Raw genomic sequence first — 57671 nt, forward strand, 5'->3', positions numbered from 1 at the left:
TTTGTATAAAAATACAATTATCCACAGGTGGAAAATTTAAAAAATAGGGTAACTATAGTAATAGTAATATAAAGTTTTTATTATAAATACTTATTAAGTTTGGTATTATAATAGATATTAAGATTATTTTAGGAGGTAAAGTTATGAATGTAAGAGTAAGATTTGCTCCAAGTCCAACAGGATTTGTTCATATAGGTAGTTTAAGAACTGCATTATACAATTATCTATTTGCAAAAAGAATGGGTGGAGAATACATATTAAGAGTTGAAGACACTGATAGAACTAGAATTGTTGATGGTGCAATAGAAAATATGCTAGAAGCAATGTCATGGGCAGGAGTTAACCATACAGAAGGAGTTATGTTAGATGAAAATAAAAATGTAACTCAAGTTGGACCATACGGACCATATATACAATCTGAAAGATTAGACATATATAAAGGTTATATACAAGAATTATTAGATAGTGGAAAAGCATACTACTGTTTCTGTTCAAAAGAAAGATTAGATAAAGTTAGAGAGCAACAAAAAGAAGCTGGAGAAACTCCAAAGTATGATGGGCATTGTAGAAATTTATCAAAAGAAGAAGTAGAAGCTAAATTAGCAGCTGGTGAAGAACATGTAATAAGATTAAAATTACCTGAAAATCATGTTATAAAGTTTACTGATTTAGTAAGAGGAGAAACTGAATTTAACACTGATGAATTAGATGATCAAGTACTTATAAAAACTGATGGATTCCCAACATACCATTTCGCAGTTGTTGTAGATGACCATATGATGAAAATAACACATGTTATAAGAGGAGAAGAATGGATATCATCTACTCCAAAACATGTATATTTATATGAAGCATTTGGTTGGGAAGCTCCTACATTTGTACATCTTCCAAATATACTTAATAAAGAAAAGAAAAAATTAAGTAAAAGACACGGAGATGTTGCTGTAGAAGACTTCAAGAGAAAAGGATACTTACCAGAAGGATTAGTAAACTATGTTGCTTTAGTTGGTTGGTCTCCAGAAGATAACCAAGAATTATTTACTATGAAGGAATTAGAAGAGCACTTCTCTGTTGAAAGAGTTTCTAAGAGTGGAGGAGTATTTGATACAGATAAATTAAATTGGGTTAATCAACATTATATAAAAGATGCTTCAGATGAATATATAACTGATTTAGCAATACCTTTCTTAATAGAAGCTGGGTACATAACAGAAGCAGATGCTAAAGATAGATATGATTTTGTAAAATCTATGGTTTCTGTTGTTAAAGAAAAATTACAATATGTAAAAGAAGTAACAGACCACGTAAATATATTCTTTGGAGATAAAGTAGAGTTAGAAACAGAAGAATGTCAAGAATTCTTAAAATTAGAGCATATGCCAACATTAGTAAATGCATTAGAGGAAAAAATTAATGCTGCAGATGAAATAAGTGAAGAGTTCTTTAAAGCAATGTTTAAAGAAATACAAAAAGAACATGGAATAAAAGGTAAAAATTTATTCATGGGAACTAGAATAGTATTAACAGGACAAATGCATGGTCCAGATTTACCAAAAGCAGCTGCTGTTATAGGTAAACAAACATGTTTAAATAGAATAAAATATGTAAAAGAAAACTTATTATAGTAAAAAATCTCACCTTTATATTAGGTGAGATTTTTTTTATGTAGTTTTTTGAAGAAAGATTACAATCTAAAAATAAAGGAATTTTGAACAGTTAAACTAAATATATTTTAAATAGTTTATTATTAAAATAATGTATATTTTTAGGAGGATTGTATGAGTATAGATATTAACGAAATAAAGGAGGAACTAGATCAACTTTGTAAAGACTACGTAGACATAGTTAGTAAAATGAAAAACAAGAAAATCATTAATGATGATATATATTTAAATTGTGTATCTAATAAAATAGAATTTTTAGAAAAAAATGAGATGATTAAAACTAAATAGTTTGTTTATAAAAGCCAGAGGGTATAATAGTAGTACTATTAATTCGAGCGAATATAAATTATAATAGATTATATAGTTAGATTTATAAATTAAACAATGGTGAGGTGAATATTATGAAGTTATACAATACGTTAACTAGGACAAAAGAAGAATTTGTACCAATAGAAGAAGGAAAGGTAAAGATGTATGTTTGTGGACCTACAGTTTATAACTTCTTCCATATAGGAAATGCTAGACCCTTTATAATATTTGATACATTTAGAAGATATTTAGAATATAGAGGTTATGATGTAAAATATATTCAAAACTTTACTGATGTAGATGATAAAATAATAAAAAGAGGTAATGAAGAGGGAATAACTCCGGAGCAAGTTGCTGATAAGTACATAGATGAATATTTTAAAGATGCAGATGGATTAGGGATAAAAAGAGCTACTGTTCATCCAAGAGTTACTGATAATATCAATGAAATAATAGAATTTATAAAAGAATTAGAAGAAAAAGGATATGCTTATGCAGTAAACGGAGAAGTTTATTTTGATACTCAAAAATTTGAAGGATATGGAAAATTATCTAAACAAAATCAAGAGGACTTAGAAGCTGGAGCAAGAATAGAAGTAAACTCTCAAAAAAGACATCCTATGGATTTCGTATTATGGAAACCTAGAAAAGAAGGGGAACCAGGATGGGAAAGTCCATGGAGTGTAGGTAGACCAGGGTGGCATATAGAGTGTTCTGTTATGTCTAAGAGATACTTAGGAGATACTATCGATATACATGCTGGAGGGCAAGATTTAGCATTCCCACATCATGAAAATGAAATAGCTCAAAGTGAAGCGAGAAGTGGAAAAACTTTCTCTAACTACTGGATACACAATGGATATATAAATATAAACAATGAAAAGATGAGTAAGTCTAAAGGAAACTTCTTTACAGTAAGAGATATCGCAGATAAATATGATTTAGAAGTTGTAAGATTCTTTATGTTATCAGCTCATTATAGAAATCCAGTAAACTTTAGTGATGAAATGCTATCTCAGTCAAAAGCTGGATTAGAGAGATTATACAATACAAAAGAGAAATTAGAATTTACATTAAGCAATTTAAAGGTAGCAGATATAAAAGAAGATGAAAAAAGTTTAAGTGAAGAATTAAATTCATTTAGAGAAAAATTCATAACTGCTATGGATGATGATATAAACACAGCTGATGCTATAAGTGTTATATTTGAATTAGCTAGATTTATAAATACTAATGTAAATGAAGAATCATCAATAGAATTTGCGAAGAAGTGTTTAGCTGAGTTTGAAGAATTAACTAATGTTTTAAATATAGTTAATAAAAAACAAGAAGAAGTTTTAGATGCTGACATTGAAAAGTTAATACAAGATAGAGTTGATGCAAAGAAAAATAAAGATTTTGCATTAGCAGATGAAATAAGAAATAAGTTATTAGAAATGGGAATTGTTTTAGAAGATACAAGACAAGGAACTAAATGGAAAAGGGTGTAATAATGGAAAATGTAAACTTAGCTACGGTATCACCACTGGTTCTTGCTTATTTAGGAGATACTGTATATGAATCACATATAAGGGAGTATCTTATAAATAGAAATGTAAATAAGAAAGTTAATGATTTGCATAAGACAGCTATAAAATATGTAAAAGCTAAGGCTCAAGCAAATGTGATTCTTACTATTGAAGAATCATTGACTGAAGAAGAACACAGAATATATAAAAGAGGACGTAATCAAAAGTCTCATACTACACCTAAAAATGCGGATATTATAGACTATAAAAATGCTACTGGATTTGAAGCTTTAATAGGATATCTTCATATGAAAAAGGATTATGAAAGATTGAACTATATAATTCAAAAAGCAATTGAAATAACAGAAGAGAGCATATAATAAAAAAAGAGCTATCTCTATGTAGAGATCAGCTCTTTTTTATGCTTATATAAAAATTTATGTTAATCTAAAAAAACTCTATTTATAAGGATAAACTCCATTTTTAGACGAAATAATGTATAATAATATAATAAACTATTAAAGGAGGTACACACATGAAAGTTAAAGTAATAGCACACACACCTGAACCAGAAAAGGTGATATCAATGGCAGCAAAATTATGTTATTCATCTGTAGGAGTAGATGAAATAGAACAAAATTTAACTGATGAAAGTGTAGAAAAATTTTTAAATATGTTAATAAATATAGGACATGAATCTCCGTTAGAGCATGTTACATTTACATTTGCTGTAGAAGGGATATCAAGAAGCTGTTCACATCAAATTGTTAGACATCGTATAGCAAGTTTTTCTCAACAAAGTCAAAGATATGTTAAGCTAAATCAATTTGAGTATATAGTTCCTCCTGAAATAGAGAGTATCGAGGAAGCTAAAGAAGTATTTATAGATGCTATGAATAAAGATCAAGAGGCTTATGACAAATTAGTGGATATCTTATTTGAAAAACATTATAATAATTTAATCGAATCTGGAAAAAATGAGAAGGAAGCTAAAAGAAATGCAGAAAAAAAAGCAATAGAAGATGCAAGATATGTTTTTCCTAATGCATGTGAAACGAAAATGGTATTTACAATGAATACTAGAAGTTTATATAACTTCTTTAATCATAGATGTTGTGAAAGAGCACAATGGGAAATTAGAGAGTTATCTATAGAAATGTTAAGACAGGTTAGGTTAATAGCTCCTATATTATTTAAGAATATAGGACCAAAGTGTATAAAAGGACCTTGTCCAGAAGGAAAAATGACTTGTGGAAATATTGTTCAAGTAAGAGAAAAGTTTAATAATTTATAGGCGGTGAAGAGTTTGGCAATTATAGAAGGTAGAAATCCAGTTATAGAAGCTATAAAAAACGATAGAGAAATAGATAAAATAATGATAGCTAATGGAGCGAAAGAAGGCTCTATAAAAAAGATAACTGCAATGGCAAAAGAAAAAAACATAATAATACAGTATGTAGATAGAAATAAGTTAGATGAAATAAGCACTAGTCATTCACATCAAGGTGTAATAGCTAATGTTAGTGAATACAAATATTTTGAACTAGATGATTTAATTCAAAATGCAAAAGATAAGGGAGAAGACCCATTTTTTATAATATTAGATGAAATAACAGATCCTCATAATTTAGGGTCAATAATAAGAACAGCTGATGCTGTAGGCGCACATGGAGTTATAATTCCAAAGAGAAGATCAGTTCATATAACACCTACAGTTGTAAAGGCATCTGCAGGGGCTGTAGAGTACGTACCTGTTTGCAAGGTAACTAATATAGTTAACACAATAAAAACATTAAAAGAGCACGGCTTATGGATTGCAGCAGCAGATATGGATGGACAAACATTTTATGAGCAAAACCTAACAGGGCCTATAGGTCTAGTAATAGGAAGTGAAGGGTTTGGTATATCAAGGCTTGTTAAAAAGAATTGTGACTATATAGTAAAAATGCCTATGGTAGGAAATGTTACTTCACTAAATGCATCAGTTGCAGGAAGTATACTTTTATATGAAATATTCAAACAAAGAATAGGCTCTAAATAAGGTAATGAAAAGAAAGGTTAATCATTATCTAATAATTGATGGATATAATATTATAAATGCATGGGAAGAACTTAGACGTATTTCAGTAGAAGATTTAGATGCATCTAGGGAAAAATTAATTGATATAATCATTGAATATGCAGAATTTTCAGGCCAAAAAGCCATTGTTGTTTTTGATGCATATAATGTTAAAAGTTCTATTGAAAAAATAGAAAATAGAAAATATATAACAGTAGTTTATACAAAAGAACATCAAACAGCAGATAGTTATATTGAAAAATATATAACATCTTTATCTAAGTATGATGTTGTTAAAGTAGCTACAAATGATTATGCTGAACAGCAAATAGTATTAGGTAAAGGAGCATCTAGAATATCAGCTAGAGAGCTTAAATTAGACATAGAAGACGCTAAAAACAAGATAAGAAGTAAACAAATAGGGTCAGAGCGCAAAATTCAAAGAAATTGGTTAGAAGATAGATTAGATAAAGAAACTTTGTCGAAACTTGAGAACATTCGTAGAAACCGTTGAAATTACTAAGTTTAATAAACTATAATATACCTATGAAATTAAGTAATGGGGGATAGTAAAATGTTAGTAGCTAAAGAAAATAATTTTGGGTTTATAAATAATTCTCAGCAAGATGAATATGAAATAGTATTAAAAGCAAACAAAGGGGACACAATAGCACTGGAGTATATAATTACCAAGTATAAAAACTTTGTTAAATCAAAGGCAAAGTCATACTTTTTAGTAGGAGCGGATAAAGAAGACATAATCCAAGAAGGTATGATAGGACTTTACAAAGCTATAAGAGATTTTGACGGTACTAAAACAAACTCTTTTAAGTGTTTCGCAGAGATATGTATAACAAGGCAAATTATAACAGCAATAAAAACAGCAACAAGACAAAAACATATACCACTTAACTCTTATGTATCTTTGAATAAGCCTATATATGATGAAGAGTCAGATAGAACTTTATTAGATATAATAGCAACAAGTATAATTACTGATCCAGAAGAATTAATAATAAGCAAAGAGGAACTTAAAAATATAGAATCAAAGATGAATGAAATTTTAAGTAAGTTGGAGCTAGAAGTTTTAGAATTGTACTTAAATGGTAAGTCTTATCAATACATAGCAGATAAATTGGATAGAGATGTTAAGTCTATTGATAATGCGCTGCAAAGAGTAAAGAGAAAATTGGAAAAATATCTTGAAAACAGAAATAATTAATAGTAAAATACTTAGCATAAGCTTAATGTAAGCATTAACAAATATACAAAGGGAGGAATTCAAAATGGCTAAAGCTAAATTTGAAAGAAACAAGCCACATGTTAATATAGGAACAATAGGTCACGTTGACCACGGTAAAACTACATTAACTGCAGCTATAACAAAAACATTATTCGATAGATATCAATTAGGGGAAGCAGTAGATTTCGCTAATATAGATAAAGCTCCAGAAGAAAGAGAAAGAGGAATCACAATATCAACTGCTCACGTTGAATATGAGACTCCAAACAGACATTACGCTCACGTTGACTGCCCAGGACACGCTGACTACGTTAAGAACATGATAACAGGTGCTGCTCAAATGGACGGTGCTATATTAGTTTGTTCTGCAACTGATGGACCAATGCCTCAAACAAGAGAGCATATATTATTATCAAGACAAGTTGGTGTACCATACATAGTAGTATTCTTAAACAAATGTGATATGGTAGACGATGAAGAATTATTAGAGTTAGTTGAAATGGAAGTTAGAGACTTATTAAATGAGTACGAATTCCCAGGAGATGACACTCCAATAGTAAGAGGATCTGCTTTAATGGCATTACAAGATTCTTCTTCAGAGTGGGGAGATAAGATAGTTGAATTATTCGAGCAAATAGACGAATATATACCAGCTCCAGAGAGAGATGTAGATAAAGACTTCTTAATGCCAGTAGAAGACGTATTCTCTATAACAGGTAGAGGAACAGTTGCTACAGGTAGAGTTGAAAGAGGAGTATTAAAGGTTCAAGACGAAGTTGAACTAGTAGGTTTAGCTGAAGAGCCAAGAAAAATGGTAATAACAGGAGTAGAAATGTTCAGAAAGTTATTAGACCAAGCACAAGCTGGAGATAACATAGGAGCATTAATAAGAGGTGTACAAAGAAATGAAATAGAAAGAGGACAAGTTTTAGCTAAGCCAGGAACTGTTAAGCCTCACACTAAGTTCAATGCAGAAGTATACGTATTAAAGAAAGAAGAAGGAGGAAGACATACTCCATTCTTCGATGGATACAGACCTCAATTCTACTTCAGAACAACTGACGTAACAGGAGCTTGTAAGTTACCAGAAGGTGTAGAAATGGTTATGCCTGGAGATAACATCCAAATGAATATAGAGTTAATAAACTCAATAGCAATAGAAGAAGGATTAAGATTTGCAATAAGAGAAGGTGGAAGAACAGTAGCATCAGGTGTTGTTTCTTCTATAATAGAGTAATTCTCTTATCTTAAATATAAGTTTAAAAAACTAAAAAAAAGAGGGGGATATCCTCCTCTTTTTTTAACTTGAAACTAACAAAAACATTGACATGCCTACTAATTTATGATAATTTATATGAGGTGATGATTCAAAAACGATAAATTGAACCTATTATACAGAGTAGGCAATAAAGTTAACAATATATATATTGTATTTACGAGTTGGAGGTGTAGCAGATGAGAGTTAAAGTAACTTTAGCATGTACAGAGTGTAAGCAAAGAAACTACAACACTACTAAAAACAAAAAGAATAACCCAGATAGAATAGAATTACAAAAATATTGTAGATTCTGTAAGAAGCATACTGCTCATAAAGAAACAAAATAGTTTTTATTAAGGATGTGAGTGTGGAATGGCTGCCCAAATAAATGAAAGTCCAAGAACTAAAAAGAAATTTAGTTTCGTTAGATATGTTAAGGAAACTAAAAGTGAATTAAAAAGAGTTACGTGGCCAACAAAGAAAGAGCTTTTAAAAAACACAGGGATTGTTTTAACTGTTGTTGTTTCGGCTACTATCTTAGTATGGGCTTTAGATAGTGTATTATCTGGTGCACTAAATCTAATACTAAAATAGAAAGGGAGAATCAGAATGTCGGAATTACAAGAGGCTAGATGGTATGTAGTACATACTTATTCAGGTCATGAAAATAAAGTTAAAGCAACAATTGAAAAAGCTGTTAAAACTAGAGGTATGGAGGATTGCATAACTCAAGTGGTTGTCCCTACTGAAGATGTAGTTGAGACTACAAAAACTGGGAAAGAAAAAACTAGACAACGTAAGGTATTTCCAGGGTACGTGCTAGTAAAAATGGTTATTACTGATGAATCTTGGTATGTCGTAAGAAATACTAAAGGAGTTACTGGATTTGTAGGACCAGGTTCTAAACCAGTTCCTTTAAGTGAAGAAGAAGTAATAACTATGGGCATAGATACAGCTGTTCCTAAATTAGTAAGCGGAGACATAAATTTTGAAATTGGCGAAGTGATAAAGGTTGCTAACGGTCCTTTTGAAGGACAAATAGGAACTATAGAAGAAATAGACCTGGAATCAAAAGAAGTAAAAGTGTGTATAGATGCTTTTGGTAAAAAAACTCTATTTGCAATAGACTACAAAGGCATAGAAAAATATAACTAGAGAATAAATAATCTGAGGAGGTGCGCTCAATGGCTAAAAAAGTTATAGGTCAAATAAAATTACAAATACCTGCAGGGAAAGCTACACCAGCTCCACCAGTTGGACCAGCATTAGGACAACACGGTGTTAACATAATGGGATTCACAAAGGAATTCAATGCTAAAACTGCAGATCAAGCTGGGATGATAATACCAGTTGTTATAACTGTATATCAAGATAGATCTTTCAGTTTCATAACAAAAACTCCTCCAGCTGCAGTATTATTAAAGAAAGCTGCTGGATTAGATACTGCTTCAGGAGAGCCAAATAAGAAGAAGGTTGCTACTTTATCTTCAGCTAAGATAAGAGAAATAGCTGAGTTAAAAATGCCTGACTTAAACGCTGCTTCAGTAGAATCTGCTATGAGAATGATAGCTGGTACTGCAAGAAGTATGGGTATCGTTGTTGAAGACTAATTAATATTAGATTAGTTATCTTCGCTTGAAAAAGTGGGAGGTAAAAAACCAATATAACCACAAGGAGGACATGAAAAATGGCTAAAAAAGGTAAAAAATACGTAGAAGCTTTAAGTAAGATAGATAAAACTAGATTATATGATGCTTCAGAAGCTTTAGCTTTAGTTGCAGAAGTTGCTACTGCTAAGTTTGATGAGACTGTAGAAGCTCATATAAAGTTAGGTGTTGACTCAAGACACGCTGACCAACAAGTAAGAGGTGCGGTTGTATTACCACACGGAACTGGTAAAACTAAAAGAGTTTTAGTTTTTGCTAAAGGTGCAAAAGCTGAAGAAGCTACAAATGCTGGTGCTGACTTTGTAGGTGCTGAAGAATTAGTACAAAAAATACAAGGTGAAAACTGGTTTGAATTTGATGTAATTGTTGCTACTCCAGACATGATGGGTGTAGTAGGTAGATTAGGTAGAGTATTAGGACCTAAAGGTTTAATGCCAAACCCTAAATCAGGAACAGTTACTTTTGATGTAGCTAAGGCTATAGATGAAATAAAAGCTGGTAAAGTTGAATATAGATTAGATAAAACTAACATAATACACGTTCCAGTAGGAAAAGTATCTTTCGGTGGAGAAAAGTTAACTGAAAACTTTGCTGCATTAATGGATGCTATAGTTAAGGCTAAGCCTGCTGCTGCTAAGGGACAATACTTAAAGAGCGTAGCTGTTACTTCAACTATGGGACCAGGAGTTAAAGTTAACCCTGCTAAAATAGCTGAATAATAAAAGCTTGACATTAATAAATAACGATGTTAAAATAATATTCGTTAATAAATAAAAAAGAATAGATTTGCCGTAGACAGTAGGTGCTTTAAGCTTAATATCCTACCGAGGTTTTAGATAAATTTTGATGCTAAAGCTTTTGTATGTCTATATGATTACAAAAGCTTTTATAAGTTGCGGCAGATAAAACCTATCGGATGAAGGAGGTGCTGACCAGATGAGAAAAGCTATAGAAGTAAAATCACATGTTGTTGCTGAAATAGTTGAGAAGTTACAAAACTGTTCTTCTGCTATAGTTGTTGATTACAAAGGATTAACAGTTGAAGAAGTAACTGAATTAAGAAAGAAAATGAGAGAAGCTGGTGTTGAATACAAAGTATACAAAAACACTTTAGTTAGAAAAGCAGCTAAAGAAGTTGGTATAGAACAATTCAATGACGAATTATTAGTAGGAACAAATGCGATAGCATTCGGACACGAAGATCCAGTTGCTCCAGCTAGAATAATAAAAGAATTTATGGATTCTCATCCAAAAATGGAATTAAAAATGGGTGTAGTTGAAGGAGAATTCTACGGTAGAGAAGATATCGTTGCATTCGCTAATATACCATCAAGAGAAGTACTTCTTGCTAAATTACTTGGAAGCTTAAAAGCTCCAGTATCAAACTTTGCATACTTATTAGATGCAATGATCAAGAAGCAAGAAGGTCAAGAAGCTTAATAACAGCTTAAGAAATAAGAAAAAAATAACAATTATTAATTGAAAAGAATATAATTCGGAGGTGCTAACAATGACAATAGAACAAATATTAGAAGCTATAGAAAACATGAAAGTTTTAGAATTAAATGAATTAGTTAAAGCTGCAGAAGAGAAATTCGGAGTATCTGCTTCAGCTCCAGTTATGATGGCTGGTGCTGTTGCTGGTGGAGCTGCTGAAGAGAAAACTGAGTTTGACTTAGTATTAACAAGTGCTGGATCTTCAAAAGTTGGAGTTATAAAAGCTGTTAGAGAAATAACTGGATTAGGATTAAAAGAAGCTAAAGAATTAGTTGACAATGCTCCTAAGACATTAAAAGAAGCAGTTTCTAAAGACGAAGCTGAACAAATGAAAGAAAAGTTAGAAGCTGCTGGAGCTTCAGTAGAAGTTAAGTAGTTTTCTTTTAAAGAAGATGTCCTTTAGGGCATCTTTTTTTTTCCTCAAATGCAAAAAATAACAGTATATTTTTTGAAAAAGCGAATTAGAGGATGATTTTTTGAACATAATAGATAATGCATGTTTTATGTCGAACAAAAAAAGCTAATATTATGCATATACATAAAAGTTATATATTGAAAAAAGCTTGCAATTATGTTAGAATTATTAGATGCGTTAGAATAAACTATGGTTTTATTTTTAATTATTGAGAGGTGAAAAGTGAATGCCACATCCTGTCACGATAGGTAAGAGAACTAGAATGAGCTACTCAAAAATAAAAGAGATAGCTGATGTACCAAATCTTATAGAGATACAATGCGATTCCTATGAGTGGTTTTTAAAAGAAGGTTTAAAAGAAGTGTTTGAAGACATTTCACCTATAGAAGATTATACAGGTAATCTTATATTAGAATTTGTTGATTATTCTTTAGACGAGAAACCGAAGTATGACATAGAAGAATGTAAAGAAAGAGATGCAACATATTGTGCACCTCTAAAAGTTAAAGTAAGACTTATAAATAAAGAAACAGGTGAAATAAAAGAACAAGAAGTATTTATGGGTGACTTCCCTTTAATGACAGAAAAGGGAACTTTCATAATAAACGGAGCAGAAAGAGTTATAGTAAGTCAATTAGTTAGATCTCCTGGAGTTTACTATGCTCAAGAAATGGATAAGTCAGGTAAAAGACTTATATCATCTACTGTTATACCAAACAGAGGTGCGTGGTTAGAATATGAAACTGATTCTAATGATGTTATATCTGTAAGAGTTGACAGAACAAGAAAACAACCTGTTACAGTCTTATTAAGAGCATTTGGAATAGGTTCAGATGCAGAGATAATAGAGCTATTAGGCGAAGATGAAAGATTAATGGCTACATTAGAAAAAGATAACACAAAAACTGTTGAAGAAGGTCTTATAGAAATATACAAAAAGTTAAGACCAGGTGAACCTCCAACAGTAGAAAGTGCATCATCATTATTAAATGCATTATTCTTTGATGCTAAGAGATATGACTTAGCTAAAGTTGGTAGATACAAGTTCAACAAGAAACTTGCGTTATGCTATAGAATAATGAATAAAATTTCAGCGAACGATATTATAAATCCAGAAACAGGGGAAGTATTTGTTAAAGCTGAAGAAAAAATATCTTTAGAGGTAGCTGTTGCTATACAAAACTCAGGAATAAATGTTGTTGAGTTATTGACTGAAGATGAAAAAGTTGTGAAAGTTATAGGGAATAACTTTGTAGATATAAAATCACATATAAACTTTGATATAGACGATTTAAATATAAAAGAAAAAGTTCACTACCCAACTTTAAAAGAGATTTTAGATGAGTATAGTGAAGAAGAAGAAATAAAAGAAGCTATAAAATCTAGAATGAAAGAACTTATACCAAAGCATATATTATTAGATGACATAATTGCTTCTATAAGCTACCAATTTAATATATTCTATGGAATAGGTAATATAGATGATATAGATCATTTAGGAAACAGAAGAATAAGATCAGTTGGTGAATTACTACAAAACCAAGTTAGAATAGGTCTTTCAAGAATGGAAAGAGTTATAAAGGAAAGAATGACGGTTCAAGATATGGAATCTATAACTCCTCAAGCATTAGTAAACATAAGACCTGTTTCAGCTGCAATAAAAGAATTCTTTGGTAGTTCTCAGCTATCACAATTCATGGACCAAACAAACCCATTATCAGAGTTAACTCATAAGAGAAGACTATCAGCACTTGGACCAGGAGGACTTTCAAGAGAAAGAGCTGGATTCGAAGTTCGTGACGTTCACCATTCTCACTACGGAAGAATGTGTCCGATAGAGACTCCAGAGGGACCAAACATCGGTCTTATAAACTCTCTAGGAACATATGCAAAAATAAATGAATTTGGATTTATAGAATCTCCTTATAGAAAATACGATAAGGATAGCGAAAAAGTTACAGATGAAATACATTACTTAACAGCTGACGAAGAAGATTTATTCATAAGAGCTCAAGCAAATGAGCCTTTAGATGATAATGATGCATTCGTAAACAGCAGAGTTGTATGTAGAACTGTAAATGGTGCCATGGAATTAGTTCCTACTGATAAAGTTGACTACATGGATATATCTCCTAAGCAAGTTGTGTCTATAGCAACAGCTATGATACCATTCTTAGAGAATGATGACGCCAACCGTGCGCTTATGGGATCAAACATGCAACGTCAAGCAGTGCCACTAGTAAGAAGAGAAGCACCTATAATAGGTACAGGTGTTGAATATAGAGCTGCTAAAGACTCTGGAGCAGTTGTAGTTGCTAAAAATGCTGGTATAGCAGAAAGAGTAAGTGCAGAAGAGATAATCATAAGAAGAGAAGATGGAAATAAAGATAGATATAAGTTACTTAAGTTTAAGCGTTCAAACCAAGGTACTTGTATAAATCAAACTCCTATAATAAATAAAAATGATAAGATAGAAGCTGGAGATGTTATAGCTGACGGACCATCTACTGAGATGGGAGAAGTAGCTTTAGGAAGAAACTGCTTCATAGCATTCATGACATGGGAAGGTTACAACTATGAGGATGCTATCTTAATAAATGAAAGACTTGTAAAAGAAGACAGACTATCTACTATTCATATAGAAGAATATGAATGTGAAGCTAGAGATACTAAATTAGGACCAGAAGAAATAACTAGAGATATACCTAACGTTGGAGAAAGTGCTATAAAGAACTTAGACGAAAGAGGTGTAATCAGAATAGGGGCAGAAGTTGACTCTGGAGATATATTAGTAGGTAAAGTAACTCCTAAAGGAGAAACAGAACTTACTGCAGAGGAAAGACTACTTCGTGCTATATTCGGAGAAAAAGCTAGGGAAGTTAGAGATACTTCATTAAAAGTACCTCATGGAGAATCTGGTATAATAGTTGACGTAAAAGTATTCACAAGAGAAAACGGAGATGATCTATCTCCAGGAGTTAATGAATTAGTTAGATGTTATATAGCTAAGAAGAGAAAAATAAGAGTTGGAGATAAAATGGCCGGACGTCATGGTAACAAAGGGGTTATATCAAGAGTATTACCTGAAGAAGACATGCCGTTCATGGAAAATGGTCAGCCACTTGATATAGTTCTTAACCCACAAGGTATACCATCTCGTATGAACATCGGACAGGTTCTTGAGGTTCATTTAGGTCTTGCTGCTAAAACTTTAGGATGGCATGTAGCTACATCAGTATTTGATGGAGCGAAAGAGCCAGATATAAGAAAGGCACTACTAGAAGCAGGATATCCAGATGATGGAAAAGTAACTTTATATGATGGTAGAACTGGAGATGTCTTTGACAATAGAATTACAGTTGGATACATGTATATGTTAAAACTACATCACTTAGTTGATGATAAGTTACATGCAAGAAGTACAGGACCATACTCTTTAGTAACTCAACAACCGCTTGGTGGTAAAGCACAATTCGGTGGTCAGAGATTCGGAGAGATGGAGGTTTGGGCATTAGAAGCATATGGTGCTGCTCACATACTTCAAGAAATTCTTACAGTTAAGTCAGATGACGTTGTAGGACGTGTTAGAACTTACGAAGCTATCGTTAAAGGTGAAAATATACCTGAACCAGGTATACCAGAATCATTTAAAGTTTTAATAAAAGAACTTCAAAGTTTATGCTTAGATGTAAAAGTATTAACAGAAGAAGATAAAGAAATCGAAGTAAGAGAGTCTATAGATATAGATGAAGATGCTAAAGAGTTTGAATTGGATATTATGGAAAACATAAGCGAACTTGAAGAAAATAGCATAGTTGAAGAAATAGATGATCTTGAAACATCAGAAGAAGTAGAAGAATTAGAATTTGAAGAAGACGTAGTTTACGAAGACTTAAATTACGACGATGAAGACTTTGATATATAGTTTCTTATTTTAAGTAAATCTCAAATAGAAGGGAGAGAACTCCTTGTTTGAACTAAACAATTTCGAGTCAATAAAAATAGCATTGGCTTCTCCAGAAAAAATAAGACAATGGTCTAGAGGAGAAGTAAAAAAGCCTGAAACAATAAACTACCGTACACTTAAACCTGAGAAAGATGGTCTTTTCTGTGAAAGAATATTTGGACCGCAAAAGGACTGGGAGTGTCACTGTGGAAAATACAGAAGAGTTAGATACAAAGGTGTTGTTTGTGATAGATGTGGAGTAGAAGTAACTAAAGCAAAGGTAAGAAGAGAAAGAATGGGACATATAGAGCTAGCAGCTCCTATGTCTCATATCTGGTACTTCAAAGGTATACCAAGTAGAATGGGACTTCTACTTGATATGTCTCCTAGATCATTAGAAAAAATATTATACTTTGCATCTTATGTAGTAACTAATCCTGGTGAAACTGGATTAAATGAAAAGCAATTATTAACAGAAAAAGAATACAGAACTGCTGTAGAAAAGTACGGATATAATACTTTCGAAGTAGGAATGGGAGCTGAAGCTGTTAAGAAGCTTTTACAAAACATAGATTTAGAGCAACAAAGTAAAGAATTAAGAGCTGAACTAAAAGATAGTACAGGTCAAAAAAGAGTTAGAACTATAAGAAGATTAGAAGTTGTAGAAGCATTTAAGAAATCTGGAAATAAACCAGAGTGGATGATATTAGATGCTATTCCAGTTATACCACCTGATTTAAGACCGATGGTTCAATTAGATGGAGGAAGATTTGCAACATCTGACTTAAATGACTTATACAGAAGAGTTATAAATAGAAATAATAGATTAAAGAGATTATTAGAGCTTGGAGCTCCAGATATCATTGTAAGAAATGAGAAGAGAATGCTTCAAGAAGCTGTAGATGCTTTAATAGACAATGGTAGAAGAGGTAGACCAGTAACTGGACCAGGAAATAGACCATTAAAGTCGTTATCAGATATGCTTAAAGGTAAGCAAGGACGTTTCCGTCAAAACTTACTTGGTAAGCGTGTTGACTACTCAGGACGTTCTGTTATAGTTGTTGGACCAGAACTTAAATTCTATCAATGTGGTCTTCCTAAGAAGATGGCTCTTGAATTATTCAAGCCATTTGTTATGGATAGATTAGTTAAAGAAGGATATGCACACAACATAAAAAGTGCAAAATCTATAGTAGAAAAAGTTAAACCGGAAGTTTGGGACGTATTAGAAGATGTTATAGAAGGACATCCAGTAATGCTTAACCGTGCTCCGACTCTTCATAGATTAGGTATACAAGCATTTGAACCAGTTTTAGTTGAAGGAAAAGCTATAAAGTTACATCCATTAGTATGTACAGCATACAACGCTGACTTCGATGGTGACCAAATGGCGGTACACGTTCCTTTATCTGTTGAAGCCCAAGCTGAGGCAAGATTCTTAATGTTATCTGTAAATAACATACTTGCTCCTAAAGATGGTTCTCCTATAACTACTCCTTCTCAGGATATGGTTTTAGGATGCTACTACTTAACAATAGAAGCTCAAGAAGGTGCTAGAGGTACTGGAATGATCTTCAAAGATTATAATGAAATGATGCTTGCTTATGATAATAAGGCAGTTACATTACACTCATTAGTTAAAGTAAGAAGAACTGTTGAGGGTGTTGGAACTCAATTAGTAGAAGCGACTGTTGGTAGATTTATATTCAATGAAAATATACCTCAAGACTTAGGATTCGTTGATAGAAACGAAGATAAATTTGCTTTAGAAGTAGATTTCTTAGCAGATAAAAAGTCTTTAGGAAAAATAATAGATAAGTGTTTCAGAAAACATGGAAACACAGTAACTGCTGAGATGTTAGACCATATAAAATCTTTAGGATTTAAATATTCTACAAGAGGTGGTATAACTGTTGCAGTTGCAGATATGAAAATACCAGAAGCTAAGAAAGGTTATATAACTGAAGCTGAAGGTAAGGTTGATAAATATGAAAAAGCATATAGAAGAGGTCTTATATCTAACGAGGAAAGATATGAGAGAGTAATAGAAACTTGGACAGAGACTACTGAAAAAGTTACAGATGCTCTTATGGCTAACCTAGATAGATTAAACAACATCTTCATAATGGCTCACTCTGGAGCCAGAGGTTCTAAGAACCAGATAAGACAGTTAGCTGGTATGCGTGGTCTGATGGCCAATGCATCTGGTAAGACAGTTGAAATACCAGTTAAATCTAACTTCCGTGAAGGTTTATCAGTACTTGAATACTTCACATCTTCACATGGAGCTAGAAAGGGTCTTGCCGATACAGCTCTACGTACAGCTGACTCAGGATACTTAACAAGAAGACTTGTTGATGTCAGTCAAGATGTTATTGTTAGGGATGTTGACTGTGGAACAACAGAAGATACAGAAATCTTTGCAATAAAAGATGGAAATGAAGTAATAGAAGAACTATATGATAGAATAGTTGGAAGATATACTATAGATCCTGTAATTCACCCAGAAACAGGTGAAGTAATCGTTGAAGCTGATGCTATGATACAAGAAGATCAAGCTGAAAAGATTATCGAGGCTGGAATAAAAATAGTTAAGATAAGAACAGTTCTTAATTGTAGAACTAACCATGGAGTATGTTCTAAGTGTTATGGTAGAAACTTAGCTACTGGTAAAGAAGTTAATATAGGAGAAGCTGTTGGTATAATAGCTGCTCAATCAATCGGTGAACCTGGTACTCAGCTTACAATGCGTACATTCCATACAGGTGGGGTTGCCGGAGGAGATATAACACAAGGTCTTCCAAGGGTAGAGGAATTATTTGAAGCTAGAAAGCCAAAAGGTCTTGCTACGATAACTGAAGTATCAGGTAGAGTAGAGATAGATGAAACTGGTAAAAGAAAAGAAGCTACAGTAGTTCCAGAACAAGGTGAAGCGCAAGTATATGCTATACCATATGGTTCAAGATTAAGAGTTAAGAATGGTCAATTTGTAGAAGCTGGAGAAGCTTTAACTCAAGGATCAATAAATCCTCATGATATAGTAAGAGTTAAAGGTATTGAAGGTGTTCAAGACTATGTTGTTAAAGAGGTTCAAAGAGTTTATAGAATGCAAGGGGTTGACATCAACGATAAACATATAGAAGTAATTGTTAGACAAATGCTATCTAAAGTTAAAGTTGAAGATCCAGGTGATACTGATTTATTACCAGGAGGATATGAAGATGTTCTTACATTCAATAAAACAAATGAAGAAGCTGAAGCTCAAGGTCTAAGACCTGCATCAGCTAAGAGAGTTTTACTTGGTATAACTAAAGCTTCTCTTGCAACAGAATCTTTCTTATCAGCTGCATCATTCCAAGAAACTACTAGAGTATTAACAGAAGCTGCTATAAAAGGAAAAGAAGATCACTTAATAGGTCTTAAAGAAAATGTTATAATAGGTAAGTTAATACCAGCAGGAACAGGAATGAAGAGATACAAAAATATAGCAGTTGAAAAAATAGAAGAATAATTTTACTTTGTTATATAAACTAAACATCCTTGACATAAGGTGTCGCTGATGCTAAAATGTAAAGGTATGTGAAGTAAAGATATTAAATATTACTAAGGGCTAAGCTCTTAGTAATATTTTAAATATATTTTATTTTAACTAATAAAAAGCATAATAATATGCACCAAACTAAAGAGCTAAAACCACAAATGTGTGTTATAGACATTTATTGCAATGTAGCATACCTGCTACATATTATATCAGTATGAGCCCATATTGATGTAGTTGGCGGTCATTTAAGATCGAAAAATTTGGAAGGAGGTGCAGATGATGCCAACAATTAACCAATTAGTTCGTAAGAGAAGAAAAGCGATAGAAAAGAAATCTACTGCTCCAGCATTACAAAAAGGATACGATTCTTTACACAAGAAATCAACTGATACTAGTGCTCCACAAAAAAGAGGGGTTTGTACTTCAGTTAAAACATTTACTCCTAAGAAACCTAACTCAGCTTTAAGAAAAGTTGCCAGAGTTAGATTAACTAACGGTATAGAAGTTTCTGCTTATATACCAGGAGAAGGACACAACTTACAAGAACATAGTGTTGTTCTTATAAGAGGAGGAAGAGTTAAAGACCTTCCAGGGGTTAGATACCACATATTAAGAGGTACATTAGACACAGCTGGTGTTGATAAGAGAATGCAAGCTAGATCTAAGTACGGTGCTAAGAGACCTAAACCTGCAAAAAAATAAGCAATTAAAAATCAATTTCAATTATAGTTCGGTGCTTTAAATATATAGATATTTATGGCATCACGGCGTTTTATATGATGTCGAGTACCTATGATTTAAGATTAAATAATTAAGGAGGGAAGCAAAATGCCAAGAAAAGGTAATGTTCCAAAAAGAGAAGTTTTACCAGATCCATTATATGGAAGTAAGGTAGTAACTAAGTTAATAAATAACTTAATGATAGATGGGAAAAAAGGGAAATCTCAAAAGATAGTATATGATGCTTTCGAGATAATCGCTGAAAAAACTGGAGAAAATGCTTTAGAAATTTTCGAAGCAGCTATGGAAAATATAATGCCTGTTTTAGAGGTTAAAGCTAGAAGAGTTGGTGGAGCTAACTACCAAGTTCCAATTGAGGTTAGACCTGAAAGAAGACAAACTTTAGGATTAAGATGGTTAGTAAACTATACTAGAGCTCGTGGTGAAAAAGGTATGGTTGAAAAGCTAGCTAAAGAAATAATGGATGCTGCTAACAATACGGGAGCTTCTGTTAAGAAGAAAGAAGATACTCATAAGATGGCAGAAGCTAATAAAGCATTTGCTCACTACAGATTCTAATAAGAGGATATATTTGATATCCTTTTATTAGATAGGATGTCGTAAGGAGGAGAATCATGGCTAGAAAGTTTCCTTTAGAAAGAACTAGAAATATAGGAATCATGGCTCATATAGATGCTGGAAAAACTACTACTACAGAAAGAATCCTATTCTATACAGGGCAAACTCATAAAATAGGAGAAACTCACGAAGGAGCTTCTCAAATGGACTGGATGGAGCAAGAGAAGGAGAGAGGTATAACAATAACTTCTGCTGCTACTACTGCTGCTTGGAAAGACCATAGAATAAATATAATAGATACACCAGGACACGTCGATTTCACAGTTGAGGTTGAAAGATCTCTAAGAGTTCTTGACGGTTCAGTTGCAGTTTTCTGTGCTAAAGGTGGGGTTGAACCTCAATCTGAGAATGTATGGAGACAAGCTGATAACTACGGAGTACCTAGAGTTGCATTCGTAAATAAAATGGACATCATGGGTGCAGACTTCTACAATGTTGTAGCTATGATGAAAGATAGATTAGCTGCTAATGCAGTTCCAGTTCAATTACCAATAGGTAAAGAAGACTGGTTAGAAGGAGAAGTTGACCTTGTAGAAATGTGTGCTCACATATACAAAGATGACTTAGGTGTAGAAATAATAAAAACAGAAATACCAGAAGATATGAAAGAATTAGCTCAAGAGTGGAGAGAAAAGCTTGTAGAAGCTGTTGCTGAAACTGATGAAGAGTTAATGATGAAATACCTTGAAGGTGAAGAATTAACTGTTGAAGAAATAAAGACTGCTCTAAGAAAAGCTACTATAGCATGTGAACTTAACCCAGTATTCTGTGGTTCTGCTTACAAGAACAAAGGGGTTCAGTTATTATTAGATGGTGTTGTTGATTACTTACCAGCTCCAACTGATATACCTTCTATAAAAGGTATATTAGAAGATGGTGAAGAAGCAGAAAGACATTCATCTGATGAAGAACCATTCTCAGCTTTAGCATTCAAAATAATGACTGACCCATTTGTTGGGAAGTTAGCATTCTTCAGAGTTTACTCTGGGGTAATATCAAGTGGATCTTATCTTTTAAACTCTACTAAAAACAAGAGAGAAAGATTAGGACGTATACTACAAATGCATGCTAATACTAGAGAAGAAATAACAGAAGTGTATGCAGGAGATATCGCTGCAGCTGTTGGATTAAAAGATACTACTACTGGAGATACTTTATGTGATCCAGGTCATCCAATAGTACTTGAGACTATGGAATTCCCTGAGCCAGTTATATCTGTTGCTATAGAGCCTAAGTCAAAAGCTGCTCAAGAAAAAATGGGTGTAGCTCTTCAAAAGTTAGTTGAAGAGGATCCAACTTTCAGAGTTAGAACTGACGAAGAAACAGGACAAACTATAATATCAGGTATGGGTGAATTACACTTAGAGATAATAGTTGATAGATTATTAAGAGAATTCAAAGTTGAAGCTAACGTTGGAGCTCCACAAGTTGCTTATAGAGAGACTATAACTCAACCAGTTGATATAGAATATAAATATTCTAAACAATCAGGTGGTAGAGGTCAATACGGTCACGTTAAGATTAGAGTTAATCCTCAAGAGCCAGGAGCAGGATACAAATTTGAAAACAAAACTGTTGGTGGATCTGTACCAAAAGAGTACGTTGGACCAACAGATGCAGGTATACAAGGTGCTATGGCATCTGGTGTAGTTGCTGGATTCCCAGTTGTTGACGTTGCTGTTGAGTTATACGATGGTTCTTACCATGAAGTCGATTCATCAGAAATGGCATTCAAAATGGCTGGTTCTATGGCTATGAAGGACGCTCTTAAGAGAGGAAACTCTGTATTACTTGAGCCATACTTCAAAGTTGAAGTTGTTACTCCAGAAGAATACATGGGAGACGTTATGGGTGGATTAAACTCTAAGAGAGGTTTAATACAAGGTATGGAAGCTAGATCTGGTGCACAAGTTATAAATGCATTCGTTCCACTTTCAGAAATGTTTGGATACTCTACAGAGTTAAGATCTTCTACTCAAGGTCGTGCAACATACACTATGATATTCGACCATTATGAGCAAGTTCCAGCTTCAGTTGCTAAGAAAATAGCTGAAGGTAAATAATTAATTAATTTAATTAATTTTGTATATAATAAATAAGTAAGGCGAGGGAATCCTCGTCTTACAAAAAATAAAACCAATATTAAAGGGAGGAATTCAAAATGGCTAAAGCTAAATTTGAAAGAAACAAGCCACACGTTAATATAGGAACAATAGGTCACGTTGACCACGGTAAAACTACATTAACTGCAGCTATAACAAAAACATTATTCGATAGATATCAATTAGGGGAAGCAGTAGATTTCGCTAATATAGATAAAGCTCCAGAAGAAAGAGAAAGAGGAATCACAATATCAACTGCTCACGTTGAATATGAGACTCCAAACAGACATTACGCTCACGTTGACTGCCCAGGACACGCTGACTACGTTAAGAACATGATAACAGGTGCTGCTCAAATGGACGGTGCTATATTAGTTTGTTCTGCAACTGATGGACCAATGCCTCAAACAAGAGAGCATATATTATTATCAAGACAAGTTGGTGTACCATACATAGTAGTATTCTTAAACAAATGTGATATGGTAGACGATGAAGAATTATTAGAGTTAGTTGAAATGGAAGTTAGAGACTTATTAAATGAGTACGAATTCCCAGGAGATGACACTCCAATAGTAAGAGGATCTGCTTTAATGGCATTACAAGATTCTTCTTCAGAGTGGGGAGATAAGATAGTTGAATTATTCGAGCAAATAGACGAATATATACCAGCTCCAGAGAGAGATGTAGATAAAGACTTCTTAATGCCAGTAGAAGACGTATTCTCTATAACAGGTAGAGGAACAGTTGCTACAGGTAGAGTTGAAAGAGGAGTATTAAAGGTTCAAGACGAAGTTGAACTAGTAGGTTTAGCTGAAGAGCCAAGAAAAATGGTAATAACAGGAGTAGAAATGTTCAGAAAGTTATTAGACCAAGCACAAGCTGGAGATAACATAGGAGCATTAATAAGAGGTGTACAAAGAAATGAAATAGAAAGAGGACAAGTTTTAGCTAAGCCAGGAACTGTTAAGCCTCACACTAAGTTCAATGCAGAAGTATACGTATTAAAGAAAGAAGAAGGAGGAAGACATACTCCATTCTTCGATGGATACAGACCTCAATTCTACTTCAGAACAACTGACGTAACAGGAGCTTGTAAGTTACCAGAAGGTGTAGAAATGGTTATGCCTGGAGATAACATCCAAATGAATATAGAGTTAATAAACTCAATAGCAATAGAAGAAGGATTAAGATTTGCAATAAGAGAAGGTGGAAGAACAGTAGCATCAGGTGTTGTTTCTTCTATAATAGAGTAATCTATTATCCACTATATATATAAAAGGAAGATGTTTGACATCTTCCTTTTTTTATTGGATTATTTAAAAATAAAAAACATTGACAAAATTGTTGAAAGAATATATACTATCCTAGTACCCGTTAAGATTCTCAACACAAAATTTGTAGTAAGTTTTACATACAAAAAATATTTTGTAAAATTATAAAAAAAACTTGAAAAAAAGTAAAAAATAATATAAAATATAATAGTGTGCTTGAGAGATGCGAAATGAAAGACAAGTAAAGTAATATCCTAGAGATAGGCGACGAGATGCCGATTTTTAAAAAAACACAACACACCCGGAACTGTGTATCGGTATCAGTCGTGCGTAACCAAAAAAATTAAACGTACGATAAAGGAGGGAAACTAAAATGGCTAACAATGGAAAAATAAGAATAAGATTAAAGTCATATGATCACAAATTATTAGATTTTTCAGCTGCTAAAATAGTTGAAACTGCTAAAAAAGCTGGATCACAAGTTTCAGGACCTGTGCCACTACCAACTGAAAAGCAAGTTGTAACTATATTAAGAGCTGTACACAAGTATAAGGACTCTAGAGAGCAATTCGAAATGAGAACTCATAAGAGATTAATAGACATAGCAAACCCAACACCTAAGACAGTTGACTCATTAATGAAGTTAGACTTACCAGCTGGTGTTGATATAGAAATAAAGTTATAAGATAAGCCTCTAAGATACGATCCTATAAGGCAACTATCTTAGAATGATTATGAGAAATCATAATCCGCTGTAAGATTATAGGAGGTGCGATATGAAAGGAATATTAGGAAAAAAGTTAGGAATGACTCAAATATTCACTGAAGCAGGGAATGTAGTACCTGTAACTGTTGTTGAAGCAGGACCAGTAGTGGTTACTCAAATAAAGACAACAGAAAAAGAAGGATACAATGCAGTTCAAGTAGGTTTTGCAGATGCTAAAGAGAAATCTTTAAACAAGCCTCAAAAAGGACATCTTGCTGCTGCTAACGTATTAAAGAAACACTTAAAAGAATTCAGAATGGATTCAGTAGAAGAGTTCACAGTAGGACAAGAAATGAAAGCTGATATATTTGCAGCTGGAGAAATGATAGATGTTACTGGAACAAGTAAAGGTAAGGGATTCCAAGGTCCAATAAAGAGACATGGTCAATCAAGAGGTCCTGAATCTCACGGTTCTAGATACCACAGAAGACCAGGTTCAATGGGAGCATGTTCTTTCCCAGGTAGAGTTTTCAAAAACAAAAAACTTGCTGGTCACATGGGTAGCGTTACAGTAACTGTTCAAAACTTAGAAGTAGTTAGAGTAGATGCTGATAAGAACCTTATATTAGTTAAGGGTGCTATACCAGGAGCTAAAGGTTCAGTAGTAACTATAAAAGAAGCAGTAAAGGCTTCTAAATAATAACTAACCTAAGAAAGGAGGAAGCACAATGCCAAAATTAAATATATTAAATGTTAATGGACAAAATGTTGGAGAAATCGAATTAGCAGAAGCTATATTCGGTGTTGAAGTTAACGAGCACGTATTATACGAAGTAGTTAAAAATCAATTAGCAAACAAGAGACAAGGTACTCAATCTGCTAAAACTAGAGCAGAAGTTAGAGGTGGCGGAAGAAAACCTTGGAAACAAAAAGGAACTGGTAGAGCTAGACAAGGTTCTATAAGAGCTGTACAATGGGTTGGTGGAGGAGTTGCTTTTGCACCTAAGCCAAGAGATTACAGTTACACTTTACCAAAGAAAGTTAGAAGATTAGCTATAAAATCAGCTTTATCATCTAAAGTTCAAAACAACGAAATAATAGTTTTAGATGCTTTAAATATGGAAGCTCCAAAAACTAAAGAATTCGTTCAAATATTAAAGAACATAAATGCTTCTAAGAAAGCTTTAGTAGTAACAGCTGAAAAGAACGAGAACGTTGTAAAATCAGCTAGAAACATAGAAGGTGTTCAAGCTGCTACAGTTAATACTATAAACGTTTATGACATATTAAAGTACGATACTTTCGTAATAACTACAGACGCAGTTAAGAAAGTGGAGGAGGTGTACGCATAATGACTAATCCACATGATATAATAATGAAACCAGTTGTAACTGAACAAAGTATGACTGAAATGGTTGAAAAGAAATATACTTTTGTTGTTGCTAAAAGCGCAAACAAAACTGAAATAAAGAAAGCTGTAGAAAGCATATTCGGAGTTAAAGTTGATAAAGTAAATACTTTAAACTACGATGGAAAAGTTAAGAGAATGGGTAGAAACGAAGGAAGAACTGCAAGTTTCAAGAAAGCAGTAGTTAAGTTAACTGCTGATAGTAAAGAAATAGAATTCTTCCAAGGTATGTAATTAACCTTAATAAACAAAGGAGGGAAAACAGATGGCTATAAAAAAGTTTAGACCAACTTCTCCTGCCTTAAGACAAATGACAGTTTTAGTTTCTGATGAAATAACTTGTAATGAACCAGAAAGATCTCTTTTAGTTTCATTAAAAAAGAATTCTGGAAGAAACGTACATGGTAAAATAACTGTTCGTCACAGAGGTGGAGGAAACAGAAGAAAATATAGAATAATAGATTTCAAGAGAAATAAAGATGGAATACCTGCTAAGGTTGCTACTGTTGAGTATGATCCAAATAGAACTGCTAACATAGCATTATTAAACTATGCTGACGGTGAAAAAAGATATATACTAGCTCCAGTTGGAATACAAGTTGGAGATACTGTATTATCAGGACCAGAAGCTGATATAAAGCCAGGTAACGCAATGGCATTAAAAGATATGCCAGTTGGTACAGTAGTACACAACGTTGAATTAAAGCCAGGAAAAGGAGCTCAGTTAGTTAGATCTGCTGGAGCATCTGCTCAATTAATGGCTAAAGAAGGAAAAACTGCATTACTAAGATTACCATCAGGTGAAATGAGATTAGTAAGCATAAATTGTAAAGCTACAATAGGACAAGTTGGAAACTTAGAACACGGTAACGTTGTTATAGGTAAAGCTGGTAGAAAAAGACATATGGGTATAAGACCTACAGTTAGAGGTTCTGTAATGAACCCTTGTGACCATCCACACGGTGGAGGGGAAGGTAGATCTCCAATAGGTAGAGCTAATCCAGTTACACCTTGGGGTAAACCAGCACTTGGATATAAAACTAGAAAGAAAAATAAAGCTTCTGATAAGTTAATAGTATCAAGAAGAACTAAGTAATAGATTTATTTTTGCTCGAAAGGAGGAAATAAAATGTCAAGATCAACTAAAAAAGGACCTTTTATACATGCAAGACTTTTAAAGAAGATAGAAGATATGAATGCTTCTGGAAATAGAGAAGTTATAAAGACTTGGTCAAGATCTTCAACTATATTCCCACAAATGGTTGAACATACAATAGCTGTACATGATGGAAGAAAACATGTGCCAGTTTATATAACTGAAGATATGGTTGGACACAAGTTAGGTGAATTCGTTCCTACAAGAACTTTCAAAGGGCACAAGGACGACGAAAAATCTAATAAGAGAAGATAATTAAAGATCTAACTAAGGAAGGAGGAAATTGTAATGGAAGCAAAAGCTACTGCAAAATACGTACGTGTATCACCTAGAAAAGCAGGTCAAATATGCGGCCTTGTTAGAGGAAAAAATGTTGATGAAGCTTTAGCAATATTAAAGTATACTCCAAGAGGAGCTGCTTCAATAATAGCTAAGGTTGTAAAATCAGCGAAAGCTAATGCAGAAAACAATCACGAGATGGATGTTGAAAATTTATATATAGCTTCAATAGTTGCTAATCAAGGACCAACTATGAAGAGATTCATGCCTAGAGCTATGGGTCGTGCAACTATGATAAGAAAGAGAACTTCTCATATAGAGGTTGTTCTTAAAGAGAAAAAATAATAATAGATAGGAGGGAAACACATGGGTCAAAAGGTTAATCCACACGGTTTAAGAGTCGGTGTTATAAAGGACTGGGACTCAAGATGGTTCGCAACTGATAAAAAAGAGTTCGGAAACTTATTATTAGAAGACCATAATATACGTAAATTCTTAAAGAATAAATTATACTCAGCTGGTGTTGCTAAGATAGAAATAGAAAGATCAGCAAACAAATTAAAGCTAGACTTACACGTTGCTAAGCCAGGTGTAGTTATAGGTAAAGGTGGAGCTGGAATAGAAGCTCTTAAAGCTGAGTTAGAAAAGATGACTAAGAAAAATGTTATAGTTAACATAGTAGAAGTTAGAAACCCAGATAGAGAAGCTCAATTAGTAGCTGAAAATATAGCTTTAGCTATAGAAAGAAGGGTTGCTTTCAGAAGAGCTATGAAGCAAGCAATACAAAGAGCTATGAAATCAGGAGTTAAAGGTATAAAAGTATCTGCTTCTGGTAGACTTGGTGGAGCTGAAATGGCTAGAACTGAAGGATACAGCGAAGGAAATGTACCTCTTCAAACAATAAGATCTGACATAGAGTACGGATTTGCTGAAGCAAACACTACTTATGGAAAGACTGGTATCAAAGTTTGGATATGCAACGGAGAAGTTTTACCAACTAGAAACGGTGTAAACCCAAGAGAAGATAGAAGAGATAACAATAGAAGAGATAGAAGAGACAATAGAAGAAACGATAGAAGAAACGACAGAAGAAATGATAGATCAAACAACAATAGATCAAACAACAGAGGACCAAGACCTCAAAGAACTGAGAATAAACAAGCTTAATAGAAGCACAGTTAAGGAAGGAGGAAAATACTCATGTTAATGCCAAAAAGAGTAAAACGTCGTAGAGTACACAGAGGTAGCTTAGCTGGAAAGGCTCATAAAGGTAACAAAGTTACTTATGGAGAGTTCGGTTTAGTTGCTTTAGAGCCATCTTGGATAACTTCTAACCAAATAGAAGCTGCCAGAATAGCTATGACTAGATATATAAAAAGAGGGGGAAAAGTTTGGATAAAGATATTCCCTCACAAACCAGTAACAAGAAAACCTGCAGAAACTCGTATGGGTGCTGGTAAAGGTTCACCAGAATACTGGGTAGCAGTAGTTAAACCAGGAAGAGTTATGTTCGAATTAGCAGGTGTTTCAGAAGATAAAGCTAGAGAAGCAATGAGACTTGCTATGCATAAACTTCCAGTTAAATGTAAGTTTGTGAAACGTGAAGATTTAGAAGTAGAGGGTGGTGAATAGGATGAAAGCTAAAGAACTAAGAGATTTAACAAGCGAAGAGTTAATGAACAAGTTAAATGGTTTTAAAAGTGAATTATTTAGCTTAAGATTCCAATTAGCTACTGGTCAATTAGAAAACACAGCAAGAATCAAGTTCGTTAAGAAAGATATAGCTAGAGTTAAAACTATACTTGCTGAAAGAAAGTTAAACGAAACTAGAGCTTAATTTTGGAAAGGAGGCTGTCAAACATGGAAAGAGGAAGAAGAAAAGTAAGAGTAGGCCGTGTTGTTAGTAATAAAATGGAAAAAACAATAGTTGTTGCTGTTGAAGATTTCGTACGTCATCCATTATATAACAAGCCAGTTAAGAGAACTAAGAAATTTAAGGCTCACGATGAAAACAACGTATGTAGCATCGGAGATAGAGTAAGAATAATGGAAACTAGACCTTTATCTAAAGACAAGAGATTCAGACTAGTTGACGTTATAGAGAAAGTTAAGTAGTTTGTAGAGAAGGAGGGATTACGATATGATACAACAAGAATCACGTCTAAGAGTTGCTGATAACTCAGGAGCTAAAGAACTTTTAACTATCCGTGTATTAGGCGGAAGTAAAAGAAGATATGGTAACATAGGTGACGTTATAGTTGCAACTGTTAAAAGTGCAACACCAGGTGGAGTTGTAAAAAAAGGTAAAGTAGTTAAAGCTGTTATAGTAAGAACTAAGCAAGGCGTAAGACGTAAAGATGGTAGTTATATATCATTCGACGAGAATGCTGCGGTTATCATAAAAGATGATAAAACTCCAGTAGGAACTCGTATATTCGGGCCTGTTGCTAGAGAGTTAAGAGACAACGACTTTATGAAGATAGTATCTCTTGCTCCAGAAGTACTATAATAAGGAGGTGCAATAGGACATGATGCGTGTAAAAAAAGGTGACACTGTTGTAGTTATAGCAGGAAAAGATAAAGGTAAAAAAGGTACAGTTGCTAAGGTTTTCACTAAAACTAATAAAGTATTAGTTGAAGGTGTTAACGTTATAACTAAACACCAAAAGCCAACTGCTGTTAACCCACAAGGTGGAATAATAAATAAAGAAGCCCCAATACACATATCTAACGTAATGCCAGTAGATCCTGAAACAGGAAAAGGTACTAGAGTTAGAGTTGAAGTTAAAGATGGGCAAAAAGTTAGAGTATCAGTAAAGAGCGGAAAAGAATTATAATAAGCTTGAAAGGAGGGACCACAAATGACTTCTAGATTACAAGAAAAATATGTTAAAGAAGTTGCTCCAGCTTTAATGGAGAAATTTGGATACAAAAATGTTATGGAAATACCTAAGTTAGAGAAAATAGTAATAAACATGGGTATAGGTGATGCAAGAGAAAATCCAAAAGGATTAGAAGCTGCAGTTGCAGAATTAGAAATGATATCTGGACAAAAGCCAGTTATAACAAAGGCTAGAAAATCAGTAGCTAACTTCAAATTAAGAGAAGGAATGCCTGTTGGAACTAAAGTTACTTTAAGAGCTGACAAGATGTTCTACTTCATGGACAAGTTAGTAAACATTTCTTTACCAAGAGTTAGGGACTTCAGAGGAGTTAATGCTAATGCATTCGATGGAAGAGGAAACTACGCTTTAGGATTAAAAGAGCAATTTATATTCCCTGAAATAGAGTACGACAAGGTTGACAAAGTAAGAGGAATGGATGTAATATTCGTAACTACAGCTAAAACTGATGAAGAAGCTAGTGAGTTATTAAGATTATTAGGAATGCCATATTCTAAGTAAATAAAGGAGGGATTCCAGTGGCTAGAAAAGCGATGGTTGTAAAACAACAAAAAAAGCAAAAGTACTCAACTAGAGAGTACACTAGATGTACAATATGTGGTAGACCACATTCTGTGCTAAGAAAATTCGGTGTATGCCGTATATGCTTTAGAGAATTAGCTTATAAAGGTCAAATACCTGGTGTAAGAAAAGCAAGTTGGTAAGACTTGGTTAAAATGGAAGGAGGTTTACAATTATGACAATGACAGATCCAATAGCAGATATGTTAACACGTATAAGAAATGCTAACATGGTTAAGCATGAAACTGTTGATGTTCCTGCTTCTAATATGAAGAAAGAATTAGCTAGAATCTTATTAGAAGAAGGTTTCATAAGAGGGTACGATGTTATAGAAGATGGAAAGCAAGGAATAATAAGAATACAATTAAAGTACGGACAAATAGGCGAGAGAGTTATAACAGGATTAAAGAGAATATCTAAGCCTGGTATGAGAGTTTACGCTGCTAAAGAAGAATTACCAAAAGTATTAAATGGATTAGGTATATCAATAATATCTACTTCTAAAGGTATATTAACTGACAAGCAAGCTAGAAATGCAGCCGTTGGTGGAGAAGTAATCTGCTACGTGTGGTAATAAAAACGAACAATGTAAGGAGGTGCAACTATGTCAAGAATAGGTGTTAAGCCAATAAACGTTCCTACAGGTGTTGAAGTAACTATAGCTGAGGATAACTTAGTTACAGTAAAAGGACCAAAAGGAACTTTAACAAAGCAATTCACTAATGAATTAGCTATAAAAAAAGAAGAAAATACTATATTAGTTGAAAGACCAACTAATAATAAAAAACATAGATCTTTACACGGATTAACTAGAACTTTAATAGATAATATGGTAGTAGGTGTTACTACTGGATTCGAAAAGAAGTTAGAGTTAGTTGGTGTTGGTTACAGAGCTCAAAAGCAAGGAAACAAGTTAGTTATGAACTTAGGATACTCTCATCCAGTTGAGATGGTAGATCCAGAAGGAATAACTGTTGAAGCTCCAAACCAAACTGAATTAGTTGTTAAAGGAATCGACAAGCAATTAGTAGGTAACTATGCTGCTAAGATAAGAGCTTGGAGAGAGCCAGAGCCATACAAAGGTAAAGGTATAAGATACGCTGGTGAAGTTGTAAGACGTAAAGAAGGTAAAACTGGTAAGAAATAATACCAAACATAAAAGCTAGAAAGGAGTGATCTCTGTGTTTAAAAAAGCTAACAAAAACGCAAATAGACTTCAAAGACATAAGAGAGTTCGTAGAAAAATAACTGGAACTACTCAAAGACCAAGATTATGTATATTTAGAAGTTCTAATAACATATATGCTCAAATAATAGATGATACAAACAGAGTAACTGTTGTTTCTGCATCTTCTTTAGAAGCTGAAATAAAAGGTGCTGTTAATCACTGTGGAAATAAAGAAGCAGCTAAAAAAGTTGGAGAACTTGTTGCTAAGAGAGCTGTAGAGAAAGGTATAACTGAAGTTGTATTTGACAGAGGTGGATACTTATATCACGGAAGAGTTCAAGAATTAGCAGAAGGTGCTAGAGAAGCTGGACTTAAGTTCTAATACAAAGGAGGGAAAATAATGCTACGTCGTAAACCAATAGATGCAAGACAACTTGATCTTCAAGAGAAAGTTATCGAAGTAAGACGTGTTACTAAGGTTGTTAAAGGTGGTAGAAACTTTAGATTTGCAGCTTTAGTAGTTGTTGGAGATGAAAACGGACACGTTGGTATAGGTGCTGGTAAAGCTATGGAAGTACCAGATGCTATAAGAAAAGCAGTTGAAGATGCTAAGAAGAATTTAATAACTGTACCTATGGTTGGTACAACTATACCTCACCAAACAAACGGACATTTTGGTGCTGGAAAAATATTAATAATGCCTGCTGCTCAAGGTACAGGAGTTATAGCTGGGGGACCTGCTAGAGCTGTACTTGAATTAGCTGGATTAAAGGATGTTAGAGCTAAATCTTTAGGAACTAACAACCCAAGAAACATGGTAAATGCTACAATAGAAGGTTTAAAATCTTTAAGAACAGCTGAAGATATAGCTAAACTTAGAGGTAAAAAAGTAGAAGATCTTCTAGGGTAAGGAGGTAGTAAAAAAATGGCTAAATTACAAATAAAGTTAGTTAGAAGTACAATAGGAACTACTCCTAACCAAAGAAAGAACGTAGAAGCGTTAGGATTAAGAAAAAGAGAGCAAGTAGTTGTTAAAGAAGACAACGCTCAAATGAGAGGTATAATAGCTAAAGTTAGTCACTTAGTAGAAGTTACTGAAATAGCTGAATAATAATAATTTAAACAAATACTAAGGGAGGTGCAATCCATGAAGTTACATGAATTAAGACCTGCTGAAGGTGCAGTTTCTTCTAAAAAAAGATTAGGAAGAGGTACTGCTACTGGACAAGGTAAAACTTCAGGACGTGGACAAAAAGGTCAAAAGTCTCGTTCAGGTGGTGGAGTAAGAGTTGGATTCGAAGGTGGACAAATGCCACTTGCTAGAAGACTTCCTAAGAGAGGATTCAAGAATCCTTGTAAGAAAGTTTACTCACTAGTTAACGTAGAAACTTTAAATAGATTCGAAAACGGAACAGAAATAACAGCTGAATTACTTAAGTCAACTGGAGTAATAAGCAAAATAGAAAAAGACGGCGTTAAAATCTTAGGTGAAGGTAACTTAGAAAGAGCTTTAACTATAAAAGCTGCTAAGTTTACTGCTTCAGCGCAAGAAAAAATAGAAAAAGCTGGAGGAAAAGCAGAATTAGTTTAATCTAATCTGCTAACTCTTGGCCATAAGGCAGGGGTGAGTTTAACGTGCTGTCAAACTTAAAACAAGCTTGGAAAATAAAAGATGTAAGAAGAAAAATTTTATATACTTTGATGATGATTGTTATCTTTAGGATAGGATGTACAATTCCTGTACCTGGAGTTAATAGAGATATTATAAAGGGAATGGTTGACGGAAACGGTCTTCTTTCCCTGTATAATATGTTTACAGGAGGAGCTTTTAGTAACTTTACCTTATTTGCATTAGGAATCAGTCCTTATATAACGGCATCTATAATCATTCAACTTTTAACTATTGGATTCCCGGCTCTTGAAGAACTTCAAAAGTCTGGTGAAGAAGGTAAGAAAAAGATAAATAAATACACTAAGTATACAGCATTAGGATTAGCTATAGTACAAGCTATCGGTATAACACTAGGAATAGTGAGACGTGCTTTACAAACAGATAGTGTATTTTTTATAGTTACTGTTATAGTCACATTAATTTCAGCAAGTATGCTTTTAATGTGGATGGGAGATAAGATTACTGAAAAAGGATTAGGTAATGGAAGCTCTATAATAATATTTATAGGAATTATATCAAGAATTCCTAAAGACATAACTCAATCAATATCTCAATTTGAAAGCGGAAGCGTTGGATTATGGGTATTAATAGTTATGGCTGTAGTATCGCTTCTTACAGTAGCTGCGGTTACATATATACAAGAAGCTACAAGAAAAATACCTGTACAATATGCTAAAAGAGTTGTAGGAAGAAAAACATATGGGGGTCAAAATTCTCATATACCAATGAAAGTGAATCAATCTGGAGTTATTCCAGTTATATTTGCAAGTTCATTGTTAGCTTTCCCTCAAACTATAGCTATATTTATGGGGAAAGATGCTCAAGCATTTGTAACTAAATTCTTATCTCCAACTGGAGAGCCAGGATTCTGGATCTATTTAGTTATAGAAGTTGTGTTAATAATATTTTTCTCTTATTTCTATACTACTATATCGTTCAATACTGAAGATATAACTAATAATATGAAAAATAGTGGAGGTTTTATACCAGGTATAAGACCGGGTAATCCAACTATGGACTACTTAAATAGAATATTATCAAGATTAACTTTAGCAGGAGCATTATTCTTAGCTGTTATAGCTGTAATTCCTTCTATAATAGGTAAATTTACTGGCGTACATTTAAGTTTAGCTGGTACATCATTACTTATAGTTGTAGGTGTTGCATTAGAGCTTAAGAGACAGCTAGAATCAAATCTAGTAATGAGAAGCTATCAAGGCTTTTTAAAATAAATGGAGATGATCATATGAGAATAATATTACTTGGACCTCCTGGTGCGGGTAAGGGTACTCAAGCAGCAGGGATAGTAGAAAAATACAATATACCTCATATATCAACTGGAGATATATTCAGAAAGAATATAAAAGAAGGTACAGAACTTGGTAAAAAAGCTAAAGGATATATAGATCAAGGTCTTTTAGTTCCAGATGAATTAACAGTAGGTTTAGTTACTGATAGAATAGCTCAATCTGATTGTGAAAAAGGATTCATGTTAGATGGATTCCCAAGAAATGTAGCTCAAGCTCAACATTTAGATGAATATCTAAAAGAAGTTGGTATATCTTTAGACAAAGTTGTTAACATTGAAGTTGATAAAGATATATTAGTAGGTAGAGCAGTAGGTAGAAGAATCTGCAAATCTTGCGGAGCTACTTACCATGTTGAGTTTAATCCTCCAAAAGTAGATGGCGTATGCGATGTATGTGGAGGAGAACTTTACCAAAGAGCTGATGATAATGAAGAAACTGTATCAAAAAGAATACAAGTTTACTTAGATGAAACTAAGCCTTTAGTTAACTATTATTCTGAAGAAGGTATAATAGCTAATATAAATGGTCAACAATCTATAGATAATGTATTTGGAGATATAGTTGAGGCTCTAGGAAGTGAAAAATAATGATTATTTTAAAATCTAAGCAAGAGATTGAACTTATGAGAGAATCAGGTAAAATCGTTGCTGAAACACATGAGATTTTAAGAGATGCTATTAAACCGGGAATATCTACTTTAAAGTTAGATGAAATAGCTGAAAATCATATTAGAAAATATAATGCTATCCCATCTTTTAAAGGTTATAACGGATTTAAAGGATCTATATGCGCTTCTATTAATGAAGAAGTTGTACATGGAATACCTGGATCTAAAACTTTAAAAGACGGAGATATTATAAGTATCGATATCGGTGCTTATTTTAAAGGATATCATGCAGATTCAGCAAAAACACATGCGGTAGGCATAATATCTGAAGAGGATAGGAAATTAATAGAAGTAACAAAAGAAAGCTTCTATGAAGGATTAAAGTTTGCTAAACTAGGATGTAGACTTTCTGACATTTCGCACGCAGTACAAACACATGTAGAAAATAACAATTTTTCTGTAGTTAGAGACCTTGTAGGACATGGAGTTGGTAAACAACTACATGAAGATCCTCAAATACCTAATTATGGACGTCCAGGTAAGGGCCCTAAACTTAAAGAGGGTATGGTTCTTGCAATAGAGCCTATGGTTAACTATGGTACACACTATGTTAAAATGTTAGGTGATGGTTGGACGATTGTTACAAATGACTCTAAAAGGTCAGCTCATTATGAGCATACGATAGCTATTACTGAAGATGAACCTTTGATATTAACAAAGTTATAGTCAGAAATGTAGGTGGAAATTATGCTATCAAATAACATAAGTGTAGGGCAAGTTGTTAAAAATACATCTGGAAGAGATGCTGGTAGATTGTTTTTCGTAGTAAAAATAATTGATGATAAGTATGTTCTTATCTCAGATGGTAAAAAAAGAAAACTTGAAAATCCTAAACTAAAAAAAGTTAAGCACTTGCAAAAGTATGATATTATTAATTGTATGGTTAAAAATAAGATAGAGTCAGATGAATCTATCACAAATACTTTTTTAAGAGCTGAACTTGGAAAGTTAAACAATGTTTAGCTTATTGAATGGAGGTTTGGTTAGTTAATGGCCAAAAAAGATGTTATAGAATTTGAGGGTACAGTTACAGAAAACTTACCTAATGCTATGTTTAAAGTCAAGCTAGAAAATGGACATGAAGTTTTATGTCATCTTTCTGGGAAGCTAAGAATGAACTTTATAAGGATTCTTGAAGGAGATAAAGTTAATGTTGAGCTTTCTCCATATGACCTTACAAGAGGAAGAATTACTTGGCGTAAGAAGTAGACTATCGATGCTAGTCTATAAGGAGGGATTAATAATGAAAGTAAGACCATCAGTAAAACCAATGTGTGAAAAATGTAAAGTAATAAAGAGAAAAGGTAGAGTAATGGTTATATGTGAAAATCCTAAGCACAAGCAAAAGCAAGGTTAATAAATTGTGCTAGCATTTTGTTAAATATTATAGTATAATATCATATTGTGATAATTAACAAACTTTTTTTGGATTTTATATAAACATGAACCGGAATTAACTTATTATTTAAGAAAATTTAATCATGAAAAAAGTTAAAAAAGTTAAGTTGTAGGAGGTGCAAAGTATGGCAAGAATAGCTGGGGTAGATTTACCTAGAGAAAAAAGAGCAGAAATAGGCTTAACATATATCTACGGTATAGGTAAGGCAACTGCTAACGAAATATTAGCTAAAGCTGACATAGATCCTAACGTAAGAATCAAAGATTTATCTGAAGATCAAGTAAATGACTTAAGAAAGATAATAGACAATGATTTCTTAGTTGAGGGAGATTTAAGAAGAGAAATAGCTTTAAACATAAAGAGATTAAGAGATATAAAATGTTACAGAGGTATGAGACATGCTAAAGGTCTTCCTCTAAGAGGTCAAAAGACTAAGACTAACGCTAGAACTAGAAAAGGTCCTAGAAAGACTGTATCTCGTAAGAAGAAGAAGTAATAGTTAGAAGAGGAGGGAAGAATAATGGCTAAACCAAAAAAGAAAGTTACACGTGTTAGAAGAAGAGAGCGTAAAAACATAGAACGTGGACATGCTCATATACAATCAACTTTTAACAATACTATAATAACTTTAACAGACGTTCATGGTAACGCATTATCTTGGGCAAGTTCTGGACAATTAGGATTCAAAGGATCAAGAAAAGCAACTCCATTTGCATCTCAAATGGCTGCTGAAACAGCTGCTAAAGCTGCAATGGAACACGGATTAAAGACTGTAGAAGTATTCGTAAAAGGACCAGGTTCTGGTAGAGAAGCTGCTATAAGAGCTTTACAAGCAACTGGATTAGAAGTAACTATGATAAAAGACGTTACTCCAATACCACACAACGGATGTAGACCACCAAAAAGAAGAAGAGTGTAATATAGGAGGTGTAATTAATGGCAAGATATACAGGTGCATCATGTAGACAATGTCGTAGAGAAGGAATGAAGTTATTCCTTAAAGGTGACAGATGTTATACTGACAAATGTGCTATAGTTAAAAGAAACTATGCTCCAGGACAACATGGACAAGGAAGAAAGAAAGTTTCTAACTATGGATTACAATTAAGAGAAAAACAAAAAGTTAAGAGAATATACGGAGTTTTAGAAACTCAATTCAGAAATTTATATGAGCGTGCTGAGAAAACACCTGGAATAACAGGGGAAAACTTATTAAGCTTATTAGAAAGAAGATTAGACAACGTAGTTTACAGAATGGGATTAGCATCTTCTAGAAAAGAAGCTAGACAATTAGTAAGACACGGTCACTTCACTTTAAACGGACATAAGGTAGATATACCTTCTTTAACAGTTTCTAATGGAGATGTTATAGCTGTTAAAGAAACATCTAAATCTTCTGCAAAATTCAAAGGATTAGTTGAAAATAGCTCAAGAATAGCTCCTAAATGGTTAGATGCTAGCTTAGAGAACATGACAGCTTCTGTTGTTGCTAATCCAGGAAGAGAAGATATAGATCTTGAAATAGCTGAACACTTAATAATAGAGCTTTACTCTAAGTAATAAGTATAGTTATAAAAAATATTTTAAGATTTTGTTTACCCTCAGTGGATTAATAAATTTTAAGGAGGGTTTTGTCCATGATAGAAATAGAAAAACCAAGAGTAGATATAATTGAAATTAGCGAAGACCATAGATATGGTAAATTCGTTATAGAGCCTCTAGAAAGAGGATATGGAATAACTATAGGTAATGCACTAAGAAGAATATTATTATCTTCTTTACCAGGAGTAGCTGTTAACTCTATAAGAATAGATGGAGTTCTTCATGAATTCACAACAGTGTCTGGTGTTAAAGAAGATGTTACAGAAATAATATTAGCATTAAAAGAATTATCAGCTACTATAGATGGTGAAGGAAGTAGAACACTTAAAATAGAAGCGCAAGGACCATGCACAGTAACAGGTGCTGACATAATATGTCCTCCAGATGTTGAAATAATAAGTAAAGATTTACATATAGCTACGCTAGATGATAATTCTAAACTTAACATGGAAATATCTGTTAACAAAGGAAGAGGTTATGTATCTTCTGAAGACAATAAAACAGAGCATATGCCTATAGGAGTTCTTCCTGTAGACTCAATATATACTCCTGTTGAAAAAGTTAGCTACCATGTAGAAAATACTAGAGTTGGTCAAAAATCAGATTACGATAAATTAATACTTGAAGTTTGGACTAATGGAAGTATAAATCCTCAAGAAGGAATATCACTTGCAGCTAAGGTTCTAGTTGAACATCTAAATCTATTCATTGATTTAACAGAGCATGTAAGCAATGTTGAAATAATGGTAGAAAAAGAAGAAGATCAAAAAGAAAAAGTTCTAGAGATGACTATCGAAGAACTTGACTTATCAGTTAGATCTTACAACTGTTTAAAGAGAGCGGGAATAAATACAGTTGAAGAATTAGCTAATAGATCTGAAGAAGACATGATGAAAGTTAGAAACTTAGGTAAAAAATCATTAGAAGAAGTTATCCAAAAGTTAGAAGAACTTGGATTAAATCTTAAACCAAGCGAAGAGTAAGTGCAAAGGAGGGATAAGCATGGCTAAGTACCGTAAATTAGGACGTGTAACTGCTCATAGAAATCTTATGTTAAGAAACTTAGTAACAGACTTACTAAGAAATGGAAAAATAGAAACTACAGTTACTAGAGCAAAAGAAACTCGTAGAATGGCAGAAAAGATGATAACTCTTGCTAAGAGAGGGGATCTTCATGCTAGAAGACAAGTTTTAGCTTATGTTTTAGATGAGACAGTAGTTAACAACTTATTCACTGATATAGCTCCGAAATATGCAGAGAGAAACGGTGGATACACTAGAATAATAAAAATAGGACCAAGAAGAGGCGACGCTGCTGAAATGGCTCTAATAGAATTAGTATAGTATATAAAGGATTAGGCTTAGCCTAGTCCTTTTTTTATATTCAAGAAAAACATTCATACATTAAAATGATGATAAACTATAAAATAAGATTTATATATTTAAATCAAAAAATTTAATTACATAATAAAAATACTGAATTTACAAAGTGAATTGTATGTCTAGTTGTGAATGTGAATGATTTTTTTGTTTTACAAATAACTTTTGAAATTTAATGAATGATAAAATGAAATATAAAGTTAGACACTTGTATTTTAGGTGGATTTTTATATTAATTTAGAATTTAAATTGTGTTATAATACAATAGAAATTGTAAATTAAGAGCACTACTAACAAAAGGAGAAAAGTTTATGAAAGTTAATGATATAGTAAGTGTTGAAGATATTTCATTTGAATATGTAACAGAAGAGGATAAGTTTAAAGCTATAGATAACTTAAGTTTAAATGTAAAACAAGGAGAGTTTGTTGTAGTTATAGGTCATAATGGATCTGGAAAATCAACTCTTTCTAAAAACTTAAATGCAATTCTTATGCCAACGACTGGAAATATTTATATAAATGGATTAAATACAAAAGAAGAAAAAAATTTATGGGATATTAGGCAAACTGCAGGTATGGTATTTCAAAACCCAGATAATCAAATAGTAGCTACTATAGTAGAAGAAGATGTTGCATTTGGTCCTGAAAATTTAGGTATAGATCCCCCGGAAATAAGAAAAAGGGTAGAAGAGTCTCTTAAAAGCGTAGGAATGTATGATATGAGAGATAGACAACCTCATTTATTATCAGGAGGGCAGAAACAAAGGGTAGCAATAGCGGGTATAATAGCTATGAAACCTAAATGCATAATATTTGATGAGGCTACAGCTATGTTAGATCCATCTGGAAGAAAAGAAGTAATGAAAACAATTAAAAGATTAAATAAAGAAGAGAATATAAGTATAATGCATATAACTCACTTTATGGAAGAAGCAGTTGATGCAGATAGAGTTATTGTTATGGAAAAAGGGAAAAAAGTATTGGAAGGTACTCCTAAAGAAGTTTTTTCAAAAGTTGAAATGTTAAAAAGTATAGGGTTAGATGTGCCGTGTATGACTGAATTAAGTAAAGAACTTAAAGAAAAAGGATTAGATATAGATGGAGATATATTAACTGTAGATGAGATGGTGGTGAAACTATGTCAATTGTAATAAAAAATTTAACTCATATATATAATGAAGGGTTACCATTTGAAAGTAGAGCCTTAGATGATATAACATTAGAGATTAAATCAGGTGATTTTGTTGGATTAATAGGGCATACTGGTTCTGGAAAATCTACTTTAATTCAACATCTAAATGGAATTCTTAAACCTTCATCAGGAAAAATTTTAATAAATGAATTTGATATAACCGATAAAAATTTAAACTTAACAGATATAAGAAAAAAAGTCGGTGTTGTATTCCAATATCCTGAGTATCAGCTATTTGAAGAAACTGTCGAAAAGGATATAGCTTTTGGGCCTTCAAATTTGGGTTTAGGAGAAGAAGAGATAAGCAATAGGATTAAAGCATCTATGGAAGCTGTCGGGCTTGATTATGAAGCGTTTAAAGATAAATCACCTTTTGAGTTATCAGGAGGTCAAAAAAGAAGGGTAGCAATAGCTGGAGTTATAGCTATGAATCCAGAAGTGTTAATATTAGATGAACCAACAGCAGGATTAGACCCAAAAGGTAGAGATGAAATTTTCAAATTAATAAAAGATTTACATGAAGAAAAAAATATGACTATAATATTATCTTCTCATAGCATGGATGATATGGCTAAGTTAGTAAAAACTATAATAGTTATGAATTCAGGTAAAGTTGAGTTTATGGGACCTACAAGAGAAGTGTTTAATAATCATTCTAGTAGACTTAAAGAGATTGGGCTAGATATACCTCAAGTATTGGAATTATCTATAAAATTAAAAGAACATGGATTTGAGATAAAAGAAGATGCAATTACTATAGAAGAAATTAAAAACGAAATAATAAGAGTTATGAGAGGTAAGGGAAAATGTTAAAAGATATAACGATAGGCCAATATTATCCTACAAACTCGAGTATTCATAAATTAGATGCTAGAGTTAAGCTTATAGCAACGTTTATATTTATGATATCTTTGTTTATAATAAATAAATTTTGGCCATATTTAATAGTGGTAGGAAGCTTAATTGCAGTAATAGGTTTATCTAAAATACCAGGAAAGTTCATTATGAAAGGATTAAAACCTTTAAAATGGATTATAATATTTACATTTGTAATTAATATATTTTTTATACCTGGAGACCCTATATGGTCATTTGGATTTGTAAAGATAACATACCAAGGTGTTAGTCAAGCTATATTTATGGCTTTAAGACTTATATTCTTAGTTGTAGGGACATCTCTTTTAACACTTACTACATCACCTATAGAACTTACAGATGGTATAGAGAGACTATTGAATCCTTTTAAGAAAATAGGATTTCCAGTTCATGAGTTAGCTATGATGATGACTATAGCTCTAAGATTTATACCTACTTTATTAGATGAGACAGATAAAATAATGAAAGCTCAAATGTCTAGAGGAGCAGATTTTGAAAGTAAAAATATCATAAATAGAGCTAAGAACCTAGTTCCCTTATTAATACCTTTATTTATTAGTGCGTTTAGAAGGGCTGATGAGTTAGCTATGGCTATGGAAGCTAGATGTTATAGAGGCGGAGATAATAGAACTAAGATGAAAGAGTGTATAATGACTAAAGCAGATTATATAGCATATGTTGTACAAGTTTTATACTTAGGAATTATAGTGTTCATAAGATTTGTTTAAAGAGGTATAATATGAGAAATATAAAATTAACTATCCAATATAATGGTAAAAGATTTTGTGGATGGCAAAAGCAAAATGATTCATTGGGTATTCAAGGTAATATTGAACAATCAATAAAAGATATAACTAATGAGAGTGTAAAAATAACTGGATCTGGAAGAACAGATGCAGGGGTTCATGCGTTGGGACAAGTTGCAAATTTTAATACGGAGTGTAATATTCCTATTGAAAAAATACCTAATGCATTAAATTCTAAGTTGCCGAAAGATATAGTTATAATAAATGCAGAAGAAGTGAATTTAGATTTTCACTCTAGATATTCAGCTAAAGGAAAAAGATATAGATATATTATATATAACAACCGATATAGAAGCCCTATATATAGTGATATTTCTTATTTTGTAAAATATGATTTAGACTTTAAAAAGATGAAAAAAGAAGCTGAATCATTAAAAGGAACACATGATTTTAAGGGATTTATGAGCTCGGGATCAAGTGTTAAAGATACAGTTAGAACTATTTATGATATAGATATTTCAAAGTGTGAAGACTTGATAGTTATAGAAATTGAAGGTAATGGATTTTTATATAATATGGTTAGGATTATAGTTGGAACGTTAGTTGATATAGGAAGAGGAAAAATAGATAATAGCATGTCGAGCATAATAGAATCAAAGTTGAGATCGATGGCAGGACATACGGCTCCAGCACACGGATTATTTCTCAAAAAAGTTGATTATTAGCTTGACACACTAGGGTGCATGTATTAAAATATACAAGAGTGTGTTAATAAGTCCACTTGCCCCGGACTTGACATAGACGGTAAAATATCATATGGAAATAAGATAAGGAGGGACTTGTAATGAAAAGTTATATAGCTAAACCAGCTGACGTACAAAGAAAATGGTACGTAGTTGATGCTGAAGGAAAAACATTAGGTCGTATGGCTACTGAAATAGCTACAATATTAAGAGGAAAGCATAAACCAACTTTCACTCCTCACGTTGATGGTGGAGATTTCGTTGTTGTTGTAAATGCTGATAAAGTAGTTTTAACAGGAAAGAAATTAGATCAAAAGATGTACAGATACCACACTGGATATGTAGGTGGATTAAAAGAAACAACATATAGAGTAATGATGGAAAAGAAACCTGAAGAGGTTGTTATGCATGCTGTTAGCGGTATGTTATGTAAGAACAAATTAAGAAGCAGAATGATGACTAGATTAAGAGTATTTGCTGGACCAAACCACGGACACGAAGCTCAAAATCCAGAAGTTTTAAACTTTAAATAATCATAACGGGTGAAAGGAGGAGTTAATCATGGCTAACGTTCAATACTATGGAACAGGAAGAAGAAAACACTCTGTAGCAAGAGTAAGATTAGTTGCAGGTGAAGGAAATATAATAGTAAATGGAAGAAAAGTTGAAGAGTTCTTCAACTATGAAACTTTAATAAGAGATGTTAAACAACCATTAGTTTTAACAGGAACTGAAAACAAATACGATGTTATAGTAAAAGTTGAAGGTGGAGGATTCACTGGACAAGCTGGAGCTATAAGACATGGTATATCTAGAGCTTTATTAACAGTAGATGCTGAGTTAAGACCAGCTTTAAAGAAAGAAGGTTTCTTAACTAGAGATGCTAGAATGAAGGAAAGAAAGAAATACGGATTAAAGGCAGCAAGAAGAGCTCCACAATTCTCAAAGAGATAATTATATATGTTTACTCAAAGACTTTGGAATATTCCAAAGTCTTTTTTTATATAATATATGGGGTGATATTATATGAAATATATTAAGCATGTAAGTTTGATTGGAGCTCTTTTATGTTTTTTGGCTATATTTATATTTGAAGTCAAAAAAAATTCTCAAGATGTATTAACGTACATGCCTGTGACTAATAAGGTTATTCTTTTAGATGCAGGACATGGGGGGATAGATCCAGGGGCTTTAAGTGATGATGAGTCTGTGGAAGAAAAAGATATAAACTTACAAATAACATTGAAGCTAAGAGAGTTGTTAGAATCAAGTGGATGTTTAGTATTGTTAACTAGAGAAGATGACGTTAGCTTGTACGAAGAGAGCCCAGATAAGACAACTAGACAGAAGTACAATGAAAATCTAAAAAATAGAAAGAAAATGATTGAAGAGTCAGGTGTAGATGCTTTTGTATCTGTTCATTTGAATAAGTTTGAACAGAGTAAGTATTACGGAGCACAAACTTTTTATCCTCAAGGACAAGATGATAGTAAATTGTTATCGAAATTTATTCAAGATGAATTAAAAAGAGTTGTAGATGAAACAAATCAAAGAGAAGTTAAACCAAGTAATGATATTTATTTGTTAAAGGATAATAAAATTCCTTCAGTGTTAATAGAGTGTGGTTTTTTATCTAATGAAAAAGAATCTAAACTATTGAACGATGAAAAGTATCAAGAAAAAGTAGCGTGGGCTATATATGCAGGTATTCAAAAATATTTTGGAACAAATGTACATAATTAAATTTAAAAATGTAAAGAATAACTTATGTATTTAAATATATAAGTTATTTTTATGTGCAAAAATATAAAAATTAAAATAAGTTTAAGTCTAGTTATATCAAGTGATTAGACTTGATAGTGAAAAATGTTGAAAAAAATAAAATAAAAAATATGGAAAAAGTGTTGACCTAATTAAATTAAGGTGGTATAGTATTACTTGTCCTTAAGAAAAGGGCAAAACAAGTTAAGAACTTTGAAAATTAAACAGTAGGTTAATTATAAAAATTCTTTTTTAAAGAATTAAACACAAACAACCAAGCCAGATATTCAGATAATGATTAGCTGAGCGATGGACAACTTTTTAAATTATATTTGAGAGTTTGATCCTGGCTCAGGATGAACGCTGGCGGCGTGCCTAACACATGCAAGTCGAGCGATCTCTTCGGAGAGAGCGGCGGACGGGTGAGTAACGCGTGGGTAACCTGCCCTGTACACACGGATAACATACCGAAAGGTATACTAATACGGGATAACATATGAAAGTCGCATGGCTTTTGTATCAAAGCTCCGGCGGTACAGGATGGACCCGCGTCTGATTAGCTAGTTGGTAAGGTAATGGCTTACCAAGGCAACGATCAGTAGCCGACCTGAGAGGGTGATCGGCCACACTGGAACTGAGACACGGTCCAGACTCCTACGGGAGGCAGCAGTGGGGAATATTGCACAATGGGCGAAAGCCTGATGCAGCAACGCCGCGTGAGCGATGAAGGCCTTCGGGTCGTAAAGCTCTGTCCTCAAGGAAGATAATGACGGTACTTGAGGAGGAAGCCCCGGCTAACTACGTGCCAGCAGCCGCGGTAATACGTAGGGGGCTAGCGTTATCCGGAATTACTGGGCGTAAAGGGTGCGTAGGTGGTTTTTTAAGTCAGAAGTGAAAGGCTACGGCTCAACCGTAGTAAGCTTTTGAAACTAGAGAACTTGAGTGCAGGAGAGGAGAGTAGAATTCCTAGTGTAGCGGTGAAATGCGTAGATATTAGGAGGAATACCAGTAGCGAAGGCGGCTCTCTGGACTGTAACTGACACTGAGGCACGAAAGCGTGGGGAGCAAACAGGATTAGATACCCTGGTAGTCCACGCCGTAAACGATGAGTACTAGGTGTCGGGGGTTACCCCCCTCGGTGCCGCAGCTAACGCATTAAGTACTCCGCCTGGGAAGTACGCTCGCAAGAGTGAAACTCAAAGGAATTGACGGGGACCCGCACAAGTAGCGGAGCATGTGGTTTAATTCGAAGCAACGCGAAGAACCTTACCTAAGCTTGACATCCCACTGACCTCTCCCTAATCGGAGATTTCCCTTCGGGGACAGTGGTGACAGGTGGTGCATGGTTGTCGTCAGCTCGTGTCGTGAGATGTTGGGTTAAGTCCCGCAACGAGCGCAACCCTTGCCTTTAGTTGCCAGCATTAAGTTGGGCACTCTAGAGGGACTGCCGAGGATAACTCGGAGGAAGGTGGGGATGACGTCAAATCATCATGCCCCTTATGCTTAGGGCTACACACGTGCTACAATGGGTGGTACAGAGGGTTGCCAAGCCGCGAGGTGGAGCTAATCCCTTAAAGCCATTCTCAGTTCGGATTGTAGGCTGAAACTCGCCTACATGAAGCTGGAGTTACTAGTAATCGCAGATCAGAATGCTGCGGTGAATGCGTTCCCGGGTCTTGTACACACCGCCCGTCACACCATGGAAGTTGGGGGCGCCCGAAGCCGGTTAGCTAACCTTTTAGGAAGCGGCCGTCGAAGGTGAAACCAATGACTGGGGTGAAGTCGTAACAAGGTAGCCGTATCGGAAGGTGCGGCTGGATCACCTCCTTTCTAAGGAGTAATTACCTACTGTTTAATTTTGAGAGTTCTTAAATGAACTTTATATTGTGGGGGTGTAGCTCAGCTGGGAGAGCACTTGCCTTGCACGCAAGGGGTCAGGAGTTCGATCCTCCTCATCTCCACCATATTAGTACTTTGAAAACTGCATAACATTTAGTGATGATTAAATAAACCAATATAAGAGAAGAAAACTCTTTAAAAAATAACACTTTTAATAACTGGTCAAGTTATTAAGGGCGCAGGGCGGATGCCTTGGCACTAAGAGCCGATGAAGGACGCGATAAGCTGCGATAAGCTTCGGGGAGTTGCACGTAAACTTTGATCCGAAGATTTCCGAATGAGGAAACTCACTTAGAGTAATGTCTAAGTATCATTAAGTGAATACATAGCTTAGTGAGGGGAACCCGGGGAACTGAAACATCTAAGTACCCGGAGGAAAAGAAAGAAATTCGATTCCGTAAGTAGCGGCGAGCGAACGCGGAATAGCCCAAACCAGTGAAGTTTTCTTCGCTGGGGTTGCGGACACATCATCAACAAAGAGGTATCGTAAACGAAGAGAGTTGGAAAGCTCCGCTATAAAGTGTAATAGCCACGTAGTTGAAACGAGAAGACTTTAGATGTGATCCAGAGTACCACGGGACACGTGAAACCCTGTGGGAAGCAGGAGGGACCATCCTCCAAGGCTAAATACTACTTAGTGACCGATAGCGCATAGTACCGTGAGGGAAAGGTGAAAAGAACCCCGGGAGGGGAGTGAAATAGAACCTGAAACCCTGCGCTTACAAGCTGTGGAAGCACTTTATATGTGTGACCGCGTACTTTTTGTAGAACGGGCCAACGAGTTACGATAGTAAGCTAGGTTAAGTACTTAAGGTATGGAGCCGTAGTGAAAGCGAGTCTTAAATGGGCGTTAAGTTTGCTGTCGTAGACCCGAAACCGAGCGACCTATCCATGAGCAGGATGAAGCGAAAGTAAAATTTCGTGGAGGTCCGAACCCACGAGCGTTGAAAAGCTCGGGGATGACTTGTGGATAGCGGTGAAATTCCAATCGAGCTCGGAGATAGCTGGTTCTCCCCGAAATAGCTTTAGGGCTAGCCTCAAGGTTGAGAAATACGGAGGTAGAGCACTGAATATCCTAGGGGGCATTGCGCTTACCGAAGATTATCAAACTCCGAATGCCGTTATTTTATACTTGGGAGTCAGACTGTGGGTAATAAGATTCATAGTCGAGAGGGCAACAGCCCAGATCGTCAGCTAAGGTCCCTAAATGTAAGTTAAGTGGTAAAGGATGTGGGATTGCATAGACAACCAGGATGTTGGCTTAGAAGCAGCCACTCATTTAAAGAGTGCGTAATAGCTCACTGGTCGAGTGATCCTGCGCCGAAGATTACCGGGGCTAAAACTTACTACCGAAGCTACGATATCATTTATGATAGGTAGGGGAGCTTCCTATGCAGGCTGAAGCATGACCGTAAGGACGTGTGGACAGTATAGGAGTGAGAATGTTGGCATGAGTAGCGAGACGTGGGTGAGAATCCCACGGGCCGTAAACCCAAGGTTTCCAGGGGAAGGTTCGTCCGCCCTGGGTTAGTCGGGACCTAAGCCGAGGCCGAAAGGCGTAGGTGATGGACAACAGGTTGAGATTCCTGTACCACCGATAATCGTTTGAGAGATGGAATGACACAGTAGGATAAGCTAACCACACTGTTGGTTATGTGTGGCTAAGTACTGAGGCAGTCAAGGCAGGCAAATCCGCCATGATAATGCTGGGGTACGATGGGGAGCGAAATTAAGTAGCGAAGTAGCTGATTTCACACTGTCGAGAAAAGTTTCTATCGAGATTAAAGGTGCCCGTACCGCAAACCGACACAGGTGGGTGAGGAGAGTATCCTAAGGCCAGCGAGAGAACTGTTGTTAAGGAACTCGGCAAAATGACCCCGTAACTTAGGGAGAAGGGGTGCCACGTTAGGGTTAACGCCCGAGGTGGCCGCAGAGAATAGGCCCAAGCGACTGTTTACCAAAAACACAGGTTTCTGCTAAGTCGCAAGACGATGTATAGGAGCTGACGCCTGCCCGGTGCTGGAAGGTTAAGGGGATCTGTTAGGATTTATCCGAAGCAGTGAACTTAAGCCCCAGTAAACGGCGGCCGTAACTATAACGGTCCTAAGGTAGCGAAATTCCTTGTCGGGTAAGTTCCGACCCGCACGAAAGGCGTAACGATTTGGGCACTGTCTCAACAACAGACTCGGTGAAATTGTAATCCCGGTGAAGATGCCGGGTACCTGCGACAGGACGGAAAGACCCCATGGAGCTTTACTGTAGCTTGACATTGAATTTTGGTGCTACATGTACAGGATAGGTGGGAGGCTATGAAATCGGGACGCCAGTCTCGGTGGAGCTATCCTTGGGATACCACCCTTGTAGTACTGAGATTCTAACCAGATACCTTGAATCAGGTATTGGGACACTGTCAGGTGGGCAGTTTGACTGGGGCGGTCGCCTCCCAAAGAGTAACGGAGGCGCTCAAAGGTTCTCTCAGCACGGTCGGAAATCGTGCGTAGAGTGTAAAGGCAGAAGAGAGCTTGATTGCAAGACATACAGGTCGAGCAAGGACGAAAGTCGGACTTAGTGATCCGGTGGTTCCGCATGGAAGGGCCATCGCTCAACGGATAAAAGCTACCCTGGGGATAACAGGCTTATCTCCCCCAAGAGTCCACATCGACGGGGAGGTTTGGCACCTCGATGTCGGCTCATCACATCCTGGGGCTGTAGTAGGTCCCAAGGGTTGGGCTGTTCGCCCATTAAAGTGGTACGCGAGCTGGGTTCAGAACGTCGTGAGACAGTTCGGTCCCTATCCGTCGCAGGCGTAGGAAATTTGAGGAGACCTGTCCTTAGTACGAGAGGACCGGGATGGACGTACCTCTGGTGTACCAGTTGTTCTGCCAAGGGCATGGCTGGGTAGCTATGTACGGAATGGATAAGCGCTGAAAGCATCTAAGCGCGAAGCCAACTTCAAGATAAGATTTCCCACCGTAAGGGTAAGATCCCAGGAAGACTACCTGGTTGATAGGTCGGAGGTGTAAGTGCAGCAATGTATGTAGCTTACCGATACTAATAGATCGAGGACTTGACCAAGATTATTTAATCTTACAAATGTTATTCAGTTTTTAGAGTATTAACTCTAAATAAAGATTATGCGGTTATTACAGCAAAGAGGATACACCTGTTCCCATTCCGAACACAGAAGTTAAGCTCTTTAGCGCCGATGGTACTTGGTGGGAAGCTGCCTGGGAGAGTAGGACGTAGCCGCGTAATCTTTTTTATTTTACGTGTATTTGTATAGTGGTTGATATTTAGTTTACGCTTGGGTCATAAAGCTGAGAAGATGCTTTAAATGACCCCTGCGCTGTAAACTAAATATCAACCACTTTTTGTTATGTATAAAATAAAGAAGAATTACGCTTATACGGTATAGTATAAAGAGATGAGAAAAGATGCTTTGAATGATTCCTGCGATGCAAACTAAATATGAGTCACTTTTGATGTACAAAATAAAGAAGAATTACGCTTGTACGGTATGATATAAAAAGATAAGGAAAGTTGATTTGAATGATCTCTGATTTGTAATCTAAACAATAACCACTTTTATTGTTTAAAATAAAAAAAGTTTACACTTGTGTGAGACTGGATTAAATAAGTTAAGAGAATATGAAAAATTTAATATAATTAAGTTAAAAGTTGAGCATATAATGATGAATAGAGATTATTTTTATATAATATATATAAATAGTAATTAAGGGGGATGTAGAGATGGAGATAAAATTAATAAAGCCAACTTTAGAATATGATAAGGATATTATGAACTATAAACAAGAGTTTTTAGAATTAGGGGACGATTTAGCTGGATGTGGGAGCTTAAGAGAATGTTCTACGGCTAAAGATTGGATTGATACAATTAACTTACTTGAAAGTGAAAAAACTTGTCCATCAGATAAGGTAACTTCTAATTTATATATAGCTGTAAGATTAACAGATAATAAAATTGTTGGAATCATTGATTTAAGACATCATATTAATCACCCGGTACTAAGTTTATGGGGTGGTCATATAGGTTATTCTGTTCGTCCGAGCGAAAGGAAAAAAGGATATGCGACAGAGATGCTTAAACAAAATCTTGTAAATTGTAAATCATATGGACTTGATAAAGTTCTTATAACTTGTAATCATGACAATATAGGTAGTGAAAAAGTTATAATTGCTAATGGGGGAGTATTTGAGAAAAATGTAGAAGTAGATGGAAATATTATAAAACGTTATTGGATAAAACTATAAAATAGGAAAAATTTAAATGGAAAATCATATTATGACTTTAAATAATGATTGTTTTATATTAATAAAAAATGGAACTAAGACGATAGAGATGAGATTATATGATGAAAAGAGAAAGACAGTATTAAAGGGAGATTATATTACTTTTATTAATAATGATGATTGTAAAAATCAGTTAAAAGTTAAAGTTCTAGAAATATATAAATATAAGAATTTTAATGATCTATATGAACAATTTAATAAAATTAAACTTGGATATAGTTATGATGATTTTGCAACTCCTGATGATATGGAACAATATTATTCTAAGGAAGATATAAAAAGATAGGGGGTAGTTGGTATTGAGATAAAAGTTGTTAATGAGTGAACATATGTTTAAATAAGTGCATTAAGTATTTAAAAGTATACATACAAGTAAATAAAAACTGTTCATGAAATTGCAGTAAAATTTTCATGAACAGTTTTTTATTTTAAGTAAAATTAATGTATATATTTTATAAAGACTCAGCAAGTTTTATTATTCTTTTTAATCCTTCTGTAAAAGAAGACTCACTACAAGCATAAGAAATTCTTATACAATCATCCATTCCAAATGCTATTCCTGGAACAGCAGCAACTTCATACTCATCTAATAGCTTATTACAAAATTCTATAGAAAAACTATTTGTATAGTTTAAATTATTTTTTACCATAGATAAATCTATAAATGTATAAAAAGCTCCATCTGGAGTTATATAATTTAATTTGTTGCATTGATTTAATATATCAACCACTTTATTTCTTCTTGAACGATATATATCAACCATGTCACTAATAGAATCAGAACAATCCTTTAAAGCTCCGTAAGCTATATATTGACTAGTTAGAGATGGATGAGATACTAAGTGTCCTTGTATTGCTGATATTGCTTTAGCAATTTCTTTGTTACTTGCAGAATATCCTATTCTTAAACCTGTCATTGCAAATGACTTAGAGAAACCATTTATAGTTATAGTTATATTTTTTATATCATTACTTAGTGATGCTATAGATACAAATTTATCTTTATAACATATTCTTTCGTAAATTTCATCTGCTAGTATGTATATATTATTCTTAATGCATACATCAGCTATTTCTAATAATTCTTCTTTTGAGTAAACTGCTCCAGTAGGATTTGAAGGATTATTTAAAAACAACATTCTAGTATTTGGAGTAATGCTTTTTTCTAAAATATCTTTAGTTAATTTAAATTCGTTTTCTTTATTTGTTTCTACAAAAACTGGATTTGCATTAACTAGCTTTATCATTTCAGGATAGCTAACCCAATAAGGTTTAGGAACTAGAACGTCATCTCCAGGATTTAATATAGCTAATAAAGCATTTGTTATAGCGTTTTTTGCACCACTAGAAACTATTATTTCCTCTGGAGCATAATCACAATTATTTTCTAAATTTAGCTTTTTAGATAATTCATCTCTAAGAATTTTTAATCCAGGAACTAAGTCATAATTAGTTAAGTTTTCATTTAATGAGTTTATTCCATGTTGAATTGCTGCATTAGGAACAGATAAATCTGGTTCTCCTATACTTAAATCAATTATATTCTTTCCTGATGCTTTTAAATCACGAACCTTTGAACTTATACCAATTGTATAAGATGGTGTAATGTTATTTAATCTGCTAGATAACATATTTAATCCTCCTTTTTTACATAGATAAGTATATTATATATTAATTTATAACAACAAAGATAACTATATAAGATTTATGATAAATTTGTCAAAAAATGAGTGAAAAAATTATAAAAAAATCTAAAAATTTGAACATATTAGAAATACTAATGTTCAAAAAATGTAGATAGCAATTTCAATGCTTAGAGGTGATTTGACGATTATGTACAATTTTGGTAAGCTTATTGTAGTAAAGTAATGACTTAAAGATTTTCCCTTTGACTTTGTTAAAGGGGATTTTTTTCATCCAAGCATACTATATATAGTATGCTTAATATTTGTGGATACTATATATTGTGATGAGGGGGAATTTATTGTGATTCAAGCAGTAAAGAAAAGAGATGGAAGAGTTATACCTTTTAACTCAGATAGAATAACTAGAGCTATATTCTTAGCTGCGAGTAAAGTTGCTCAAAGAGAAGGTAGTGTAGCGGATTATAATGTAGCAGAATTATTAACTCAAGATGTAATTAAGCTATTAAATATAAAATTTGCAACAAATACTCCTGGAGTAGAAGATATACAAGATGCTGTAGTTAAAGTTCTTATAGAAAAAGGACATGCTAAAACTAGTGAAGAATACATAATTTATAGAACTGAAAGAAACAGAATAAGAAACTCTAAATCTAGACTAATGAAGTCTATAGGAGAAATAACTTTTGCTGATGCAGATGATGCTGACATAAAAAGAGAAAATGCAAATATAGATGGAAATACTGCAATGGGAACTATGCTTCAGTATGGAAGTACAGTATCTAAAGAGTTTTGCAAAACTTACATGTTAAAACCTGAACATGCGTTTGCTCATGATAATGGGGATATACACATACATGATATGGACTTTTTAAATATGGGAACATTAACATGTTGCCAAATAGATTTAATAAAGTTATTTAAAGATGGTTTTTCGACGGGACATGGATTCTTAAGAGAGCCTAATGATATTATAAGTTATGCAGCTTTAGCAGCAATAGCTATACAAAGTAATCAAAATGATCAACATGGAGGACAAAGTATACCATTTTTTGATTATGGTCTAGCTGAAGGTGTATATAAGACATTTAAGAAATTATATATAAATAATATGAGTAAAGCTTTAGAGTTATATGAAGGTATAGAAGCTTTAGATGAAATAAGAGATATCGTATCTTATGTAGAGGAAAATACAGATACTAAGGCTAGTATAAGCTTAGACGAGTCATATATAAATTTAGAAAAAAGAGAATTAATAAATAGATTAAATATAAAAGATGATGTAGCAAAAAAATCACAAAAGTTTGCATATAAAGAAGCATATAAAGAAACAGATAGAAACACATATCAAGCCATGGAAGCTTTTATACACAATTTAAATACTATGCATTCAAGAGCAGGGGCTCAAGTTCCTTTTTCAAGTGTGAATTTTGGAACAGATACATCTGAAGAAGGTAGATTAGTTACTAAAAACTTATTATTATCAGTAGAAAAAGGTCTTGGAAATGGAGAAACAGCTATATTCCCTATATTAATATTCAAAGTAAAAGAAGGAATAAATTTAAATCCTGAAGACCATAACTATGATTTATTTAAGTTAGCATGTAGAGTTTCTGCAAAGAGATTATTCCCTAACTTTAGTTTTATAGATGCTCCTTTTAATGCTAAGTACTATGTTGAAGGAGATCCTGACACAGAAGCTACATATATGGGATGTAGAACTAGGGTAGTTGGCAATGTGTGTGGAGATGAGGTTGTAAGTGGAAGAGGTAACTTATCATTTACAACAATAAACCTTCCAAGATTAGGAATAAAACATGGAAGTATAAATGGGCAAAACTTAAATATAGACGAGTTTTATGCAGAGTTAAATGAAAAGATAGATTTAGTAATAGATCAATTACTAGAAAGATTTGAAGTTCAAGGAAATAAAAAGGTTAAAAATTTCCCGTTTTTAATGGGACAAAACGTATGGAAAGGGTCTGATGATTTAGGTCCTAATGATACATTAAAAGAAGTTATAAAACAAGGAACTCTAACAGTAGGATTTATAGGATTAGCAGAATGTTTGATAGCTCTTATAGGAAAACATCATGGAGAAAGTGAAGAAGCTCAAAATCTAGGACTAGATATAATTGGTCATATGAGAGATAGAATGGAAGAAGCTAGTGAAAAATATGGATTAAACTTCTCTTTAATAGCTACTCCGGCAGAAGGACTATCAGGAAGGTTTACTTCTATAGATAGAAATAAATATGGTGAAATAGAAGGAATAACAGATAAAGAATATTATACAAATTCATTCCATGTACCTGTATATTACAAAATAAGTTCTTTTGATAAGATAAAGATAGAAGCTCCTTATCATGAATTAACTAATGCTGGACATATAACTTATATAGAGTTAGATGGAAGTCCTTCAAATAACTTAGAAGCTTTTGAAACTATAATCAGAGCTATGAAAGAATTAGGTATAGGATATGGAAGTATAAATCATCCATTAGATAGGGATCCTATATGTGGTTACTCAGGTGTTATACCAGGAGATGTGTGCCCTGCTTGTGGTAGAAAAGAATCAGATGGAGAGATTGGATTTGAAAGAATAAGAAGAATAACAGGATATTTAGTAGGAACAGTAGATAGATTTAATAATGCAAAGAAAGCAGAAGTTAGAGATAGAATAAAACATAGTTAATATTTAAATTTAATGTTTTAATGAGGGGGAGTATACATGAAGATAAGATTAGCTTCGTCTATTACTGTAGATAGTATAGTAGATGGGCCTGGGCTTAGGGCTGTTTTATGGACACAAGGATGCATACATAATTGTAAAGGGTGTCATAATTCTCAAACTCATGATTTGGTGAGTGGGTTCGAAGTAGATACAAGCACAATATCTAAAGAGATAGAAAAACTAAAATTGCATAGAGGTGTAACTTTATCTGGAGGAGAGCCATTTTTACAAAGTGAAGCTTTAGCTGAAGTTGCAAAAACATGCAAAGATAATGACTTAGATGTATGGGTATATACAGGATATACATTTGAGGAACTTACAGATAAGAAAAACCCTTCATATTTTAATAATTTAAATTTACTTAGAAATATAGATGTTTTGGTGGATGGAAGATTTATAGAAGCTAAGAGAGATATAAGTCTTAAGTTTAGAGGATCATCAAATCAGAGAATTATAGATGTTAAGAAAACATTAGAGCTTAAGAAAATATGTTTACATGATGAATATATGAAAGAAGATTTAGGAATAGCAAAGTAATAAATTAAAAAATAAGCATAAGTTCTGACTTATGCTTATTTTTTTCGCCTTTTTTCTTCAAAAGATTTAAAAATATCGAAAAATGAAAATAAATTAAAATATATACATATTTATGGTGGATAATGTGGATAAGTCTTGTAGATGTGAGTATATATGTACTTTTAAAACTGTAGATAATGTGGATAAAAATGTTGATAACTTGTTGAATACTTTCTTTATTAAAGTGAAATTAAAATATAATTAAAAAAAATAAAAAAAACTGTTGACTCTGTTTTAATTAGATGGTAAAGTATTACTTGTCCTTAAGAAACGGACGAAACACAAAAGAGAAAATGAACTTTGAAAATTAAACAGTAGGTTAATTATAAAAATTCTTTTTTTAAGAATTAAACACAAACAACCAAGCCAGATATTCAGATAATGATTAGCTGAGCGATGGACAACTTTTTAAATTATATTTGAGAGTTTGATCCTGGCTCAGGATGAACGCTGGCGGCGTGCCTAACACATGCAAGTCGAGCGATCTCTTCGGAGAGAGCGGCGGACGGGTGAGTAACGCGTGGGTAACCTGCCCTGTACACACGGATAACATACCGAAAGGTATACTAATACGGGATAATATATGAAAGTCGCATGGCTTTTATATCAAAGCTCCGGCGGTACAGGATGGACCCGCGTCTGATTAGCTAGTTGGTAAGGTAATGGCTTACCAAGGCAACGATCAGTAGCCGACCTGAGAGGGTGATCGGCCACACTGGAACTGAGACACGGTCCAGACTCCTACGGGAGGCAGCAGTGGGGAATATTGCACAATGGGCGAAAGCCTGATGCAGCAACGCCGCGTGAGCGATGAAGGCCTTCGGGTCGTAAAGCTCTGTCCTCAAGGAAGATAATGACGGTACTTGAGGAGGAAGCCCCGGCTAACTACGTGCCAGCAGCCGCGGTAATACGTAGGGGGCTAGCGTTATCCGGAATTACTGGGCGTAAAGGGTGCGTAGGTGGTTTTTTAAGTCAGAAGTGAAAGGCTACGGCTCAACCGTAGTAAGCTTTTGAAACTAGAGAACTTGAGTGCAGGAGAGGAGAGTAGAATTCCTAGTGTAGCGGTGAAATGCGTAGATATTAGGAGGAATACCAGTAGCGAAGGCGGCTCTCTGGACTGTAACTGACACTGAGGCACGA

The 57671-nt window shown here is 34.0% G+C and carries 66 protein-coding genes, 1 tRNA gene, 4 rRNA genes and 1 other annotated feature (1 of these 72 only partly in view); of the genes, 70 read left to right on the plus strand and 1 reads right to left on the minus strand.

Going from position 1 to position 57671, the window contains the following annotated elements:
- Positions 1–143 precede the first annotated feature (143 nt).
- The 67 genes from gltX to KXZ80_RS00795 all read left to right on the plus strand — a co-directional run bounded on the left by gltX (position 144) and on the right by KXZ80_RS00795 (position 51864).
- Positions 144–1625 (plus strand): glutamate--tRNA ligase, encoded by a 1482-nt coding sequence (gene gltX, locus KXZ80_RS00465; RefSeq protein ID WP_021431484.1) that lies wholly within the window; start codon positions 144–146, stop codon positions 1623–1625.
- A gap of 153 nt (positions 1626–1778) precedes the next feature.
- On the plus strand, positions 1779–1952 hold the full coding sequence (locus KXZ80_RS00470) for a hypothetical protein (protein ID WP_021431485.1): 174 nt from the start codon (positions 1779–1781) through the stop codon (positions 1950–1952).
- Positions 1953–2065: 113 nt separating this feature from the next.
- On the plus strand, positions 2066–3463 hold the full coding sequence (gene cysS / locus KXZ80_RS00475) for a cysteine--tRNA ligase (protein ID WP_021431486.1): 1398 nt from the start codon (positions 2066–2068) through the stop codon (positions 3461–3463).
- Complete coding sequence (locus KXZ80_RS00480) at positions 3448–3861, plus strand: Mini-ribonuclease 3 (protein WP_025162206.1); 414 nt, start codon at positions 3448–3450, stop codon at positions 3859–3861. The genes cysS and KXZ80_RS00480 overlap by 16 nt, the downstream gene beginning before the upstream one ends.
- Positions 3862–4016: 155 nt before the next feature.
- Positions 4017–4775 (plus strand): FAD-dependent thymidylate synthase, encoded by a 759-nt coding sequence (gene thyX, locus KXZ80_RS00485; RefSeq protein ID WP_021431487.1) that lies wholly within the window; start codon positions 4017–4019, stop codon positions 4773–4775.
- A gap of 12 nt (positions 4776–4787) precedes the next feature.
- Positions 4788–5522, plus strand: a complete 735-nt coding sequence (rlmB, locus tag KXZ80_RS00490; RefSeq protein ID WP_021431488.1) for a 23S rRNA (guanosine(2251)-2'-O)-methyltransferase RlmB — start codon at positions 4788–4790, stop codon at positions 5520–5522.
- 4 nt (positions 5523–5526) lie between these two features.
- Entirely contained in the window at positions 5527–6054 is a 528-nt protein-coding gene (locus KXZ80_RS00495; protein WP_021431489.1) for an NYN domain-containing protein, read from the plus strand.
- Positions 6055–6114: 60 nt separating this feature from the next.
- Positions 6115–6762, plus strand: coding sequence for an RNA polymerase sporulation sigma factor SigH (gene sigH / locus KXZ80_RS00500; protein ID WP_021428164.1), 648 nt, complete (start codon positions 6115–6117; stop codon positions 6760–6762).
- A 64-nt stretch (positions 6763–6826) separates the two neighbouring features.
- Complete coding sequence (tuf, locus tag KXZ80_RS00505; RefSeq protein ID WP_021428171.1) at positions 6827–8020, plus strand: elongation factor Tu; 1194 nt, start codon at positions 6827–6829, stop codon at positions 8018–8020.
- Positions 8021–8238: 218 nt separating this feature from the next.
- Positions 8239–8388, plus strand: coding sequence for a 50S ribosomal protein L33 (rpmG, locus tag KXZ80_RS00510; RefSeq protein ID WP_021121979.1), 150 nt, complete (start codon positions 8239–8241; stop codon positions 8386–8388).
- A gap of 25 nt (positions 8389–8413) precedes the next feature.
- Positions 8414–8635: a preprotein translocase subunit SecE gene (gene secE, locus KXZ80_RS00515; protein WP_021431490.1), complete on the plus strand. Its 222-nt coding sequence runs from the start codon at positions 8414–8416 to the stop codon at positions 8633–8635.
- A 15-nt stretch (positions 8636–8650) separates the two neighbouring features.
- Complete coding sequence (nusG, locus tag KXZ80_RS00520) at positions 8651–9196, plus strand: transcription termination/antitermination protein NusG (protein ID WP_021431491.1); 546 nt, start codon at positions 8651–8653, stop codon at positions 9194–9196.
- 29 nt (positions 9197–9225) lie between these two features.
- A complete protein-coding gene (gene rplK, locus KXZ80_RS00525) occupies positions 9226–9651 on the plus strand; it encodes a 50S ribosomal protein L11 (protein WP_021121982.1) in 426 nt (141 codons plus the stop codon).
- 77 nt (positions 9652–9728) lie between these two features.
- Positions 9729–10427 (plus strand): 50S ribosomal protein L1, encoded by a 699-nt coding sequence (gene rplA, locus KXZ80_RS00530; protein WP_021431492.1) that lies wholly within the window; start codon positions 9729–9731, stop codon positions 10425–10427.
- 52 nt (positions 10428–10479) lie between these two features.
- Positions 10480–10607 (plus strand) — a sequence feature (ribosomal protein L10 leader region).
- 37 nt (positions 10608–10644) lie between these two features.
- Positions 10645–11148: a 50S ribosomal protein L10 gene (rplJ, locus tag KXZ80_RS00535; protein ID WP_021431493.1), complete on the plus strand. Its 504-nt coding sequence runs from the start codon at positions 10645–10647 to the stop codon at positions 11146–11148.
- A gap of 70 nt (positions 11149–11218) precedes the next feature.
- Positions 11219–11581, plus strand: a complete 363-nt coding sequence (gene rplL / locus KXZ80_RS00540) for a 50S ribosomal protein L7/L12 (protein ID WP_021431494.1) — start codon at positions 11219–11221, stop codon at positions 11579–11581.
- 265 nt (positions 11582–11846) lie between these two features.
- Entirely contained in the window at positions 11847–15545 is a 3699-nt protein-coding gene (rpoB, locus tag KXZ80_RS00545) for a DNA-directed RNA polymerase subunit beta (protein ID WP_021431495.1), read from the plus strand.
- Positions 15546–15588: 43 nt separating this feature from the next.
- Positions 15589–19077, plus strand: a complete 3489-nt coding sequence (rpoC, locus tag KXZ80_RS00550) for a DNA-directed RNA polymerase subunit beta' (protein ID WP_021431496.1) — start codon at positions 15589–15591, stop codon at positions 19075–19077.
- A 309-nt stretch (positions 19078–19386) separates the two neighbouring features.
- Positions 19387–19809: a 30S ribosomal protein S12 gene (rpsL, locus tag KXZ80_RS00555; RefSeq protein ID WP_021431497.1), complete on the plus strand. Its 423-nt coding sequence runs from the start codon at positions 19387–19389 to the stop codon at positions 19807–19809.
- A 126-nt stretch (positions 19810–19935) separates the two neighbouring features.
- Positions 19936–20406 carry a 30S ribosomal protein S7 gene (gene rpsG / locus KXZ80_RS00560; RefSeq protein WP_021431498.1) on the plus strand — a complete coding sequence of 157 codons (471 nt, stop codon included), beginning with the start codon at positions 19936–19938 and terminating at the stop codon, positions 20404–20406.
- Between the two features lie 56 nt (positions 20407–20462).
- Positions 20463–22529, plus strand: a complete 2067-nt coding sequence (gene fusA / locus KXZ80_RS00565) for an elongation factor G (protein WP_021431499.1) — start codon at positions 20463–20465, stop codon at positions 22527–22529.
- A gap of 98 nt (positions 22530–22627) precedes the next feature.
- Positions 22628–23821 carry an elongation factor Tu gene (tuf, locus tag KXZ80_RS00570; RefSeq protein WP_021428171.1) on the plus strand — a complete coding sequence of 398 codons (1194 nt, stop codon included), beginning with the start codon at positions 22628–22630 and terminating at the stop codon, positions 23819–23821.
- Between the two features lie 391 nt (positions 23822–24212).
- The gene (gene rpsJ / locus KXZ80_RS00575; protein ID WP_021431502.1) at positions 24213–24524 is read left to right on the plus strand and encodes a 30S ribosomal protein S10; all 312 of its coding nucleotides are present in this window, start codon (positions 24213–24215) and stop codon (positions 24522–24524) included.
- 91 nt (positions 24525–24615) lie between these two features.
- Positions 24616–25245 (plus strand): 50S ribosomal protein L3, encoded by a 630-nt coding sequence (gene rplC, locus KXZ80_RS00580; RefSeq protein WP_021431503.1) that lies wholly within the window; start codon positions 24616–24618, stop codon positions 25243–25245.
- A gap of 28 nt (positions 25246–25273) precedes the next feature.
- Complete coding sequence (gene rplD / locus KXZ80_RS00585; protein WP_021431504.1) at positions 25274–25897, plus strand: 50S ribosomal protein L4; 624 nt, start codon at positions 25274–25276, stop codon at positions 25895–25897.
- The gene (gene rplW, locus KXZ80_RS00590; protein WP_021431505.1) at positions 25897–26187 is read left to right on the plus strand and encodes a 50S ribosomal protein L23; all 291 of its coding nucleotides are present in this window, start codon (positions 25897–25899) and stop codon (positions 26185–26187) included. The genes rplD and rplW overlap by 1 nt, the downstream gene beginning before the upstream one ends.
- A gap of 31 nt (positions 26188–26218) precedes the next feature.
- Positions 26219–27049 carry a 50S ribosomal protein L2 gene (gene rplB, locus KXZ80_RS00595; RefSeq protein ID WP_021431506.1) on the plus strand — a complete coding sequence of 277 codons (831 nt, stop codon included), beginning with the start codon at positions 26219–26221 and terminating at the stop codon, positions 27047–27049.
- 33 nt (positions 27050–27082) lie between these two features.
- Positions 27083–27364 carry a 30S ribosomal protein S19 gene (gene rpsS / locus KXZ80_RS00600; protein ID WP_021428212.1) on the plus strand — a complete coding sequence of 94 codons (282 nt, stop codon included), beginning with the start codon at positions 27083–27085 and terminating at the stop codon, positions 27362–27364.
- A gap of 33 nt (positions 27365–27397) precedes the next feature.
- Complete coding sequence (rplV, locus tag KXZ80_RS00605) at positions 27398–27733, plus strand: 50S ribosomal protein L22 (RefSeq protein ID WP_021428211.1); 336 nt, start codon at positions 27398–27400, stop codon at positions 27731–27733.
- A 21-nt stretch (positions 27734–27754) separates the two neighbouring features.
- Entirely contained in the window at positions 27755–28555 is an 801-nt protein-coding gene (gene rpsC, locus KXZ80_RS00610; protein ID WP_021431507.1) for a 30S ribosomal protein S3, read from the plus strand.
- 33 nt (positions 28556–28588) lie between these two features.
- The gene (gene rplP, locus KXZ80_RS00615) at positions 28589–29020 is read left to right on the plus strand and encodes a 50S ribosomal protein L16 (protein WP_021428207.1); all 432 of its coding nucleotides are present in this window, start codon (positions 28589–28591) and stop codon (positions 29018–29020) included.
- A 1-nt stretch (position 29021) separates the two neighbouring features.
- Positions 29022–29225 carry a 50S ribosomal protein L29 gene (gene rpmC / locus KXZ80_RS00620; protein WP_021122014.1) on the plus strand — a complete coding sequence of 68 codons (204 nt, stop codon included), beginning with the start codon at positions 29022–29024 and terminating at the stop codon, positions 29223–29225.
- 23 nt (positions 29226–29248) lie between these two features.
- Positions 29249–29503: a 30S ribosomal protein S17 gene (rpsQ, locus tag KXZ80_RS00625; RefSeq protein ID WP_021428205.1), complete on the plus strand. Its 255-nt coding sequence runs from the start codon at positions 29249–29251 to the stop codon at positions 29501–29503.
- 25 nt (positions 29504–29528) lie between these two features.
- A complete protein-coding gene (gene rplN / locus KXZ80_RS00630) occupies positions 29529–29897 on the plus strand; it encodes a 50S ribosomal protein L14 (protein WP_021122016.1) in 369 nt (122 codons plus the stop codon).
- Positions 29898–29919: 22 nt separating this feature from the next.
- Positions 29920–30225 (plus strand): 50S ribosomal protein L24, encoded by a 306-nt coding sequence (gene rplX, locus KXZ80_RS00635; RefSeq protein WP_021428210.1) that lies wholly within the window; start codon positions 29920–29922, stop codon positions 30223–30225.
- A 24-nt stretch (positions 30226–30249) separates the two neighbouring features.
- The gene (gene rplE, locus KXZ80_RS00640) at positions 30250–30792 is read left to right on the plus strand and encodes a 50S ribosomal protein L5 (protein WP_021431508.1); all 543 of its coding nucleotides are present in this window, start codon (positions 30250–30252) and stop codon (positions 30790–30792) included.
- 17 nt (positions 30793–30809) lie between these two features.
- Positions 30810–30995, plus strand: a complete 186-nt coding sequence (locus KXZ80_RS00645) for a type Z 30S ribosomal protein S14 (protein ID WP_021431509.1) — start codon at positions 30810–30812, stop codon at positions 30993–30995.
- A 32-nt stretch (positions 30996–31027) separates the two neighbouring features.
- On the plus strand, positions 31028–31426 hold the full coding sequence (rpsH, locus tag KXZ80_RS00650) for a 30S ribosomal protein S8 (RefSeq protein ID WP_021431510.1): 399 nt from the start codon (positions 31028–31030) through the stop codon (positions 31424–31426).
- Between the two features lie 30 nt (positions 31427–31456).
- Entirely contained in the window at positions 31457–31999 is a 543-nt protein-coding gene (rplF, locus tag KXZ80_RS00655; protein WP_021431511.1) for a 50S ribosomal protein L6, read from the plus strand.
- 34 nt (positions 32000–32033) lie between these two features.
- Entirely contained in the window at positions 32034–32402 is a 369-nt protein-coding gene (rplR, locus tag KXZ80_RS00660) for a 50S ribosomal protein L18 (RefSeq protein ID WP_021428220.1), read from the plus strand.
- An 18-nt stretch (positions 32403–32420) separates the two neighbouring features.
- Positions 32421–32930, plus strand: a complete 510-nt coding sequence (gene rpsE, locus KXZ80_RS00665; protein WP_021428196.1) for a 30S ribosomal protein S5 — start codon at positions 32421–32423, stop codon at positions 32928–32930.
- Positions 32931–32945: 15 nt separating this feature from the next.
- Positions 32946–33131, plus strand: coding sequence for a 50S ribosomal protein L30 (gene rpmD, locus KXZ80_RS00670; protein ID WP_021127557.1), 186 nt, complete (start codon positions 32946–32948; stop codon positions 33129–33131).
- 36 nt (positions 33132–33167) lie between these two features.
- Entirely contained in the window at positions 33168–33611 is a 444-nt protein-coding gene (gene rplO, locus KXZ80_RS00675) for a 50S ribosomal protein L15 (protein ID WP_021428219.1), read from the plus strand.
- A 44-nt stretch (positions 33612–33655) separates the two neighbouring features.
- Positions 33656–34924, plus strand: a complete 1269-nt coding sequence (secY, locus tag KXZ80_RS00680) for a preprotein translocase subunit SecY (RefSeq protein ID WP_021431512.1) — start codon at positions 33656–33658, stop codon at positions 34922–34924.
- A 14-nt stretch (positions 34925–34938) separates the two neighbouring features.
- On the plus strand, positions 34939–35589 hold the full coding sequence (locus KXZ80_RS00685; RefSeq protein WP_021428218.1) for an adenylate kinase: 651 nt from the start codon (positions 34939–34941) through the stop codon (positions 35587–35589).
- Positions 35589–36335 carry a type I methionyl aminopeptidase gene (gene map / locus KXZ80_RS00690; protein ID WP_021431513.1) on the plus strand — a complete coding sequence of 249 codons (747 nt, stop codon included), beginning with the start codon at positions 35589–35591 and terminating at the stop codon, positions 36333–36335. Before KXZ80_RS00685 ends, map begins: the two co-directional genes overlap by 1 nt.
- 21 nt (positions 36336–36356) lie before the next feature.
- On the plus strand, positions 36357–36632 hold the full coding sequence (locus tag KXZ80_RS00695; protein WP_021431514.1) for a KOW domain-containing RNA-binding protein: 276 nt from the start codon (positions 36357–36359) through the stop codon (positions 36630–36632).
- Positions 36633–36659: 27 nt separating this feature from the next.
- On the plus strand, positions 36660–36878 hold the full coding sequence (infA, locus tag KXZ80_RS00700; RefSeq protein ID WP_021122032.1) for a translation initiation factor IF-1: 219 nt from the start codon (positions 36660–36662) through the stop codon (positions 36876–36878).
- 34 nt (positions 36879–36912) lie between these two features.
- The gene (gene rpmJ / locus KXZ80_RS00705; RefSeq protein WP_021122033.1) at positions 36913–37026 is read left to right on the plus strand and encodes a 50S ribosomal protein L36; all 114 of its coding nucleotides are present in this window, start codon (positions 36913–36915) and stop codon (positions 37024–37026) included.
- Between the two features lie 166 nt (positions 37027–37192).
- Positions 37193–37564 (plus strand): 30S ribosomal protein S13, encoded by a 372-nt coding sequence (rpsM, locus tag KXZ80_RS00710; protein WP_021122034.1) that lies wholly within the window; start codon positions 37193–37195, stop codon positions 37562–37564.
- 24 nt (positions 37565–37588) lie between these two features.
- Positions 37589–37987 carry a 30S ribosomal protein S11 gene (gene rpsK / locus KXZ80_RS00715; RefSeq protein ID WP_021428214.1) on the plus strand — a complete coding sequence of 133 codons (399 nt, stop codon included), beginning with the start codon at positions 37589–37591 and terminating at the stop codon, positions 37985–37987.
- A 17-nt stretch (positions 37988–38004) separates the two neighbouring features.
- Positions 38005–38628 carry a 30S ribosomal protein S4 gene (gene rpsD / locus KXZ80_RS00720; protein WP_021428209.1) on the plus strand — a complete coding sequence of 208 codons (624 nt, stop codon included), beginning with the start codon at positions 38005–38007 and terminating at the stop codon, positions 38626–38628.
- Positions 38629–38705: 77 nt separating this feature from the next.
- Positions 38706–39653 (plus strand): DNA-directed RNA polymerase subunit alpha, encoded by a 948-nt coding sequence (locus KXZ80_RS00725; RefSeq protein ID WP_021428208.1) that lies wholly within the window; start codon positions 38706–38708, stop codon positions 39651–39653.
- 19 nt (positions 39654–39672) lie between these two features.
- Positions 39673–40014, plus strand: a complete 342-nt coding sequence (gene rplQ / locus KXZ80_RS00730; RefSeq protein ID WP_021122040.1) for a 50S ribosomal protein L17 — start codon at positions 39673–39675, stop codon at positions 40012–40014.
- 347 nt (positions 40015–40361) lie between these two features.
- Complete coding sequence (locus KXZ80_RS00735) at positions 40362–41201, plus strand: energy-coupling factor transporter ATPase (RefSeq protein ID WP_021431515.1); 840 nt, start codon at positions 40362–40364, stop codon at positions 41199–41201.
- Positions 41189–42055, plus strand: a complete 867-nt coding sequence (locus KXZ80_RS00740; protein ID WP_021428217.1) for an energy-coupling factor transporter ATPase — start codon at positions 41189–41191, stop codon at positions 42053–42055. The genes KXZ80_RS00735 and KXZ80_RS00740 overlap by 13 nt, the downstream gene beginning before the upstream one ends.
- On the plus strand, positions 42049–42846 hold the full coding sequence (locus KXZ80_RS00745; RefSeq protein WP_021428202.1) for an energy-coupling factor transporter transmembrane component T family protein: 798 nt from the start codon (positions 42049–42051) through the stop codon (positions 42844–42846). The genes KXZ80_RS00740 and KXZ80_RS00745 overlap by 7 nt, the downstream gene beginning before the upstream one ends.
- Before the next feature lie 11 nt (positions 42847–42857).
- Positions 42858–43589, plus strand: a complete 732-nt coding sequence (truA, locus tag KXZ80_RS00750; RefSeq protein ID WP_021428199.1) for a tRNA pseudouridine(38-40) synthase TruA — start codon at positions 42858–42860, stop codon at positions 43587–43589.
- Between the two features lie 119 nt (positions 43590–43708).
- Entirely contained in the window at positions 43709–44140 is a 432-nt protein-coding gene (gene rplM / locus KXZ80_RS00755; RefSeq protein ID WP_021431516.1) for a 50S ribosomal protein L13, read from the plus strand.
- Positions 44141–44168: 28 nt separating this feature from the next.
- Positions 44169–44561, plus strand: a complete 393-nt coding sequence (gene rpsI / locus KXZ80_RS00760; protein WP_021431517.1) for a 30S ribosomal protein S9 — start codon at positions 44169–44171, stop codon at positions 44559–44561.
- A gap of 72 nt (positions 44562–44633) precedes the next feature.
- Positions 44634–45350: an N-acetylmuramoyl-L-alanine amidase CwlD gene (gene cwlD, locus KXZ80_RS00765; RefSeq protein WP_021431518.1), complete on the plus strand. Its 717-nt coding sequence runs from the start codon at positions 44634–44636 to the stop codon at positions 45348–45350.
- 346 nt (positions 45351–45696) lie between these two features.
- Positions 45697–47198, plus strand: a 16S ribosomal RNA gene (locus KXZ80_RS00770).
- A gap of 58 nt (positions 47199–47256) precedes the next feature.
- A tRNA-Ala gene (locus tag KXZ80_RS00775) sits at positions 47257–47332 on the plus strand.
- Positions 47333–47427: 95 nt separating this feature from the next.
- Positions 47428–50342: ribosomal RNA gene (locus KXZ80_RS00780) — 23S ribosomal RNA — on the plus strand.
- Between the two features lie 60 nt (positions 50343–50402).
- A 5S ribosomal RNA gene (gene rrf, locus KXZ80_RS00785) occupies positions 50403–50519 on the plus strand.
- The 16S, 23S and 5S rRNA genes sit together here with 1 tRNA gene alongside, the layout of an rRNA operon.
- Before the next feature lie 498 nt (positions 50520–51017).
- Positions 51018–51539, plus strand: a complete 522-nt coding sequence (locus KXZ80_RS00790; protein ID WP_021431832.1) for a GNAT family N-acetyltransferase — start codon at positions 51018–51020, stop codon at positions 51537–51539.
- A gap of 16 nt (positions 51540–51555) precedes the next feature.
- Positions 51556–51864 carry an ASCH domain-containing protein gene (locus KXZ80_RS00795; RefSeq protein WP_021431833.1) on the plus strand — a complete coding sequence of 103 codons (309 nt, stop codon included), beginning with the start codon at positions 51556–51558 and terminating at the stop codon, positions 51862–51864.
- 166 nt (positions 51865–52030) lie between these two features.
- Here KXZ80_RS00795 and KXZ80_RS00800 read toward each other — a convergent pair whose 3' ends face one another.
- On the minus strand, positions 52031–53209 hold the full coding sequence (locus KXZ80_RS00800) for a pyridoxal phosphate-dependent aminotransferase (RefSeq protein WP_021431834.1): 1179 nt from the start codon (positions 53207–53209) through the stop codon (positions 52031–52033).
- Between the two features lie 355 nt (positions 53210–53564).
- On the opposite strand from KXZ80_RS00800, the gene KXZ80_RS00805 reads away from it, so the two are divergent.
- The 3 genes from KXZ80_RS00805 to KXZ80_RS00815 all read left to right on the plus strand — a co-directional run.
- Positions 53565–55916 carry an anaerobic ribonucleoside triphosphate reductase gene (locus tag KXZ80_RS00805; RefSeq protein WP_021431835.1) on the plus strand — a complete coding sequence of 784 codons (2352 nt, stop codon included), beginning with the start codon at positions 53565–53567 and terminating at the stop codon, positions 55914–55916.
- 36 nt (positions 55917–55952) lie between these two features.
- Entirely contained in the window at positions 55953–56492 is a 540-nt protein-coding gene (gene nrdG, locus KXZ80_RS00810; RefSeq protein ID WP_021431836.1) for an anaerobic ribonucleoside-triphosphate reductase activating protein, read from the plus strand.
- Positions 56493–56946: 454 nt separating this feature from the next.
- Positions 56947–57671: ribosomal RNA gene (locus KXZ80_RS00815) — 16S ribosomal RNA — on the plus strand (it continues 777 nt past the right edge of the window).

It is taken from the genome of Paraclostridium bifermentans (assembly GCF_019916025.1).
GTDB classification, from domain to species: domain Bacteria; phylum Bacillota; class Clostridia; order Peptostreptococcales; family Peptostreptococcaceae; genus Paraclostridium; species Paraclostridium bifermentans.

Excerpts from the sequence above, each read along its gene's own strand:
- rpsC (WP_021431507.1), top strand. The coding sequence starts at position 27,755 with ATGGGTCAAAAGGTTAATCCACACGGTTTAAGAGTCGGTGTTATAAAG.
- rplV (WP_021428211.1), top strand. The coding sequence starts at position 27,398 with ATGGAAGCAAAAGCTACTGCAAAATACGTACGTGTATCACCTAGAAAA.
- rpmD (WP_021127557.1), top strand. The coding sequence starts at position 32,946 with ATGGCTAAATTACAAATAAAGTTAGTTAGAAGTACAATAGGAACTACT.
- rpsM (WP_021122034.1), top strand. The coding sequence starts at position 37,193 with ATGGCAAGAATAGCTGGGGTAGATTTACCTAGAGAAAAAAGAGCAGAA.
- KXZ80_RS00495 (WP_021431489.1), top strand. The coding sequence starts at position 5,527 with ATGAAAAGAAAGGTTAATCATTATCTAATAATTGATGGATATAATATT.
- nusG (WP_021431491.1), top strand. The coding sequence starts at position 8,651 with ATGTCGGAATTACAAGAGGCTAGATGGTATGTAGTACATACTTATTCA.
- rplP (WP_021428207.1), top strand. The coding sequence starts at position 28,589 with ATGTTAATGCCAAAAAGAGTAAAACGTCGTAGAGTACACAGAGGTAGC.
- rpsJ (WP_021431502.1), top strand. The coding sequence starts at position 24,213 with ATGGCTAACAATGGAAAAATAAGAATAAGATTAAAGTCATATGATCAC.
- rplL (WP_021431494.1), top strand. The coding sequence starts at position 11,219 with ATGACAATAGAACAAATATTAGAAGCTATAGAAAACATGAAAGTTTTA.
- KXZ80_RS00695 (WP_021431514.1), top strand. The coding sequence starts at position 36,357 with ATGCTATCAAATAACATAAGTGTAGGGCAAGTTGTTAAAAATACATCT.
- truA (WP_021428199.1), top strand. The coding sequence starts at position 42,858 with ATGAGAAATATAAAATTAACTATCCAATATAATGGTAAAAGATTTTGT.
- rplQ (WP_021122040.1), top strand. The coding sequence starts at position 39,673 with ATGGCTAAGTACCGTAAATTAGGACGTGTAACTGCTCATAGAAATCTT.
- rplX (WP_021428210.1), top strand. The coding sequence starts at position 29,920 with ATGCGTGTAAAAAAAGGTGACACTGTTGTAGTTATAGCAGGAAAAGAT.
- KXZ80_RS00685 (WP_021428218.1), top strand. The coding sequence starts at position 34,939 with ATGAGAATAATATTACTTGGACCTCCTGGTGCGGGTAAGGGTACTCAA.
- rplO (WP_021428219.1), top strand. The coding sequence starts at position 33,168 with ATGAAGTTACATGAATTAAGACCTGCTGAAGGTGCAGTTTCTTCTAAA.
- rpmG (WP_021121979.1), top strand. The coding sequence starts at position 8,239 with ATGAGAGTTAAAGTAACTTTAGCATGTACAGAGTGTAAGCAAAGAAAC.
- KXZ80_RS00795 (WP_021431833.1), top strand. The coding sequence starts at position 51,556 with ATGGAAAATCATATTATGACTTTAAATAATGATTGTTTTATATTAATA.
- rplM (WP_021431516.1), top strand. The coding sequence starts at position 43,709 with ATGAAAAGTTATATAGCTAAACCAGCTGACGTACAAAGAAAATGGTAC.
- rpsE (WP_021428196.1), top strand. The coding sequence starts at position 32,421 with ATGCTACGTCGTAAACCAATAGATGCAAGACAACTTGATCTTCAAGAG.
- fusA (WP_021431499.1), top strand. The coding sequence starts at position 20,463 with ATGGCTAGAAAGTTTCCTTTAGAAAGAACTAGAAATATAGGAATCATG.
- rpsS (WP_021428212.1), top strand. The coding sequence starts at position 27,083 with ATGTCAAGATCAACTAAAAAAGGACCTTTTATACATGCAAGACTTTTA.
- rpoB (WP_021431495.1), top strand. The coding sequence starts at position 11,847 with ATGCCACATCCTGTCACGATAGGTAAGAGAACTAGAATGAGCTACTCA.
- secE (WP_021431490.1), top strand. The coding sequence starts at position 8,414 with ATGGCTGCCCAAATAAATGAAAGTCCAAGAACTAAAAAGAAATTTAGT.
- tuf (WP_021428171.1), top strand. The coding sequence starts at position 6,827 with ATGGCTAAAGCTAAATTTGAAAGAAACAAGCCACATGTTAATATAGGA.
- KXZ80_RS00470 (WP_021431485.1), top strand. The coding sequence starts at position 1,779 with ATGAGTATAGATATTAACGAAATAAAGGAGGAACTAGATCAACTTTGT.
- KXZ80_RS00735 (WP_021431515.1), top strand. The coding sequence starts at position 40,362 with ATGAAAGTTAATGATATAGTAAGTGTTGAAGATATTTCATTTGAATAT.
- cysS (WP_021431486.1), top strand. The coding sequence starts at position 2,066 with ATGAAGTTATACAATACGTTAACTAGGACAAAAGAAGAATTTGTACCA.
- rplA (WP_021431492.1), top strand. The coding sequence starts at position 9,729 with ATGGCTAAAAAAGGTAAAAAATACGTAGAAGCTTTAAGTAAGATAGAT.
- rpmJ (WP_021122033.1), top strand. The coding sequence starts at position 36,913 with ATGAAAGTAAGACCATCAGTAAAACCAATGTGTGAAAAATGTAAAGTA.
- gltX (WP_021431484.1), top strand. The coding sequence starts at position 144 with ATGAATGTAAGAGTAAGATTTGCTCCAAGTCCAACAGGATTTGTTCAT.
- rpsK (WP_021428214.1), top strand. The coding sequence starts at position 37,589 with ATGGCTAAACCAAAAAAGAAAGTTACACGTGTTAGAAGAAGAGAGCGT.
- map (WP_021431513.1), top strand. The coding sequence starts at position 35,589 with ATGATTATTTTAAAATCTAAGCAAGAGATTGAACTTATGAGAGAATCA.
- rpsG (WP_021431498.1), top strand. The coding sequence starts at position 19,936 with ATGCCAAGAAAAGGTAATGTTCCAAAAAGAGAAGTTTTACCAGATCCA.
- KXZ80_RS00480 (WP_025162206.1), top strand. The coding sequence starts at position 3,448 with ATGGAAAAGGGTGTAATAATGGAAAATGTAAACTTAGCTACGGTATCA.
- rpsD (WP_021428209.1), top strand. The coding sequence starts at position 38,005 with ATGGCAAGATATACAGGTGCATCATGTAGACAATGTCGTAGAGAAGGA.
- rpmC (WP_021122014.1), top strand. The coding sequence starts at position 29,022 with ATGAAAGCTAAAGAACTAAGAGATTTAACAAGCGAAGAGTTAATGAAC.
- KXZ80_RS00745 (WP_021428202.1), top strand. The coding sequence starts at position 42,049 with ATGTTAAAAGATATAACGATAGGCCAATATTATCCTACAAACTCGAGT.
- KXZ80_RS00790 (WP_021431832.1), top strand. The coding sequence starts at position 51,018 with ATGGAGATAAAATTAATAAAGCCAACTTTAGAATATGATAAGGATATT.
- rpsL (WP_021431497.1), top strand. The coding sequence starts at position 19,387 with ATGCCAACAATTAACCAATTAGTTCGTAAGAGAAGAAAAGCGATAGAA.
- KXZ80_RS00740 (WP_021428217.1), top strand. The coding sequence starts at position 41,189 with ATGTCAATTGTAATAAAAAATTTAACTCATATATATAATGAAGGGTTA.
- nrdG (WP_021431836.1), top strand. The coding sequence starts at position 55,953 with ATGAAGATAAGATTAGCTTCGTCTATTACTGTAGATAGTATAGTAGAT.
- rplB (WP_021431506.1), top strand. The coding sequence starts at position 26,219 with ATGGCTATAAAAAAGTTTAGACCAACTTCTCCTGCCTTAAGACAAATG.
- rplD (WP_021431504.1), top strand. The coding sequence starts at position 25,274 with ATGCCAAAATTAAATATATTAAATGTTAATGGACAAAATGTTGGAGAA.
- rplF (WP_021431511.1), top strand. The coding sequence starts at position 31,457 with ATGTCAAGAATAGGTGTTAAGCCAATAAACGTTCCTACAGGTGTTGAA.
- KXZ80_RS00800 (WP_021431834.1), bottom strand. The coding sequence starts at position 53,209 with ATGTTATCTAGCAGATTAAATAACATTACACCATCTTATACAATTGGT.
- rpsH (WP_021431510.1), top strand. The coding sequence starts at position 31,028 with ATGACAATGACAGATCCAATAGCAGATATGTTAACACGTATAAGAAAT.
- KXZ80_RS00725 (WP_021428208.1), top strand. The coding sequence starts at position 38,706 with ATGATAGAAATAGAAAAACCAAGAGTAGATATAATTGAAATTAGCGAA.
- thyX (WP_021431487.1), top strand. The coding sequence starts at position 4,017 with ATGAAAGTTAAAGTAATAGCACACACACCTGAACCAGAAAAGGTGATA.
- rplK (WP_021121982.1), top strand. The coding sequence starts at position 9,226 with ATGGCTAAAAAAGTTATAGGTCAAATAAAATTACAAATACCTGCAGGG.
- rplJ (WP_021431493.1), top strand. The coding sequence starts at position 10,645 with ATGAGAAAAGCTATAGAAGTAAAATCACATGTTGTTGCTGAAATAGTT.
- rpsQ (WP_021428205.1), top strand. The coding sequence starts at position 29,249 with ATGGAAAGAGGAAGAAGAAAAGTAAGAGTAGGCCGTGTTGTTAGTAAT.
- rplC (WP_021431503.1), top strand. The coding sequence starts at position 24,616 with ATGAAAGGAATATTAGGAAAAAAGTTAGGAATGACTCAAATATTCACT.
- infA (WP_021122032.1), top strand. The coding sequence starts at position 36,660 with ATGGCCAAAAAAGATGTTATAGAATTTGAGGGTACAGTTACAGAAAAC.
- tuf (WP_021428171.1), top strand. The coding sequence starts at position 22,628 with ATGGCTAAAGCTAAATTTGAAAGAAACAAGCCACACGTTAATATAGGA.
- rplN (WP_021122016.1), top strand. The coding sequence starts at position 29,529 with ATGATACAACAAGAATCACGTCTAAGAGTTGCTGATAACTCAGGAGCT.
- rplW (WP_021431505.1), top strand. The coding sequence starts at position 25,897 with ATGACTAATCCACATGATATAATAATGAAACCAGTTGTAACTGAACAA.
- cwlD (WP_021431518.1), top strand. The coding sequence starts at position 44,634 with ATGAAATATATTAAGCATGTAAGTTTGATTGGAGCTCTTTTATGTTTT.
- rpsI (WP_021431517.1), top strand. The coding sequence starts at position 44,169 with ATGGCTAACGTTCAATACTATGGAACAGGAAGAAGAAAACACTCTGTA.
- rplE (WP_021431508.1), top strand. The coding sequence starts at position 30,250 with ATGACTTCTAGATTACAAGAAAAATATGTTAAAGAAGTTGCTCCAGCT.
- sigH (WP_021428164.1), top strand. The coding sequence starts at position 6,115 with ATGTTAGTAGCTAAAGAAAATAATTTTGGGTTTATAAATAATTCTCAG.